General features: G+C 74.5%; 49 protein-coding genes and 1 pseudogene (2 of these 50 only partly in view). 29 read left to right on the top strand and 21 right to left on the bottom strand.

The window, feature by feature from the left end:
* The 3 genes from tatC to AC5L34_RS19910 all read left to right on the top strand — a co-directional run.
* Positions 1-836, top strand: partial view of a twin-arginine translocase subunit TatC gene (gene tatC, locus AC5L34_RS19920; RefSeq protein WP_494826356.1) — the 3' portion only. 115 nt of this gene lie to the left of the window's left edge; the window shows 836 of its 951 coding nt (coding positions 116-951); its start codon lies off the left edge, out of view; it ends in the stop codon at positions 834-836.
* Between the two features lie 626 nt (positions 837-1,462).
* Positions 1,463-2,068 (top strand): response regulator transcription factor, encoded by a 606-nt coding sequence (locus AC5L34_RS19915; RefSeq protein ID WP_494826354.1) that lies wholly within the window; start codon positions 1,463-1,465, stop codon positions 2,066-2,068.
* A gap of 141 nt (positions 2,069-2,209) precedes the next feature.
* Positions 2,210-2,791, top strand: coding sequence for a response regulator transcription factor (locus tag AC5L34_RS19910; RefSeq protein ID WP_441177660.1), 582 nt, complete (start codon positions 2,210-2,212; stop codon positions 2,789-2,791).
* Positions 2,792-2,854: 63 nt separating this feature from the next.
* Here AC5L34_RS19910 and AC5L34_RS19905 read toward each other — a convergent pair whose 3' ends face one another.
* From AC5L34_RS19905 to lanKC, 5 genes are all read right to left on the bottom strand, one after another.
* Complete coding sequence (locus tag AC5L34_RS19905; protein ID WP_494826352.1) at positions 2,855-4,702, bottom strand: ATP-binding cassette domain-containing protein; 1,848 nt, start codon at positions 4,700-4,702, stop codon at positions 2,855-2,857.
* Positions 4,699-6,429 (bottom strand): ATP-binding cassette domain-containing protein, encoded by a 1,731-nt coding sequence (locus AC5L34_RS19900; RefSeq protein WP_494826350.1) that lies wholly within the window; start codon positions 6,427-6,429, stop codon positions 4,699-4,701. The genes AC5L34_RS19905 and AC5L34_RS19900 overlap by 4 nt, the downstream gene beginning before the upstream one ends.
* Positions 6,430-6,502: 73 nt before the next feature.
* The gene (locus AC5L34_RS19895) at positions 6,503-6,622 is read right to left on the bottom strand and encodes a SapB/AmfS family lanthipeptide (RefSeq protein ID WP_089003486.1); all 120 of its coding nucleotides are present in this window, start codon (positions 6,620-6,622) and stop codon (positions 6,503-6,505) included.
* A gap of 71 nt (positions 6,623-6,693) precedes the next feature.
* The gene (locus AC5L34_RS19890; protein ID WP_013734295.1) at positions 6,694-6,813 is read right to left on the bottom strand and encodes a SapB/AmfS family lanthipeptide; all 120 of its coding nucleotides are present in this window, start codon (positions 6,811-6,813) and stop codon (positions 6,694-6,696) included.
* A gap of 6 nt (positions 6,814-6,819) precedes the next feature.
* Positions 6,820-9,420 carry a class III lanthionine synthetase LanKC gene (gene lanKC / locus AC5L34_RS19885; protein WP_494826346.1) on the bottom strand — a complete coding sequence of 867 codons (2,601 nt, stop codon included), beginning with the start codon at positions 9,418-9,420 and terminating at the stop codon, positions 6,820-6,822.
* Between the two features lie 244 nt (positions 9,421-9,664).
* On the opposite strand from lanKC, the gene AC5L34_RS19880 reads away from it, so the two are divergent.
* The gene (locus AC5L34_RS19880) at positions 9,665-10,600 is read left to right on the top strand and encodes a diacylglycerol kinase (protein WP_494826401.1); all 936 of its coding nucleotides are present in this window, start codon (positions 9,665-9,667) and stop codon (positions 10,598-10,600) included.
* 119 nt (positions 10,601-10,719) lie between these two features.
* Here AC5L34_RS19880 and AC5L34_RS19875 read toward each other — a convergent pair whose 3' ends face one another.
* Positions 10,720-11,430: a TetR/AcrR family transcriptional regulator gene (locus tag AC5L34_RS19875; RefSeq protein WP_494826345.1), complete on the bottom strand. Its 711-nt coding sequence runs from the start codon at positions 11,428-11,430 to the stop codon at positions 10,720-10,722.
* Between the two features lie 60 nt (positions 11,431-11,490).
* Positions 11,491-12,264: an HAD family hydrolase gene (locus AC5L34_RS19870; protein WP_441177665.1), complete on the bottom strand. Its 774-nt coding sequence runs from the start codon at positions 12,262-12,264 to the stop codon at positions 11,491-11,493.
* Between the two features lie 86 nt (positions 12,265-12,350).
* On the opposite strand from AC5L34_RS19870, the gene AC5L34_RS19865 reads away from it, so the two are divergent.
* Both AC5L34_RS19865 and AC5L34_RS19860 read left to right on the top strand, forming a co-directional pair.
* A complete protein-coding gene (locus AC5L34_RS19865; protein ID WP_441177666.1) occupies positions 12,351-15,164 on the top strand; it encodes a DEAD/DEAH box helicase in 2,814 nt (937 codons plus the stop codon).
* Between the two features lie 155 nt (positions 15,165-15,319).
* The gene (locus AC5L34_RS19860; protein ID WP_494826342.1) at positions 15,320-16,204 is read left to right on the top strand and encodes an MHYT domain-containing protein; all 885 of its coding nucleotides are present in this window, start codon (positions 15,320-15,322) and stop codon (positions 16,202-16,204) included.
* Positions 16,205-16,244: 40 nt separating this feature from the next.
* Here AC5L34_RS19860 and AC5L34_RS19855 read toward each other — a convergent pair whose 3' ends face one another.
* Entirely contained in the window at positions 16,245-17,165 is a 921-nt protein-coding gene (locus AC5L34_RS19855; RefSeq protein ID WP_363899728.1) for a 5'-3' exonuclease, read from the bottom strand.
* A gap of 52 nt (positions 17,166-17,217) precedes the next feature.
* Positions 17,218-17,445, bottom strand: coding sequence for a DUF3040 domain-containing protein (locus AC5L34_RS19850; protein WP_494826340.1), 228 nt, complete (start codon positions 17,443-17,445; stop codon positions 17,218-17,220).
* A gap of 114 nt (positions 17,446-17,559) precedes the next feature.
* Between AC5L34_RS19850 and AC5L34_RS19845 the strand changes: the two genes are divergently transcribed.
* Positions 17,560-18,648: a DUF4037 domain-containing protein gene (locus tag AC5L34_RS19845; protein WP_494826338.1), complete on the top strand. Its 1,089-nt coding sequence runs from the start codon at positions 17,560-17,562 to the stop codon at positions 18,646-18,648.
* Between the two features lie 88 nt (positions 18,649-18,736).
* Here AC5L34_RS19845 and AC5L34_RS19840 read toward each other — a convergent pair whose 3' ends face one another.
* Positions 18,737-20,116, bottom strand: coding sequence for a glycosyl hydrolase family 18 protein (locus AC5L34_RS19840; RefSeq protein ID WP_494826337.1), 1,380 nt, complete (start codon positions 20,114-20,116; stop codon positions 18,737-18,739).
* Between the two features lie 221 nt (positions 20,117-20,337).
* Here AC5L34_RS19840 and AC5L34_RS19835 point away from each other — a divergent pair, with 221 nt between their 5' ends.
* The 3 genes from AC5L34_RS19835 (at position 20,338) to AC5L34_RS19825 (ending at position 23,191) form a co-directional block, all read left to right on the top strand.
* Positions 20,338-21,453: a M24 family metallopeptidase gene (locus tag AC5L34_RS19835; protein WP_441177671.1), complete on the top strand. Its 1,116-nt coding sequence runs from the start codon at positions 20,338-20,340 to the stop codon at positions 21,451-21,453.
* Positions 21,450-22,592, top strand: coding sequence for an acyl-CoA dehydrogenase family protein (locus AC5L34_RS19830; RefSeq protein ID WP_441177672.1), 1,143 nt, complete (start codon positions 21,450-21,452; stop codon positions 22,590-22,592). The genes AC5L34_RS19835 and AC5L34_RS19830 overlap by 4 nt, the downstream gene beginning before the upstream one ends.
* A 92-nt stretch (positions 22,593-22,684) precedes the next feature.
* Positions 22,685-23,191: an Lrp/AsnC family transcriptional regulator gene (locus AC5L34_RS19825; protein ID WP_363899745.1), complete on the top strand. Its 507-nt coding sequence runs from the start codon at positions 22,685-22,687 to the stop codon at positions 23,189-23,191.
* On the opposite strand, the gene AC5L34_RS19820 is transcribed toward AC5L34_RS19825, so the two are convergent.
* Positions 23,121-23,732 carry a histidine phosphatase family protein gene (locus AC5L34_RS19820; protein ID WP_357976524.1) on the bottom strand — a complete coding sequence of 204 codons (612 nt, stop codon included), beginning with the start codon at positions 23,730-23,732 and terminating at the stop codon, positions 23,121-23,123. The genes AC5L34_RS19825 and AC5L34_RS19820 overlap by 71 nt on opposite strands.
* A gap of 289 nt (positions 23,733-24,021) precedes the next feature.
* Positions 24,022-25,428, bottom strand: a complete 1,407-nt coding sequence (locus AC5L34_RS19815) for a KamA family radical SAM protein (protein WP_363899749.1) — start codon at positions 25,426-25,428, stop codon at positions 24,022-24,024.
* A 144-nt stretch (positions 25,429-25,572) separates the two neighbouring features.
* Here AC5L34_RS19815 and kdd point away from each other — a divergent pair, with 144 nt between their 5' ends.
* The 9 genes and pseudogenes from kdd to AC5L34_RS19770 all read left to right on the top strand — a co-directional run bounded on the left by kdd (position 25,573) and on the right by AC5L34_RS19770 (position 35,843).
* Positions 25,573-26,634 (top strand): L-erythro-3,5-diaminohexanoate dehydrogenase, encoded by a 1,062-nt coding sequence (gene kdd / locus AC5L34_RS19810; protein WP_494826333.1) that lies wholly within the window; start codon positions 25,573-25,575, stop codon positions 26,632-26,634.
* A 5-nt stretch (positions 26,635-26,639) separates the two neighbouring features.
* Positions 26,640-28,208 carry an amidohydrolase gene (locus AC5L34_RS19805; RefSeq protein ID WP_441177673.1) on the top strand — a complete coding sequence of 523 codons (1,569 nt, stop codon included), beginning with the start codon at positions 26,640-26,642 and terminating at the stop codon, positions 28,206-28,208.
* Between the two features lie 58 nt (positions 28,209-28,266).
* On the top strand, positions 28,267-29,829 hold the full coding sequence (gene kamD, locus AC5L34_RS19800; protein ID WP_441177675.1) for a lysine 5,6-aminomutase subunit alpha: 1,563 nt from the start codon (positions 28,267-28,269) through the stop codon (positions 29,827-29,829).
* A 5-nt stretch (positions 29,830-29,834) separates the two neighbouring features.
* Positions 29,835-30,602 (top strand): lysine 5,6-aminomutase subunit beta, encoded by a 768-nt coding sequence (gene kamE, locus AC5L34_RS19795; RefSeq protein ID WP_393404009.1) that lies wholly within the window; start codon positions 29,835-29,837, stop codon positions 30,600-30,602.
* The gene (kal, locus tag AC5L34_RS19790; RefSeq protein WP_441177676.1) at positions 30,599-30,991 is read left to right on the top strand and encodes a 3-aminobutyryl-CoA ammonia lyase; all 393 of its coding nucleotides are present in this window, start codon (positions 30,599-30,601) and stop codon (positions 30,989-30,991) included. The genes kamE and kal overlap by 4 nt, the downstream gene beginning before the upstream one ends.
* The gene (locus AC5L34_RS19785; RefSeq protein WP_441177677.1) at positions 30,988-32,328 is read left to right on the top strand and encodes a glutamate mutase L; all 1,341 of its coding nucleotides are present in this window, start codon (positions 30,988-30,990) and stop codon (positions 32,326-32,328) included. Before kal ends, AC5L34_RS19785 begins: the two co-directional genes overlap by 4 nt.
* Before the next feature lie 398 nt (positions 32,329-32,726).
* Positions 32,727-34,432: pseudogene (gene lnt / locus AC5L34_RS19780) on the top strand (apolipoprotein N-acyltransferase); the annotation flags it as partial.
* A complete protein-coding gene (locus AC5L34_RS19775; protein WP_441177678.1) occupies positions 34,428-35,234 on the top strand; it encodes a polyprenol monophosphomannose synthase in 807 nt (268 codons plus the stop codon). The pseudogene lnt and the gene AC5L34_RS19775, both read left to right, overlap by 5 nt.
* An 84-nt stretch (positions 35,235-35,318) precedes the next feature.
* Entirely contained in the window at positions 35,319-35,843 is a 525-nt protein-coding gene (locus AC5L34_RS19770) for an FxsA family protein (protein WP_441177679.1), read from the top strand.
* Between the two features lie 61 nt (positions 35,844-35,904).
* Here the strand turns inward: AC5L34_RS19770 and AC5L34_RS19765 are convergent, their stop codons facing one another.
* Positions 35,905-36,246 carry an RNA polymerase-binding protein RbpA gene (locus AC5L34_RS19765; protein ID WP_046564157.1) on the bottom strand — a complete coding sequence of 114 codons (342 nt, stop codon included), beginning with the start codon at positions 36,244-36,246 and terminating at the stop codon, positions 35,905-35,907.
* Between the two features lie 277 nt (positions 36,247-36,523).
* Positions 36,524-37,114 (bottom strand): pyridoxamine 5'-phosphate oxidase family protein, encoded by a 591-nt coding sequence (locus AC5L34_RS19760; protein ID WP_441177680.1) that lies wholly within the window; start codon positions 37,112-37,114, stop codon positions 36,524-36,526.
* A gap of 206 nt (positions 37,115-37,320) precedes the next feature.
* On the opposite strand from AC5L34_RS19760, the gene AC5L34_RS19755 reads away from it, so the two are divergent.
* From AC5L34_RS19755 to AC5L34_RS19745, 3 genes are all read left to right on the top strand, one after another.
* Complete coding sequence (locus tag AC5L34_RS19755; RefSeq protein WP_494826326.1) at positions 37,321-37,698, top strand: DUF2089 domain-containing protein; 378 nt, start codon at positions 37,321-37,323, stop codon at positions 37,696-37,698.
* Positions 37,699-37,781: 83 nt separating this feature from the next.
* Positions 37,782-37,955 carry a hypothetical protein gene (locus AC5L34_RS19750; protein WP_441177682.1) on the top strand — a complete coding sequence of 58 codons (174 nt, stop codon included), beginning with the start codon at positions 37,782-37,784 and terminating at the stop codon, positions 37,953-37,955.
* Between the two features lie 11 nt (positions 37,956-37,966).
* Positions 37,967-38,389 carry an SHOCT-like domain-containing protein gene (locus tag AC5L34_RS19745; protein ID WP_441177683.1) on the top strand — a complete coding sequence of 141 codons (423 nt, stop codon included), beginning with the start codon at positions 37,967-37,969 and terminating at the stop codon, positions 38,387-38,389.
* Positions 38,390-38,563: 174 nt separating this feature from the next.
* Here the strand turns inward: AC5L34_RS19745 and AC5L34_RS19740 are convergent, their stop codons facing one another.
* Together AC5L34_RS19740 and AC5L34_RS19735 are read right to left on the bottom strand one after the other, a co-directional pair.
* Positions 38,564-39,700, bottom strand: coding sequence for a hypothetical protein (locus tag AC5L34_RS19740; RefSeq protein ID WP_494826324.1), 1,137 nt, complete (start codon positions 39,698-39,700; stop codon positions 38,564-38,566).
* A gap of 150 nt (positions 39,701-39,850) precedes the next feature.
* Positions 39,851-41,197, bottom strand: a complete 1,347-nt coding sequence (locus AC5L34_RS19735; RefSeq protein ID WP_494826322.1) for an MFS transporter — start codon at positions 41,195-41,197, stop codon at positions 39,851-39,853.
* Positions 41,198-41,267: 70 nt separating this feature from the next.
* On the opposite strand from AC5L34_RS19735, the gene AC5L34_RS19730 reads away from it, so the two are divergent.
* The 4 genes from AC5L34_RS19730 (at position 41,268) to AC5L34_RS19715 (ending at position 44,646) form a co-directional block, all read left to right on the top strand.
* Entirely contained in the window at positions 41,268-41,918 is a 651-nt protein-coding gene (locus tag AC5L34_RS19730) for a TetR/AcrR family transcriptional regulator (protein WP_441177686.1), read from the top strand.
* A gap of 61 nt (positions 41,919-41,979) precedes the next feature.
* Positions 41,980-43,305 carry a flavin-containing monooxygenase gene (locus AC5L34_RS19725; protein WP_441177687.1) on the top strand — a complete coding sequence of 442 codons (1,326 nt, stop codon included), beginning with the start codon at positions 41,980-41,982 and terminating at the stop codon, positions 43,303-43,305.
* Positions 43,302-44,126 carry an SDR family NAD(P)-dependent oxidoreductase gene (locus AC5L34_RS19720; RefSeq protein ID WP_441177688.1) on the top strand — a complete coding sequence of 275 codons (825 nt, stop codon included), beginning with the start codon at positions 43,302-43,304 and terminating at the stop codon, positions 44,124-44,126. The genes AC5L34_RS19725 and AC5L34_RS19720 overlap by 4 nt, the downstream gene beginning before the upstream one ends.
* 10 nt (positions 44,127-44,136) lie before the next feature.
* Positions 44,137-44,646 carry an NUDIX hydrolase gene (locus tag AC5L34_RS19715; protein WP_441177689.1) on the top strand — a complete coding sequence of 170 codons (510 nt, stop codon included), beginning with the start codon at positions 44,137-44,139 and terminating at the stop codon, positions 44,644-44,646.
* A 35-nt stretch (positions 44,647-44,681) separates the two neighbouring features.
* On the opposite strand, the gene AC5L34_RS19710 is transcribed toward AC5L34_RS19715, so the two are convergent.
* The 4 genes from AC5L34_RS19710 to AC5L34_RS19695 form a co-directional block, all read right to left on the bottom strand.
* Complete coding sequence (locus AC5L34_RS19710) at positions 44,682-46,931, bottom strand: glycosyl hydrolase family 95 catalytic domain-containing protein (protein ID WP_441177690.1); 2,250 nt, start codon at positions 46,929-46,931, stop codon at positions 44,682-44,684.
* Complete coding sequence (locus AC5L34_RS19705) at positions 46,928-47,986, bottom strand: LacI family DNA-binding transcriptional regulator (RefSeq protein WP_441177691.1); 1,059 nt, start codon at positions 47,984-47,986, stop codon at positions 46,928-46,930. Before AC5L34_RS19705 ends, AC5L34_RS19710 begins: the two co-directional genes overlap by 4 nt.
* Positions 47,983-50,436, bottom strand: a complete 2,454-nt coding sequence (locus tag AC5L34_RS19700; RefSeq protein WP_441177692.1) for a glycoside hydrolase family 3 C-terminal domain-containing protein — start codon at positions 50,434-50,436, stop codon at positions 47,983-47,985. Before AC5L34_RS19700 ends, AC5L34_RS19705 begins: the two co-directional genes overlap by 4 nt.
* A 228-nt stretch (positions 50,437-50,664) precedes the next feature.
* Positions 50,665-51,885 (bottom strand): ROK family transcriptional regulator, encoded by a 1,221-nt coding sequence (locus tag AC5L34_RS19695; protein WP_441177693.1) that lies wholly within the window; start codon positions 51,883-51,885, stop codon positions 50,665-50,667.
* Between the two features lie 192 nt (positions 51,886-52,077).
* Between AC5L34_RS19695 and AC5L34_RS19690 the strand changes: the two genes are divergently transcribed.
* From AC5L34_RS19690 to AC5L34_RS19680, 3 genes are read left to right on the top strand one after another with little or no spacing between them, the layout of a single operon-like run.
* Positions 52,078-53,745, top strand: a complete 1,668-nt coding sequence (locus AC5L34_RS19690; protein ID WP_441177694.1) for an extracellular solute-binding protein — start codon at positions 52,078-52,080, stop codon at positions 53,743-53,745.
* A complete protein-coding gene (locus tag AC5L34_RS19685; protein WP_441177695.1) occupies positions 53,742-54,752 on the top strand; it encodes an ABC transporter permease in 1,011 nt (336 codons plus the stop codon). The genes AC5L34_RS19690 and AC5L34_RS19685 overlap by 4 nt, the downstream gene beginning before the upstream one ends.
* Entirely contained in the window at positions 54,749-55,711 is a 963-nt protein-coding gene (locus AC5L34_RS19680) for a carbohydrate ABC transporter permease (protein WP_441177696.1), read from the top strand. The genes AC5L34_RS19685 and AC5L34_RS19680 overlap by 4 nt, the downstream gene beginning before the upstream one ends.
* A 49-nt stretch (positions 55,712-55,760) precedes the next feature.
* Here the strand turns inward: AC5L34_RS19680 and AC5L34_RS19675 are convergent, their stop codons facing one another.
* Positions 55,761-56,717: the final stretch of a TIM-barrel domain-containing protein gene (locus tag AC5L34_RS19675; protein ID WP_441177697.1), read on the bottom strand. It continues 1,383 nt past the right edge of the window; 957 of the gene's 2,340 nt are visible here — the last part of the coding sequence; its start codon lies off the right edge, out of view — the gene reads right to left on this strand; the stop codon is at positions 55,761-55,763.

Raw genomic sequence — 56,717 nt, 5'->3', positions numbered from 1 at the left:
TGGCGATCCTCGTCGGCTTCGGCTTCGGCATCTGGCTCGCCGGGCCGGTGCTGAACGTGCTGAAGCGGCCGTACTGCGATCTGCCGCAGGCGCGGACGACCAACGGTGCCTGCGACTTCGTCCAACTCGGCCCGGCCGACCTATTCCTGCTCAACCTGAAGATCGGGCTCTGGGTCGGGCTGATCATCGCCGCGCCGGTCTGGCTCTACCAGCTCTGGGCGTTCATCGCGCCCGGCCTGCACCGGCACGAGCGGCGCTACGCGTACGTCTTCACCGCGCTGGCGGCGCCGCTGTTCGCCGCCGGCGCGGTGCTGGCGTACTTCGTGACCGCGAAGGGTCTGGAGTTCCTGCTGGACATCTCCGGCAGCGACATCAACACGACCCTGGACATCACCCGTTACGTCTCGTTCGTCACCAACCTGATTCTGCTGTTCGGGGTGGCGTTCGAGTTCCCGCTGCTGGTGTTGATGCTGAACTTCGTCGGCATCGCCAGCGCGAAGCGGCTGCTGAGTTGGTGGCGGATCGCGGTGTTCGTGTTCTTCGCGTTCTCCGCCGTGGTCACGCCGACCCCCGACCCGTTCGGGATGACCGCGCTGGCGCTCTGTCTCTGCGCGCTCTACTTCGCGGCGGTCGGGGTGGCGTTCCTCAACGACAAGCGCAAGGGACGCGGCAAGGAGATCTACGCCGGCATCGACGACGACGAGGTCTCGCCGCTGACGCTCGACCCCGACCCGGTGGAGGCCGGGCAGCGGGTGGACGCCAGCGCGCCGATCGCCGCCCCGGAGCCGGTCGCCGCGCCAGCGCCGATCGAGCGCCGCTACGACGACATGACCTGACCGCCGGTCGTCCTCGTGCCGCACGGAACAAGCCCTCCCTCGCCGGAGGGCTTGTTCCGTTGGCGGCCGGCCGTCGGGCCGCCCCGGTCGACCAGCGGCAGCGAGCGCCCCGGTGTGCCACGGTGGCGCCCCTAACGCATGCCGCGCCAGCCGTCAGCCCGCAGTCGGCAATCCGTCACGAGGCATCCACGAGCTGCAATCGGGTAAGCAGATCTTTACGATGTGTCGACGTGTCCGACGAGGGAGGTCGCTGTCCAGTGCGTCGCCCGACGTTTCGTCGTCCACCCGTGACCGGGGTCGAGACCACCTCCCGGCCGCGGCGGTGCGGCGTGCCCGTCGCCTGGTGCGTCGTGCGCTCGACGAGGACTGACGGCGGACCGCTGCCCGCCCCGGGCGACCGGTTTCCCGGGGTGAGTGCCCGCCCCGGCTGAGTCCCGGCGGGCCCACCCGCGCGGTCGTCCGGCCCCGCTGGCCGCACTCCGGCGCGCCGGGCCGCCCGAACGCCCCTGACCGCCCGATCGCCGTCTGTCGCGCTTCATGATCCAGTCGTTCCCTCCGGCCGGCCTGCCGGGTCCCGTCAACGGGACCGATCGCCGCCCCCGCACCCCCAGATCGGAGCTAACGCGTTGATCCGCGTCGTCGTTGTCGAGGAGATGGGACTGCTGCGCACCGCCCTGTGCGCGGCACTGTCGAGCGAGGAGGACATCGAGGTCGCCGCCGAGGTGACCGGGGTGGAGGACCTGCCCGCCCTGGTGCGCCGGCATCGGCCGGACGTGGTGCTGGTGGACCTGGCGCCGGACGCCCCGCACCCGGTCCAGGTCGTCGCCCACATTACCGAGGCCATGCCCGACTCCGCCGTGCTCGCCATGGGGCGGCGGTGGAGCCAGCAGCTCATCGGGGACCTGCTGGCCGCCGGCGTACGGGGCCTGGTCGGCAAGGACGCCTCGCTGGAGGCGCTGGTCGGCGCCGTACGGGAGCTCGCGGCCGGCGGGAAGGTCATCGACGCGGACGCCGCCGTGACGGCGCTACGGCCCGCGTCGAGCCCGCTGACGCGTCGCGAGGTGGAGGTGCTGCGCGTCGCCGCGGAGGGCCTGCCGCTCAAGGAGATCGCCCGCCGGCTCTACCTGGCGCACGGGACGGTACGCAACCACCTGTCGGCGGTCATGCGCAAGACCGGCGCGCGCAACCGGATGGAGGCGGTGTGGCGCGCCCGACGCGACGGCTGGATGTAGTCGCGTCCACCGTGGGGCGCCGGTTCCGTTCACCTCCTCGTCCAGCCTGGACGGTGGCGGACCGCTCACCGAGCGGAACCGGCCGAAGCGTGTTTAGATTCTGACGGTCCGTGATCTGTCCGACGACGCTCCGGAGGGTCAATGGTGATCCGTACGCTGCTCGCTCTCGACGGTGCCCTGGTCCGTGGCGCCCTGTCGCTCGTCCTCGCCGCCGAGGCGGACATCAGCGTGGTGGCGGAACTGGACCGGGGCGACGCCCTGCCGCCGGCGGTCCGAACGCGGCGTCCCGACGTCGCGGTCGTGGATCTCGACCTCATCGGGGAGACGGGCATGGCGGGGCAGTGCCCGCTGCTGGTGCTCGCCGACCGGCGCCGGGCGCGCAGCCTGCACCGGGTCTTCGTGCCGGGGCGCACCGTCGGGATCCTCGGCAGCGACGTCTCTCCGCACCGGGTGGTGGACGGCATCCGGCGGCTGGCCCGTCGCGAGTCGGTGGTCGACGCCGACCTGGTGATGGCGGCACTGAGCCGCGACAGCCCGCTCACCTCGCGGGAGACCGAGATCCTCGACCTGACCGCGGCCGGGGCGCCGGTCGTGGAGGTCGCCCGGACGCTCGGGCTCGCCCCGGGGACCGTACGCAACCACCTCGGCCGGATAGCCCGCAAGGCGGGCGCGCGCACGAGGGTGGAGGCCGTGCGGGTCGCCCGCGAGGCCGGCTGGATCTGACGACCGCCCGGGCACCCGCGCCTGGACCGACGGCTGGACCGCGACGGTGGCGGCGGCGGGTGCTCAGGCCCGGCCGAGTGGCACGCGGGCCGGCGGTGCCACGTCCTCCCAGTGCCCGACCAGCTCACGGTAGACGGGCGAGCGCACCAGCAGGTCGTCGTGGGTGCCGACGAGGGGGCGGTCGCCGTCAAAGACCACCACCCGGCGGGCGCGGGTCGCTGAGCTGATCCGGTGCGCGATCACCACCAGGGTGCCGCCCCGGCGGGCGAAGGCGTGCTCGACGGTCGCCTCCAGGGTCGGGTCCAGGTGACACGTCGCCTCGTCGAGGATCACCAGCGGCGCGGGGGCCAGGTAGGCCCGGACCGCGGCGACGAGTTGGCGCTCCCCGGCGGAGAGGTCGGCGGGGTCGAGGTCGGCGTCGAGGCCACCGAGGCGGCTCAGCAGGGGACCGGCGCCGAGGGTGCGTACGGCGGCCAGGACCGTCGCGTCGTCCACCCCGGGGTGCAGGTAGCGCAGGTTGTCGCCGAGGGAACCGGTGCGCACGTACGCCTCCTGCGGCAGGAGGACCCGCAGCCGGGCCAGCTCCTGCGGCGCGGTGCCGGCGGTCGGCACGCCGGCCAGGTGGACCGTGCCGGACTCCGGTGGCACGAGCCCGGCGACCAGCGCGGCCAGGGTGGACTTGCCGGCGCCGCTCGGCCCCACCACGGCCACGTGCTCGCCGGCCGCCACGGTCAGGGTGAGGTCGGTCAGGACGGGGCGGGCGTGCGGGCCGTACCGGAAGGTCAGCCCCCGCAGCGCGACCGCCGGCGGCGCGCTGCCGCTGGCGGCTTTCCCGGCCGGGCCGGTGCGGGTCTGCGGGCCGGCGGCGAGGGGAGACGACGCGGCGTCGTCGCGGGTCGCCGGGTCGGCGGCGCCGTCGGTCGCCGGGCCGGCGGACGGCAGGGGAATGGGCCCCGGCGGCGGGCTGGTGCGCAGGATCCGGTCCAGGGTGACGGCGTAGCGCAGACCGCCCCCGCCGACACCCTGCACCACCGCGTGCAGGGCCGGTTGCAGCCCGGTGGTGACGTAGACCAGCGCGCCCAGCACGGCCCCGGCGCTGAGCCCCTGCCGGACCAGCCACGGCGCGGCCAGCACCAGCACCACCACGGGCAGCCAGCCGCCCACCCCGAGGCTGAGGCTGCGCAGCGCCGCCATCCGGGCCAGCGTCCGCTCCGCGTCGGCCTGCGCCCTGACCCGCCGGTCCACGTCGCACACCACGCGCTCCTGCGCGCCGCAGGCCACGACGTCGCGGTGCCCGGCCAACGCCGACGCGGCCGAGCGGCCGAGCCGCTCGCCGGCGCTCACCTGCGCCCGCTGGTGCGCCACCATGGCCGGCAGCGACGCGGCGAACACGGCCAGCCCCACCAGCAGCGGGGCGGCCACCGCGCCCGCCAGCGGTGGGGCCAGGGCGAACAGGCCGAGCAGCGCCGCGCCGGCGGTGAACAGGAACCCGCGGACCACCAGCAGCAGCCCGCCGAAGGTGTCCCGGACCACCTCGACCTGATGGGTCAGCCGGGCCACGGTGGCGCTGTCCGCCCGGCCGCCGGCCCGGGTGGCGTCGCGCAGCGCCCCCCACACCACCCGGGCGGCCAACTCGTCGCGGAACGGCTCGACCACGGCGCCGAGGCTGCGGTACACCCGGCCGCTGGCCGCCGCGCCGACCAGCACCGCCGCGGCGAGCCCGGCCAGCCAGGCCAGCCCGGTGCCGAACTGGCCGGCCAGGAAGCCCCGGTCCACGGCCCGGGCCACGAGCGCGCCGCCGAGCAGCGCCGGCAGGGCCTCGACGGCCGACCAGGCGGCCAGCCGGCCCAGCGCCCGGCGGCGGGCCCGCAGCGCCGCCCAGGTGGTCCGGCGTACGCCGGGGCCGCTCATCGGGCGTCCCCGTTGGGCGCGAAGACCGCCCGGTAGGCCGGGTCGGACCAGAGCCGCCGGTGCGGCGCCACGGCCCGCAGCCGCCCGCCGTCGAGCCACGCCACCAGGTCGGCCGCCGCCGCCGTCGCGGCGCGGTGGGTCACCACGAGTCGGGTACGGCCGCCGGCGCCGGTGGCCACGGCGCGGGCGATGCGGTGTTCGGTGGCGGTGTCGAGGCTGGACGTGGCGTCGTCGAGGATGAGCAGCCGCTCGGCGGGGAACGCGCGGGCCAGCCCGAGGCGCTGCGTCTCGCCGCCGGAGAACGGCGCGTCCGCCAGCCGGGTGCGGAAGCCCTCGGGCAGCCGGGCGACGACGTCGGCGACCTGCGCCGCGCGCGCCGCGGCCAGCACCGCCGGGGTGGCCGGGGCGGCGTCGGCGGGCGGTCGTGCCGCCGTGGCGGGCAGGCCGAGCCCGATCGCGTCGTGCACCGTCTCGCCGACCAGGACGGGCCGGTCGAAGGCGTGGCCGACGGCCCGGCGCAGCGCGGGCGGGGCGAGCCGGCGCAGCGGCGCCCCGTCCAGCAGCACCTCGCCGCTGTCCGGATCGTGCAGCCGGCCGGCCACCGCGGCGAGGGTCGACTTGCCGGCGCCGGAGCGGCCGACGACGGCCAGGGTGGCGCCCGCCGGTACGGTCAGGTCGATCCCGTCGAGGACCGTTCGCCCGTCGTCGGCGCGTACGCCCACCCCGCGCAGCCGCAGTTCCCCCCGCCCGGGCGGCAGGGGCTCGGTGCCGTCGGGGCGTACGGGGTGGGCCAGCGGTTCGGCGATCCGGCTGGCCGCCGCGCGGCTGCGCACCAGCCGGTTCAGGGTGGCCAGCACCGCGCCGAGCCCGGCGCCGAGGGCCGCGTACTGCACGGCGGCGACGAGCTGGCCGGGGGTGAGCCAGCCGACGGTCAGCGCATACCCGCCGACGGCCACGACGGCCACCTGGAGCAGCGGGCCGACGGCGGCGGTGCGGGCGCTCGCCCTGGCCAGCAACCGCCAGCTGAGCAGTCCGTACCCGCGCAGTTCCGGCAGGGCCGCGAGCACCCGGTCGCGTTCCCGGTCGACGGTCGCGGCGGCGGCGATGGTGCGGGCACCGCCGAGAGCCTCCAGCAGCCGGCCGGCGATGTCCCCCAGCACCCGCTGGTAGCCGGCCACGGCGGCGGAGGCGTCCGTGACGAAGGCGCGCATGAGCAGCGTGAGCAGGGCCAGCCCGCCGAGGAGGGTGAGGCCGAGCAGCGGTTCGAGCAGGGTGAGCGCCACGACGCTGCCGACCGGAGGGAGCAGCGCGACGACGCCCAGTACCACGGCGGTGCCCGCCTGCCCGGCGTCGGCGGCCTGCCCGACGAGTCGGCCGACCAGGTCGCCCACCGGATGGCGGCGGACGGTGCGCACGTCGCAGGCGAAGAGGTGACGCAGCAGGCGCCGGCGAAGCCGCGCGGTTGCCCGGGCCGCGCCGTATCCGCTGGCCACGTCGCCGAGGATGTCGGTGAGCATGAGGACGGCGATCAGGCCGCAGGCGGCGGCCGGCCACCAGGCGCCACCGTCGCCGGCGACGGCGGCGTCGACCGCGAGCCCGAGCGCGGCGGGCAGGGCGAGTTCGGCGGCGGCGCCGGTGAGCGCCACCGCGCCGAGCAGGACCGTCCATCCGCCGCCGTCGCGGACCACCCGGCGCAGCAGCCGGTCGGAGCCGGTCGGCGTCCGCATCGGTCCTCCCGCAGAAGACGTGCGGCCCTGGGCGGACACGTCCATCCGCCCAGGGCCTCGCGTGATGACCTGATCAGTTGCAGGTCGTGACGGACAGCGAGCTGTCGCCGCAGAGCAGCAGGCTCGCGCGGCTTCCGCCGCCGGTGCGGTCGGCGGGGGCCATCTCCATGCCCTGAAGGTCGAGAAGCGCCATGTCGATCATCTCCTTGTGTGCTGGTCGGTCGGATGGTCGTGCCCTGCATGTCGCCGGTGAAGGCGTTCGGTTCAGTTGCAGGTCGTGACGGACAGCGAGCTGTCGCCGCAGAGCAGCAGGCTCGCCCGGCTGCCGCCGCCGGTGCGGTCGGCGGGGGCCATCTCGAGGCCCTGGAGGTCCAGAAGCGCCATGTCGTGTCACCTCCTTCCGTGCTGGTCGGTCGGGTCGGTCGCCCTCGCCGAGGCGAGGGAGTCGGGGGCGCCCGCCAGGGGCGCGAGGAACGGCAGGCTCACCGGGTCGTCGGGCCGTGCGGCGGCCAGGGCCAGCAGCACGCCGGCGGTGCCGGTGCCGAGGTCCATGGACAGCCGCAGCAGCTGCTCGCCCGGGAACGCGGTGCCGTCGCCGTAGGGCAGGGCGTGCCAGGCCAGCCGGGCCACCTGGGCGTCGCGTTCGCGGCGGCGCTGCGGATCGTCGGGGTACGCCGCCAGGTAAACCACGATCCCGGCCCGCCCGGCGAAGAGGCCGGACTGCGCGTAGAACGGGGACCGGGCGGCGCGGCGTACGCCGGCGCTGGCCTCGGCGAAACGCTCGTCGGCGCGGTGACGCAGGTACTCGTCGAGCACCAGCCCGATGCCGACGCTGCCCTGCCCGAGGTAGGGCATGGTGCGCCAGCCCTCGTTGACCTCCAGCGCGCCGTCGGGGCGTACCACGCAGCGGCGCAGGTCCTGGCGCAGGGCCGTGGCGGCGTGGTCCAGCAGGGACTGCTCGCCGGTCAGCTCGTGCAGCCGCACCAGCAGCAGCGCCGGCCCGGTCCGGCCGCGCAGCAGCCCGGCGTACGGGTTGCGCCCACCGCTGATGTCCGGCCCCGGGTCGTCGGCGAGCTGGTCGACCACCCGCTCGGCGACCCGCCAGGCCGCGTCGCGCAGTGCCGTCTCGCCGGTGCGCCCGGCCAGCTCCGCCAGGTTGAGCGCGATGCCGGAGAGGCCGCCGGAGAGGCTGTGGTCCAGGCCGTCGAGCGGCTGGCGCAGGCAGATGTCGAGCACGTCGAGGGCGTCCTGCCGGCGGCCGAGCGCCTCCAGTGCGTACGCGACGCCGTGCAGGCCGTCGTAGAAGCCGCACCGGGTGCCCGAGGCGGGCGCGGTGGCGTGGCGGACCAGCCACCGCTCGTGTTCCGGCCATTGCCCGGCGCCGCTGACGTGTAGGGCGTACAGGACGCCGGCCGCGCCGTGGGCGAGGTTGAGCCCGCCGCTGCGGAACTGCTCGATGTCACCGGGGAAGAGCCGGTCGCCCCGCTGGGGTGTCGCGCTGGCGAGGATCGCCCGGGCGAGGCGGTCCCGGTGGGCCGGCCCGACGTCGACCGTCAGGTCGGGCGCCGCTCCGGCGTCCGACGCCTCGGCGCCGGTGATCTCCCGTACGGCGGCGTCGAGGAGGTCCCTCGGCACCGGGAAGTGCGCGGCGATCACGTCGGCGAGGTGCGCGGCCTTGTCCGGCCCGAGCCGGACGAGCTGGGTCAGTGGCAGGAACAGCGCCAGCCGCAGGCAGGCCAGGGCGTACCGGTCGACGGCGGGACCGGTGCGGTCCCGGGGTGCGGCGAAGCCCTGGTTGCGCAGGCCCGGCCGGCGGTGACCGTCGATCGGCGCGGTGACCTCGAAGTCGACCAGCGCGATCCGGTCGTCCGGGCGGACCATGACGTTGAACAGGTGCAGGTCGCCGTAGACCAGGCCGCGGTCGTGGATCGCCGTGACAACCTCCTCGACCTGCCGGTGCACGTCCAGCGCCCACCGGGTGTACTCGGCACGGTCGGCATCCGTGGCGTCGGCGTCGATCAGCGGGTACCGGTCGACCAGCACCTTGTTCAGCGCGCGGCCCTCGATGAACTCCAGCGCGAGGAACCGGTGCTCACCGAGGGTGAACTCGTCGTGCACCCGGGGCACCTGGGGCAGGTCGGCGAGGCGGCGCAGCGCGTCGGCCTCCCGGGCCAGGCGGGCGACGGCGTCGGTGCCGTCGGCGTCGAGGCCGGCGTGCGGCCGGGCCTCCTTCAGCACGACCTGGGTGTCGGTGCGCACGTCCCGCCCGACGTAGAGACCGCCGCCGTTGGAGAAGTGGATGACCTTCTCGATCCGGTACGGCACCTCGTCGGTGCTGGTGGCGTTGCGGGCGGCCAGGTGCGGGGCGAGGAAGTCGGGCAGGGTCACCCAGGACGGCACGTGGAACACGGGGTCGCGGCGGTCGGGCACCAGCGTGCCCGTGTCGTCCTCGATCGCCGGGACCACCTGGCCGTCGGGGGAGTGGCAGTAGCGGGCGGCGAAGCCGCCGTAGCGCACGTGCACCGGGCCGGCGCCGTGGCGCAGGTCGCTGAGGATGTACGGGCCCGGTTCGCCGGCGAGCAGCTCGTCGAGCTCCTTGCACACCAGCTCCAGCTCCGCGTCGTCGCGGGGGTAGACCGTGACGAACTTGCCGCTGGCCGCCCGGGAGGCGTACTTGGAGTTGCGCAGCAGCAGGGTGCGCGGGCCGCGGAGGAACTTGAAGGACAGGCCCCGCGGTACGCAGTAGTCCCAGATGGTGTCGAGCACCCGCTCGGCGTTGCCCAGCGTCGCCGACACGTGGATCTTCCAGCCCTGCTGGGGCAGCGTGCCGCCGTCGGGGGCGTAGATCAGCCAGTCGTCGAGCGGCTCGGAGCGCCAGCCGTCGGGTACGGGTCGCTGCGCCGCTGCGAACGTGGGCTGCTCGACCGCGCTGCCGAGGGAATCGTAGAAGAGCCGGTCGGCGGCGCAGTAGCTGTCGTAACGCTCGTCCACCGTGACGACTCCCTCCGCTGTTCGGTCGATGCCTTTGTCGTTCGGCCGATGTGCTCGGCCTGCCGACGGATATGAGTCTGTCCGTTCGGGCCATGGCGGTTCCAGTGCGTTCAGTCATGACGACGAATGCGTGCCGCACGGTCGGCCATGACAAAAGTCAGTTGCGTCCGGGCGTGAGGTGCCCCGCCGACGGGTGGCCGGGCGCACGGTGGGCGGTGCTCCCACCCCGGCCGGGGGCGGTACGGTGCTCGCCGTGACCGCAGACGATCACCCCTCCGTCGTCGGCGACGGGCCCGTCGCCGTGCTGGCCAACCCGACCGCGGGCCGGGGTCGGTACCGAGGGTTGCTGCCGCAGGTCCTGCACCGGCTCGCGGCCGCCGGCCGGCCCGTACGCCCCTTGCGCGCCGGCACCGCCGACGAGGCCGAGGCGGCCTGCCGCGCGGCCGTGCGCGACGGCGCGTCGGCCCTGGTCGTGGTCGGCGGCGACGGCACCGTGCACCGCGCGGTGCAGGCGGTCGCCGGCACCGCCGTCCCGTTCGGTCCGGTGCCCGCCGGCACCGGCAACGACTTCGCGGCCGACACCGGCTTCCCGGCCGACCCGCTCGCCGCCGTCGACGTCATCGCCGCGGCCCTGCGCGACGGCCGCACCCGCCCCGTGGACCTGGCCCGGATGACGGGGGCCGACGGCACGCAGCGCTGGTACGGGGCGGTGCTCGCCGCCGGCTTCGATGCGATCGTCAACGAGCGCGCCAACCGGATGCGCTGGCCGAGCGGTCCGCGCCGCTACGACCTGGCGATCCTGGTGGAGCTGGCCCGGCTGCGCCCGCGCCGCTACACGCTGCGCCTCGACGGGGTGGCGCACGAGGTGGACGCCGTGCTGGTGGCGGTGGGCAACTGCGCCAGCTACGGCGGCGGCATGCGGATCTGCCCGGACGCGGACCCGACCGACGGCCTGCTCGACGTGGTGGTGGGCGGCCGGTTCGACCGGCGCACCCTGATGCGGGTCAAGCCGCGCATCTACCAGGGCACCCACGTGGCGCACCCGCTGGTGCGCAGCTACCGCGCCCGTACGGTCGAGTTGAGCGCCGAGGGCATCACCACGTACGCCGACGGCGAGCGCGCCCTGCCCCTCCCACTGACCGTCACGGCCACCCCCGCCGCCCTCCACCTCCTCCGCTGACCCCGTCGCCCCTCTCCCGGCGTCGTCCCCGTCCGACGATGTCGATCATGGAGTTGAGGCTCCACGTAAGCCGTCGTGCGGTGCAGACCGGCACCAGAAGTGCGTGATCGACGCGTGGGTCAGGGGGTGGATCTGGTCATGCGGTCCAGCCATTCGGCCAGCAGGGTGCGTTCGGCGGTGGTGAGGTCCGTGGTGAGCGTGTCCAGCGCGGCGCGCAGCGCCACCGCGTGCCGGAGCGGACGGTCCGCCCGGGAGGTCGCCCGGGCGGCGGCGGAGTCGCTGACCAGTGCGCCGAGCATCGCCTCCCGGGTGCGGGTCGACAGGGCCGGGTCGCGCTGCGGGGGCGGGGTCCGGATCAGGGTGAGGGTGGTCCCGCAGGCGGTGGCGTGCAGCATCTCGGTCGCCTCGTCGACGCCCGTGCGCAGCCGGCCCGTCTCGGCCACCCGCTGCACGAGCTGGCGCAGGATGTCGGCGGCGACCCGGGTCGCGGTCGGGGTCTCGCCGGGGCGAGGGTCGGCGTACATGAGGGCGTGGAACGCCGGGTTGGTCACCCCGAAGCCGACGTGCAGGTCCCAGCCCCGGCGCAGGTCGTCGACGGGGTCGCCGGCGAGGTCACCGGCCGCCTGGGCGTGCAGGTACGCGGCGAACCCGTAGCTGGCCGCCGCGTCCAGCAGCCCCCGCATGTCGCCGAACTGGCGGTAGATCGTGGGCGCCTGCACTCCCGCCGCCCGGCCGACCGCCCGGGTGGAGACCGCCTCGCGGCCTCCCTCGGCGAGCAGCGCTGCGGCGGCCCGGACGATCCGGTCCCGGGGCGACGTCTCGGTGATCATGACAGCGACGATAACGTCTTCGCGTTAGCGCCGTGTGTTAACGGTGCTGTCGACGTTTTGTTAGCTCTGCTCGCCGACCCCGGCCAGGTCCAGCACGGCACCCAGGCCGTTGGCCCGGCCCGCCTCGGCGGCCGGCAGCACCAGCGCCGCGCACCCGGCCGCCACGGCGCCCGCGTCGGCCGGGGTGTCGCCCACCATCAGCGTCCGCTCCGGGTCGACGCCGAGCATCCCGCAGGCGCGCAGGAAGATGCCCGGGTCCGGCTTGCAGCGCCCCACCTCGTACGACAGCACGAACGCGTCGACCAGCCCGGCCAGCCCCCACGCCTCGAAGTGCGGCCGGATGTCGAAGCCGATGTTGCTGACCACCGCGACCCGTACGCCCCCGGCGCGCAGCGCGGCCAGGGTCGGGGCGGTGTCCGGGTAGGGCACCCAGCCCTCGGGCACCAGCACCCGCTCGTAGAGCGCCTCGGCGAAGCCCTCGATGCCCGCGTCCACGGTCTCGGCGAGCCCCGTGTAGGCGCCCCGGTGGGCGTGCGGGTAGAGGTCCCGGTCGGCCCAGAGCTCCGTCAGCCGGGGCGGCACCCGGGTCGGCAGCGGCCCGCCCGCCCGGCCGGCGGTCAGCAACCGGTCGGCCAGCGCGGTGGCCCGCATCCGCTCCAGCGTCACCCCGCAGGCGGCCGCGGCGGCGAGGACCCACTCCCGGGGCTCCTCCACCTGGGCCAGGGTGCCGTGGAAGTCGAGCAGGACCGCCTCCACCGGCCGGCGGGACGGATCCGGACGGGCGGCGTCGTCGGCGCCGCGCGGGGCGTGGGGCGGTTCGGCATGATCCGGCACGTCGTGCACCCTACCGACCGCCCCCGACCCGGCTGCCGGTTGGCCTTGTCCGGTGACTGTCGGCGGCACGCATTAATCTTGGAGACATGTCGAGCCCCGCCGAGCGGTACGCCGCGGCGCGCCGCCGGGCCGCGCAGGCCTCACAGTTCCCGGCACTCAACGAGTTCGCCCTCGACCTGGGGTTCGATCTCGACGACTTCCAGCGGGAGGCCTGCCAGGCGCTGGAGCGGGGCAGCGGCGTGCTGGTGTGCGCCCCGACCGGTGCCGGCAAGACCGTGGTCGGCGAGTTCGCCGTACACCTGGCGCTGCGCGGCACCCCGGCGCCCGCCGACGGCGACGCGACGGCGACCGGCGCCGAGGCGTCCCCGCCCCGCCGGCGCAAGTGCTTCTACACCACCCCGATCAAGGCCCTGTCGAACCAGAAGTACCACGACCTGGTCGACCGCTACGGCGCCGCGCAGGTCGGGCTGCTCACGGGCGACAACGCCATCAACGGCGACGCCCCGGTGGTGGTGATGACCACCGAGGTGCTGCGCAACATGCTCTACGCCGGCTCGGCCACCCTCGACGGCCTGGCGTACGTGGTGATGGACGAGGTGCACTACCTCGCCGACCGCTTCCGCGGCGGGGTGTGGGAAGAGGTGATCATCCACCTGCCCGCCTCGGTCACGCTGGTCTCCCTGTCGGCCACCGTGTCCAACGCCGAGGAGTTCGCCGACTGGCTGGTCACCGTGCGCGGCGAGACGGCCGTGGTGGTCAGCGAGCACCGCCCGGTGCCGCTGTGGCAGCACATGCTGGTCGGCAAGCGGATGTTCGACCTGTTCCACGACGCCGACGCCGCCCGCAAGCACGACGTGCACCCCGAGCTGCTGCGATACACCCGCGACACCATGCGCCGACTGGAGCTCGGCGAGGGCCGCAGCGCCGGCCCCGGCGCCGGGCGGCGCGGGCCCCGCTGGCGCGGCCCCATGCGCCCCGACATCGTCGACCGGCTCGACCGCGAGGGGCTGCTGCCGGCCATCCTGTTCATCTTCAGCCGCGCCGGCTGCGCCGCCGCCGTGCAGCAGTGCCTCGCCGCCGGCCTGCGGCTGACCTCTCCCGACGAGCGGGCGGAGATCCGCCGCGTCGTCGAGTCGCGGGTCACCGCCATTCCCGGCGAGGACCTGACCGTCCTCGGCTACTGGGAGTGGCTCGACGGGCTGGAGCGCGGGCTGGCCGCCCACCACGCCGGCATGCTGCCGGTGTTCAAGGAGGTCGTGGAGGAGCTCTTCGTCCGGGGCCTGGTCAAGGCGGTCTTCGCCACCGAGACGCTCGCCCTCGGCATCAACATGCCGGCCCGCTGCGTCGTGCTGGAGCGCCTGGTGAAGTACAACGGCGAGGCGCACGTCGACCTGACGCCGGGGGAATACACGCAGCTCACCGGCCGTGCCGGCCGGCGGGGCATCGACGTCGAGGGGCACGCCGTCGTCGTCTGGTCCCCAGAGACCGACCCTCGGCACGTGGCCGGGCTCGCCTCCACCCGCACGTACCCGCTGCGGTCCAGCTTCCGGCCGTCGTACAACATGGCGGTCAACCTGGTCGGCACCGTCGGCGCCGAGCCGGCCCGCGCGCTGCTGGAGTCCTCGTTCGCCCAGTTCCAGGCGGACCGCTCCGTGGTCGGCCTGGCCCGCCAGGTGCAGCGCAACACCGAGACCATCGAGGCGTACGGCGCGGAGGCGGCCTGCCACCACGGCGACTTCGACGAGTACTTCGCGTTGCGGGTGGCGATCGGCGACCGGGAGCGGGCCATCGCCCGGCAGGGGCAGAGCCAGCGCAAGGCCGCCGCGGTGGCCTCGCTGGAGCGGCTGCGGGTCGGCGACGTGATCCGCGTGCCGTCGGGTCGGCGGGCCGGCCTGGCCGTCGTGCTCGACCCGGCGACCGGCGGCTTCGGTGAGCCCCGGCCACTGGTGCTCACCCAGGACCGTTGGGCGGGCCGGGTCAGCCCCGGCGACTTCACGACCCCCGCCGAGGTGCTGGCGCGCATCCGGGTGCCGAAGCACTTCAACCACCGGTCCCCGGCGGCCCGGCGGGACCTGGCCGCCGAGGTCAGCGGCACGGGTCTGGACCGCCACGGCGGCCGGCGGGGTGGCCGTTCCCGGCAGGCGGTCGGCGAGGACCACCGGCTCAGCCAGCTGCGCACCGAGCTGCGCCGGCACCCCTGCCACGCCTGCCCCGACCGCGAGGAGCACGCCCGCTGGGCGGAGCGGCGCCGCCGCCTGGAGAAGGACACCGAGGAGCTGCGGCAGCGGGTGGCCGGTCGGACGGGGTCGCTGGCCCGCACGTTCGACCGGATCGTGGCCCTGCTCACCGCCCGGGGCTACCTGACTCCCGACGGGACGGTGACCGACGCCGGCCGGATGCTCGGCCGGATCTGGACCGAGGCCGACCTGCTGGTCGCCGAGTGCCTGCGACGCGGGGTGTGGGACGGGCTCTCCCCGGCCGAACTGGCGGCGGCGGTCTCGGTGGTGGTCTTCGAGGCCCGCCGCGACGTCGACGAGCGGGCGTCGCTGCCGCGCGGCCCGGTGGCCGAAGCGGTCGACGAGACGCTCAAGCTGTGGAGCGAGATCGAGGCCGACGAGGCGGCCCGCGGCCTCACCGGCACCCGGGAGCCCGACCTCGGCTTCGCCTGGCCGGTCTACCGCTGGGCCCGCGGCGAGGCGCTCGCGAAGGTCCTCGGCAGCGGCCACGAGATCGACGGTGAGATGCCGGCCGGCGACTTCGTCCGGTGGGCGCGGCAGGTGGTCGACCTGCTCGGCCAGCTCGCCGACTCGGGCGGCGCCTCGACGGAACTCAGGTCGACCGCCCGGCAGGCGATCGGCGCCGTGAACCGGGGCGTGCTGGCCTACCACGCCACCGCCTGATCGTCACCGTCGGTAACCGGCGACCGAAATCGACGCATCGCACAGTCATCGCGACGGCACCCCCCGAGTTGTGCGGGGGGTGCCGTATTGCCTGGTGGGAGCATCCTCGATCATTGCTGCGGCACGCGCCGGTAATCGATCCGAGGAAGGCCGCGATGGCGGAGATAAATCACTTTGAGTACGGGTGGATCACCCCCGCTCTCAGCTACGCGCTCTCGGTGCTGGGCTCGGCCCTGGGGCTGATCTGCGCGAGCCGGATCCGCACCGCGGGCAGCGCCGGCCAACGCGCCTGGTGGGGCACCCTGGCGGCCTGGGCCATCGGCGGTACGGCCATCTGGACCATGCACTTCATGGCGATGCTCGGCTTCGCCGTGGAAGGCACCCGGATCCGGTACGACGTGCCGATCACCGTGGCCAGCGCCCTGATCGCGGTGGTCGCGGTCGGCATCGGTCTGGCCATCGTCGGCACCGGGCGGTTCTCCGCCGTACGGCTGCTGGCCGGGGGTCTGTTCACCGGCGCGGGGGTGGCCGCGATGCACTACACCGGCATGGCCGCCATGCGGCTCAACGGCCGGATCGACTACGACACGACGCGCGTCGTGCTCTCCGTCGTGATCGCGGTGGTCGCGGCCACCGTGGCGCTCTGGCTGGCGATGACCGTCCGGCGGGGGCTGGCGATCGTCGGCTCGGCGCTGCTGATGGGCGTCGCGGTCAACGGCATGCACTTCACCGGGATGAGCGCCATGTCGGTGCACCCGCACACCCGGCAGGGCGAGGTGACCGGCGCCGGCGTCAGCACCCTGCTCGTGCCGATCGTCCTCGCGGTGGTGTTCGGCGTGGTGGGGCTGGTCTACGCGTTGCTGGCCGCCCCCACCGCCGAGGACCGGGCCGCCGCCGCGTACGTCGGCAGCCTGCGGGAGAGGGAGCCGGCCGAGGCCACGGCGGTGGCGGCACCGGACCCGGTGGGGCTGCGGGCCCGCTCCACGCTCGGTAGCCCCGGCACCCCGTTCCCGGCGCGCCGGAACGACCCGCCGCGCTGAGCGCCGGCCGTCGACCGGGCTCGCGCTGCGTCGGGGCGGGCTAGGCCCGCTGCGCGAGGGCGTCGACGAGGCGGCGCGCCGAGCCGGCCAGGTTCCACTCGCCCGCCAGCTCCAGCAGCCGGTCGGGGTCGGCCGGGGCGGTCGGCAGCGCGGTGGGCAGTTCGGGCAGCGGCACGTCGAGGGCGACCCGGACCACCTTCGGCGCGACGGCCAGGTAGTCCCGCGCGGCGGCGAGCTTGGTGCGCAGCCCGGGGGCGAAGCCGGAGCCCGGGTCGTCCAGGGCGGCCAGGATGCCCGCCACGTCGCCGTAGCGCTCGACCAGCCGGGCGGCCGTCTTCTCGCCCACGCCCGCCACCCCGGGCAGCCCGTCGCTGGGGTCGCCCCGCAGGGCGGCGAAGTCGGCGTACCGGTTCGCCGGCACCCCGTAGCGGGCGCGCACCGCGGCGTCGTCGCAGTCGTCCAGCTTGGCCACGCCCCGCCCGACGTAGAGCAACCGCACGGGGCGGGCGTCGTCGACGAGCTGGAACAGGTCCCGGTCCCCGGAGACCACCTCGACCGGCGCCGGCTGCGTCACCGACAGGGTGCCGAGCACGTCGTCGGCCTCGTAGCCGGCCGCGCCGACGTGGGTGATCCCGACGGCGTCGAGCACCTCCAGGATCAGCGGGACCTGCGGGCTGAGCGTGTCGGGCACCACCTCGCCGCCCTCGGGGGCCACCCGGTGCGCCTTGTAGGACGGCAGCAGCGCCACCCGCCAGTCGGGCCGCCAGTCGTGGTCCATCGCGCAGACCATCCGGTCGGGTCGGCGGGTGCGGATCAGGCTCGCCAGCATGTCGAGGAAGCCGCGCACTGCGTTGACGGGGCTGCCGTCGGCGGCGCGGGCCGCCGACTCGGGGATGCCGAAGTAGGCCCGGAAGTAGAGACTGGGCGCGTCGATGAGCAGGATCGGGGGTCGGTGTGCCACGCCCGACAGCCTGGCACACCCCACCGACGATCAGGGGGCACGGCGCGGCGGATCAGGGACGGTCGTCGTCGCGGTACAGCGTCTCGCGGCGGGCCACGTACTGAAGCCCGTAGCTGACCAGCAGCAGCACGATCGCGGCCGCCACCTCGAGCCAGGCCGCCGTGCCGTCGGCGACGGTCAGGCCGACGACCAGCAGCACCAGGCCCGCCACCGCGAGGACGCCCGCCCAGAGCAGCCGACGGCGTCGGGTCGCGGCGCGCTCGCGTTCCGTCGCTGCCACGGCGGTCGCTCCTTCCCGTCGGCGACCCGTCCGCGCCCAGCCTATCGGCGGGTACGGCCGGCGGCGGCGGAACCGGGCTGCGGGAGCGCCGCCCCCGGGCGCAGACTTGCCGGTGTGACGTTCGTTGCCGGCCTGACGCTGGGCCGCCGGTTCCACGACGAGGTGCTGGCGCCGATCCTGCGTCGCCGCCTTCCCGACCTGCCGTACGCGGCCGGTCTGCTCGACGGCGGCTCGGAACTGCTCGGCCTGGACACCCCGCGCTCCACCGACCACGACTGGGGCCCGCGGGGGCAGCTCTTCGTCGCCGCGCCGGACGCGGGGCGCATCCCGGCCCTGCGCGCGGCGCTGGACGCGGACCTGCCGGCGGAGTTCCTCGGCTGGCCGACCCGGTTCACCGGGCACGGCAGGCTGGGGGTGGCCGACCGGGCGGGCAGCCGCCACGGCGTCACGGTGCACGAGCTGGGCGGTTGGTGGCACGACCGGCTGGGCTTCGACCCGGCCGGCGGCGTCGGCACGGCCGACTGGCTGGCCACCCCGACGCAGCGGCTGGCCGAGGTGACCGGCGGCGCGATCTTCCACGACGGCCTCGACGGCGCGCTGACCGCAGCCCGGGCGGCGCTGGCGTGGTATCCGGACGACGTGTGGCGGTACGTGCTCGCCGCCGCGTGGACCCGCGTCGCGCAGGCCGAGCACCTGCCCGGCCGCTGCGCGGAGAGCGGCGACGAGTTGGGCAGCCGGGTGGTCGCCGCCGGGCTGGCCCGGGACCTGATGCGGCTCGGCCTGCTGCTGCACCGCCGCTGGCCCCCGTACGACAAGTGGCTCGGCACGGTGTTCGCCCGGCTGCCGGACGCGGCGCCCGTCGTCGCGGCCCTGGCCGACGCGCTCGGCCAGGCCGACTGGCGGGGGCGGGAGGACGGGCTGGTCCGGGCGCTGGCGGCGGTCGCCGCCTGGACCGACGGCACCGGCCTGGCGGCGCCGGTGCGTGCCCGGCCCCAGCCGTTTCACGCCCGGCCGTTCCTGGTCCTGGACGCGGGTCGCCTCGCCGCCGCGCTGCGCGCCGCCATCACCGACCCGGCCCTGCGCGCGTGTGCCCCGCTCGGCGCGGTCGACCAGTACGTCGACAGCGTGGACGTGCTGACCCACGCGCACCGGGTCCGCCGGCTCGCCGCCGCGCTGCCGCCGGTGCTGGACGGCGCCGACTGACGCGGGCCGGCCGACGGCGGCGGGACCGCACCGTCGACGGGCGGCGGGCCCCGTCCCGCCGGGGCGGCGACGGGGCCGCGTGCGCCGCTCAGGCGGGCAGCCGCCAGACCTGGTTGGCGCCGCCGAAGCAGTCCCAGATCTGCAACCGGGTGCCGTCGGCGGAGCTGTTGCCGGTGGCGTCGAGGCACTTGCCGGCCTGCGGGTTGCGTAGGGTGCCGTTGGACTGGGCCTGCCAGACCTGGGCGCCGGTGCCGTTGCATTCCCACAGCTGCACCTTGGCGCCGTTGGCGGTGGAGCCGCTGGCCACGTCGGCGCACTTGCCGAGGGCGCGCAGCGTGCCGTCGGTGCCCACCGTCCAGCTCTGGGCGTTCGTGCCGTTGCAGGCGTAGAGCTGCACGGCGGTGCCGTTGGCGGTGTTCGCGGCGGCCACGTCGACGCACTTGCCGCCGATCCCGGTGATCGGGCCGGTCCGCCCGACGGGCGGCGGGGTCGTGCCCCCGGTGGCCGTGTCGTAGATGGCGCTGACCAGGGAGGTCGCCCCGGTGGTGTCCTGGCTGAGTTCCCAGTTCATCATGCCGCCGGCGTTGGCCATGGCCCACTGGGTCTTGCGCTTGACGGTGGGGACGCCGTTGTAGCACTGCTGGGTCCCGCCGACCGTGGTGCAGTCGCGGTTGGCGTTGGCCGGGTCCATGGCGACCAGCGACGCGTAGGTGTGGTAGCCGGGTCGGCTGTAGAACGGCACGCCGAGCACCGCCTTGCGGGCGGGCAGGCCCCGGGACTTCCAGTAGTTGACGGCGTTGATCGACCAGTCGTAGTTGGCGTGTGGGCTGCCGCCGTCGTACGCCATGATGTTGAGCCAGTCCACGTGGCCGAACACGGCGGGCTGCACGCCCTCGGCGTACCAGCCCTCGGAGACGACGGCGGCGGTGAGCAGCTTGCCCCGGCTGTGCAGGGCGCCGGCCAGCTGCTGCATCAGCGCCGTGTAGTTGGTGGCCGAGGCGCCCGGGTCCGGGTACTCCCAGTCCATGTCGACGCCGTCGAGGCCGTACTGGTTGACGAAGGCGACCACGTTGTTGACGAACGTCGTGCGGCTGCCGGCGTTCGCGGCGAGCGCCTCGAAGGCGGAGTCGTCGCCGTTGTTCCAGCCGCCGATCGCGATCGACACCTTGACGTTGCTGGCGTGGCCGCGGGAGACCAGCTGGGAGAGCTTGGCGGGGTTCTCCACCGGGCGCAGCGTGCCGTCGCCGTTGGGCAGCACGAACGCGTAGTTGACGTGGCTGAGCTTGCCGTACTGCACGGCGTTGACGTCGCCGGTCCAGGACGGCAGGTAGCCCACGCTGCGGAAGCCGTCGGGCACCGCGGCGGCCTGCGCGGGGGCGGGGTTCAGGGTGAGGGTGGCGGCGGCGGTGGCCAGGGTGAGCAGGCCGGCGGCGAGGGCCGACCTGAGGCGGGGCAGCGATGAGGGCATCGGGGGCCTTCCCGTGGGCGGGTTGCGGCGGCCGTGCCGCCCGCGTCGGCGACCGGCGCCGGGAAGCGGGGGTACGGGTGGGACGGGCGGACATCCTCGAGGCAGCCAAATCCTAAGGAGTGTTAACTGTGGCGTCAACGACGACGCTCGATGGATCGGAGAGCGCTCCCCTGGAGCCGGGCGGGCTGGGGCGGCGCCCGAACGACCGTTAAGCTGACCGGGTGGCATCCGACGAGTTGTATCCGCCCCGACGGCTGGCCGACGCCCAGCGCGCCACCGCCGCCGCCGGCCTGGACGCGCTGCTGCTCACCCCCGGCTCCGACCTGCGCTACCTGACCGGCTACGACGCCCACGAGGGGGAGCGGCTCACCTGCCTGGTGCTGCCCGCGCAGGGGGAGCCGACCCTGATCGTGCCCACCCTGGAGCGGCCGGCCGCCGAGGCGTCCCCGGCGCCGGCCACCGGCGTACGCATCGTCGACCACGCCGACGGCAGCGACCCGTACCCGCTGCTCGTCGCCGCCCTCGGCGGACCGGTGGCGGCGGTCGGGCTGGCCGACCGGATGTGGGCCGAGCAGGTCCTGGCCCTGCGCGCGGCGCTGCCCGGCGCCGTCCAACGACTGGCCTCCGAGGTGCTGCGCGAGATGCGCGTGCGCAAGTCCCCGGCCGAGGTCGCGGCGCTGGCCGAGGCGGGCGCGGCGATCGACGCCGTGCACCGGCGGATGGGGGAGTGGCTGCGGCCGGGACGCACCGAGGCGGAGGTGGGCGCCGACATCGCCGCGGCGATCCGGGCCGCCGGCCACGTGAGCGTGGACTTCGTGATCGTCGCCGCCGGCCCGAACGGCGCCAGCCCGCACCACGGCACCTCCGAGCGCCCGATCGGCGCTGGCGAACCTGTCGTCGTGGACATCGGCGGGACGATGCCCTCGGGCTACCGCTCCGACTGCACCCGCACCTACGTCGCGGGCGCCCCTGCGCCGGCCGAGTTCGTCGACTACTACGCGGTGCTGCACGCCGCCCAGCGCGCCGCGGTGGCCGCGGTGCGCCCCGGGGTGACCGCCGAGGACGTCGACGCGGCGGCCCGCGAGCCGATCGCCGCCGCGGGGTTCGGCGCGGCCTTCCTGCACCGGACCGGCCACGGCATCGGCCTGGACGGCCACGAGGAGCCCTACGTGGTGGCCGGCAACGCCCGCCCGCTGGAGGCGGGGATGGCGTTCTCCGTCGAACCGGGCATCTACCTGGCGGGCCGCCACGGCGCCCGTATCGAGGACATCGTCGTCTGCGCCCCGGACGGCGTGCAACGGCTCAACACCACCCCCACGGAGCTCATCGCGCTATGACTGTCGACCGGATCCTCCCCACCGACGAGGCCCACGACCTGCTCGACCTCGCCACCGAACTCGCCGACCGGGAGCTGGCGCCACGGGCCGCCGGGTTCGAGGAGCGCGCCGAGTTCCCCCGCGAGGTGCTGCGTACCCTCGGGCGGGCCGGCCTGCTCGGCCTGCCGTACGCCGAGGAGCACGGCGGCGCCGCCCAGCCCTACGAGGTCTATCTCCAGGTGCTGGAGATCCTGGCCAGCCGCTGGCTCGCGGTCGCCGAGGCGGTCAGCGTGCACACGCTGTCCTGCTACCCCCTGGCGCAGTTCGGCACCGACGCGCAGCGCAAGCTGCTGCCCGACATGATCGGCGGGGAGTTGCTCGGGGCGTACTGCCTGTCCGAGCCGCAGGGCGGCTCGGACGCCGCCGCGCTGACCACGAGGGCGGTACGCGACGGCGACGCCTACCTGGTCGACGGCACCAAGGCGTGGATCACCCACGCCCAGGTGGCGGACTTCTACAACATCTTCTGCCGCACCGGCGGGCCCGGTCCAAAGGGCATCTCCTGCCTGCTGGCCGACCGCGACACGCCGGGCATCGCGCCGCAGGCGGCCGAGCGCACGATGGGGCTGCGCGCCTCCCCGGTGGCGCAGATCGCCTTCGACTCGGCCCGGGTGCCGGCCGAGCGGCTGATCGGCGGGGAGGGGGCGGGCTTCACCATCGCGATGTCCGCGCTCGACTCGGGGCGCCTCGGCATCGCCGCCTGCGCGGTGGGGCTGGCCCAGGCGGCGCTGGACTACGCGGTCGGCTATGCCCGGGAGCGCCAGCAGTTCGGCAAGGCGATCATCGACTTCCAGGGGCTGGGGTTCACCCTCGCCGACCTGGCGACCCAGATCTCCGCGGCCCGGGCGTTGACGCTGGCGGCGGCCCGGCTGCGTGACGCCGGGCGGCCGTACTCGATCGAGGCGGCGAAGGCGAAGCTCTTCGCCACCGACGTGGCGATGCGGGTGACCACGGACGCGGTGCAGGTGCTGGGCGGGGCCGGCTACGTGGCCGACCACCCGGTGGAGCGCTACATGCGTGAGGCGAAGGTGCTCCAGATCGTGGAGGGCACCAACCAGATCCAGCGGCTGGTCATCTCCCGGGCGCTGGCGAAGGGCTGACGGGCGTCGTCCCGCCGGCCGGCGCGTGTGCCGCGTCGCGCCGGCGGGCCGCGTCGTCGCCGTGGCGCGGTTTTCCCGGTAGGTTGCACGCCGTGGAGGAGATCGACCGCGCCATCATCGCCGCGCTGACCGCTGACGGTCGGCTGTCGTACACCGATCTGGCGGAGCGGGTGGGCCTGTCGGTCTCCGCCGTGCACCAGCGGGTGCGCCGCCTGGAGCAGCGCGGCGTCATCAAGGGGTACGCCGCCCGGGTCTCCTTCGAGGCCCTCGACCTGCCGCTGACCGCGTTCGTGGCGATCCGGCCGTTCGACCCGTCGCAGCCCGACGACGCGCCGGAGCGGCTGGCCCACCTGCCCGAGATCGACTCGTGCTACTCGGTGGCGGGGGAGGACTTCTACCTCCTGCTGGTGCGGGTGGCCAGCCCGGCGGACCTGGAGCGGCTGCTCCAGGAGATCCGGACGGCGGCGAACGTCACCACCCGTACGACGGTGGTGCTGTCGACGCCGTACGAGAACCGGCCGCCGAAGATCAGTGCCGAGCCCCACGTTCGGGTGCGTTCCCGGGCGTCGGGGGAACCGGCTGGTTCCACCGCAGGATGACCCGTCGGCCGTGCTCGTGGCCGAGCACGCTGACGGTGGCGGTGTCCAGCCGCAGCAGCCCGCCGGCTGAGGGCGGCAGGCCGACCCAGCGGGCGCCGAGCACGCGCAGGCTGTGGGCGTGCCCGACGAGGGCGACGGTGCCCCGGTCGAGCAGCGGGTGGACCCGGGCGAGCACCCGGTCGAGGCGTTCGCCGACCTGGTTGGGGGACTCCCCGCCGGGGCAGCCGTCGGTCCAGATGGACCAGTTCGGGTGGTCGTCGCTGATGTCGGCGGTGGTGCGCCCCTCGTACTCGCCGTAGTTCCATTCGGCGAGGTCGTCGAGGGTGCCGGTGACGGTGAGGCCGGCCAGCCGCGCCGTGTGCAGCGCCCGGGCGCGGGGACTGGTGAGGACCGCGGCGAAGCGCCGGCCGGCGAGGAACCGGCCGAGGGTGCGGGCCTGCCGCTCGCCGTCGGGGGTGAGCGGGAGGTCGGTGTACGAGGTGTGCCGGCGGCTGGCGCTCCAGGTGGTCTCGCCGTGCCGGATCAGCAGAAGCTCTCCCATCTCCCCAGTCAACCAGACGACGCGCTCCACCCCTCCACCTAGTGTCCTAGGATGCGCTAGCGGGTGTGCGGGCCGTCGCACAAGCCGCAGGCGACGACCTGAGAGGGCGGTGCCTCAGCCGGGACCGGTGAAAGCAACCTGGAGCGGCCAGAGGGCCGAACGCGGAGTGCCTGCGGTCCGCACCTCGCCGGGGGAGTGGTGGAGGCCGCGACGCGGCCTGTCGGGGCCGGAAACGCGTCACCCCCGGGGCCGGTGGTCGGCTCCGGGGGTGACGGTGTCGCGGGCGGGGTCAGTCGTTGCGGTGCTCGGCCCACCACTGCTGCCCGGTCTCGGGCAGGGTGTCGATCGGGTCGTAGTAGGCGTGGCGCTTGTTGAGCGCCTCGGCGTCGGCGGACTCGATGGAGGTGCGGTAGTTCTTCGTCCAGTACGAGATGCCGCGGTCGCGGTCGTACTCGGTGAGCATGTGCACCCAGCGCTTGCCGACGAAGGGGACGTCGCAGACGATGCGCGGGGTGGCGTAGCCGGGCAGGTAGCCCATGATGTCGTGCTGGAGCTGCTGGGCGTGCCAGACCGGCACCCGCCAGTGCTCGGCGTTGGGGATCATGTCGCACATGTAGAAGTAGTACGGCAGGATTCCCGCCTCGCCCTGGAGGGCGAAGCAGAGGTCGAGCAGGTCGGGGGCGGTGGCGTTGACGCCGCGCATGAGCACGCCCTGGTTGCGTACGTCGCGTACGCCCACGTCGAGGGCGGTCTGGGCGGCCCTGGCGACCAGCGGGGTGAGCGACTGGGCGTGGTTGACGTGGGTGTGGATGGCGAGGTTGACGCCGCGGCGGGCGGCGGTGCGGGCGACGCGTTCGAGGCCCTCGACGACGTCGGGCTGGAGCCAGTGCTGGGGCAGGCCCATGAGGGCCTTGGTGGCGAGGCGGATGTCGCGGATGGTCTCGATCTCGAGCAGCCGCATCAGGTAGGACTCGAGGTTCTTCCACGGCACGTTGGCGACGTCGCCGCCGGAGACGACGACGTCACGGACGCCGGGGTGGGCCTTGAGGTAGCCGATGTGGGCGTCGTAGCGGTCGACGGGCTTGAGGGTGAGCTTGAGCTTGTCGACGGCGGGGGTGGAGTTGCCCACGAGGTCCATGCGGGTGCAGTGCCCGCAGTACTGGGGGCAGGTGGAGAGCAGTTCGGCGAGGACCTTGGTGGGGTAGCGGTGGGTGAGGCCCTCGGCGACCCACATGTCGTGTTCGTGCAGGGAGTCGCGGCTGGCGTACGGGTGGGAGGGCCAGTCGGTGCGCCGGTCGGAGGCGACGGGGATCATGTAGCGCCGGATGGGGTCGGCGAGGAACGCCTCCGTGGTCATCGGCGCGAACGGCACCATCGTGTTGATCATCTGTGGCGGCACCAGCATGGACATGGTGGCCAGGGCCTTCTGGTCGGCCTCGAGGTCGGCGTAGAAGGACTCGTCGACCGCGTCGCCGAGGACGGTGCGCAGCTGCTTGATGTTCTTGACGCAGTTGACGCGCTGCCACTGTGCGTTCTCCCACTGCTCGCGGGTGATGTGGCGCCAGCCGGGGAAGCGGGTCCAGTCGGGCTCGACGAGGGGCGCACGACGGTATTCGTAGGGCTGTCCGGCGGTGGGTACCGCGACCGGCGCGGGGTGGGGCGGGGGCAGGGTCTCCACCGGTTGGGTCTGGGTCACGGCCCCTCCTCGATGTGGTGCGGGTTGATCAGCGATCCCGAAGGCTACTGGAAAATATTCGGTGAAGAAATTAGTCTGCCGTAAGTTTTCCCGCTACGCGAGCCCTGGCCGGGGCTTCGAGCGGCGTGACAGGGGGAGGTCGGCGTGACGTCACCGGTGGGTCTGCACCGCGTTGTCGAACCGGCGGGGGTGCTGCCGCAGGCCGCGTGGCGGCTGGACGCGAGTCCGGAGATCGCGCCGAACGAGGTGCGTATCCGGGTGGAGCGGTTGAACCTGGACGCTGCGAGCTTCCGGCAGTTGTGGGAGAAGCACGGCGGGGACGGCGACGCGGTGCGCGCCGAGGTGCTCCAGATCGTGTCCGCGCGGGGCAAGATGCAGAACCCGGTGACGGGGTCGGGCGGGATGCTGATCGGCACGGTGGAGGAGGCGGGGCGGCGCTCCCCGCTGGGGCTGCGGGCGGGGCAGCGGGTGGCGACCCTGGTGTCGCTGACGTTGACGCCGCTGACGATCCTCGACGGGTTGGCCCGTTGGGACGGGCGCAGCGAGCAGGTGCCGTGCGACGGGTACGCGATCCTGTTCGCCCGGTCGATCGCGGCGGTGCTGCCGGCGGATCTCGATGCGCAGCTGTCCCTCGCGGTGCTGGACGTGTGTGGGGCGCCGGCGCTGACGGCGCGGGTGGTGTCGCGGTACGTGGCGGAGCGGGAGCGGGCGGGGGACGCGGCGCCGGTGCGGGTGGCGGTGATCGGTGGCGCGGGCAAGAGCGGGTCGCTGTCGCTGGCGGCGGCGCGGCGGGCGGGTGCCGCCCGTACGGTCGGGGTGGTGCCGGTGGTGGCGGAGCGGGACGCGCTGGCGGCGGTGGGGTTGGCGGACGCGGTGGCGTTGGCCGACGCCCGGGATCCGGTGGCGTTGTCGACGGCGGTGACGACGGCGTTGGGGGCGCCGGCGGACGTGACGGTGGTGTGCGTGGACGTGCCGGGCTGTGAGCACGGTGCGGTGCTGGCGACGGCGGACGGCGGCACGGTGGTGTTCTTCTCGATGGCGACGAGTTTCGCGGCGGCGGCGTTGGGGGCGGAGGGCCTGGCGGCGGACGTGACGATGCTGGTCGGCAACGGTTACGTGCCGGGGCACGCGGAGTTCGCGCTCGGTCTGCTGCGGTCGGAGTCGGGGGTGCGGGCGTTGTTCGAGGCGCGACTCGCGGCAGACTGATGGTCATGACGAACCCCTCGACTCTGTACCGCGGCGGGACGCTGCACTGCCCGGCCGATCCGAGCGCGACGGCTCTGCTGGTGTCCGACGGCAGGATCTCCTGGCTGGGGGTGGACGCGGACGCGCCGTCCGCCGATCGGGTGGTGGATCTGGACGGGGCGTTGGTGACGCCGGCGTTCGTGGACGCGCACGTGCATGCCACGGACACGGGGTTGGCGTTGTCGGGGCTGGACCTGTCGGGGGTGCGTTCGGCGGCGGAGTTGTTGGACGCGGTGGCGGGGTTCGCGGCGGGGTTGCCGTCGGACGCGGTGGTGCTGGGGCACGGCTGGGACGAGTCGAGTTGGCCGGTGCCGCGGTTGCCGGACGCGGCGATGGTGGATCGGGCGGCCGGGGGGCGGCGGGTCTATCTGTCGCAGGCGTCGATCCATTCGGCGTTGGTGTCGGCGGCGTTGCTGGCGGCGTGTCCGCAGGTGGTGTCGGCGGTGGGGTACGACGCGTCGGGGTGGTTGCGGCGCGACGCGCACCACGTGGTGCGGGCGGCGGCGTTCGCGTCGGTGACGCGGGAGCAGCGGGTGGCGGCGCAGCGGGCGGCGTTGGGGCACGCGGCGTCGTTGGGTATCGCGGCGGTGCACGAGTGTGGTGGTCCGGAGATCTCCGACGAGGAGGACTTCACGGGTCTGTTGGCGTTGTCGGGTGACGGCGTGGCGGAGGTGTACGGGTACTGGGGTGAGCTGGGTGGTGCGGCGCGGGCCCGGGAGTTGGGTGCGGTGGGGGCGGGTGGTGATCTGTTCGCCGATGGGGCGTTGGGGTCGCGTACGGCGCACGTGTCGCGGGACTACCTGGACGGTGACGGTGGGTGTGGTCACGGTTATCTGAGTGCGGAGCAGGTGCGGGAGCATCTGTTGGACTGTGCGGCGCACGGTGTGCAGGGTGGTTTCCACGCGATCGGTGACGCGGCGATCGCGACGGTGTTGGAGGGTTTCGCGGGGGCGGCGCAGCGGCTGGGCACTGATCGGGTGCGGGCGGCGCGGCACCGCATCGAGCACGCGGAGATCATGAACAAGCGGTTGATCGCGGGGTTCGTGGAGTACGGGATCGTGGCGAGCATGCAGCCGGCGTTCGACCGGTTGTGGGGTGGTGCGGGTCGGATGTACGAGTCGCGGTTGGGCTTGGCGCGGTCGTTGGAGTCGAATCCGATGGGTGCGATGCACGCGGTGGGGGTGGCGTTGGCGTTCGGGTCGGATTCGCCGGTGACGCCGTTGGATCCGTGGGGTTCGGTGCGGGCGGCGGTGTGGCATCACAGTCCGGCGCAGCGGATGAGTGTGCGGGCGGCGTTCGCGGCGCACACCCGTGGTGGGTGGCGGGCGGTGCGGCTGGACAACGAGGGTGTGTTGGCGTTGGGGGCGCCGGCGACGTTCGCGGTGTGGTCGACGCCGGCGGGGGTGGAGCGGGGTTTGCCGGTGTTGTTGGCGGCGGATCCGGAGGCGCGGGGTCCGCAGGATCCGACGCCGCTGCCGGTGTGTCGGCGCACGGTGTTGCGTGGTGACGTGATCTTCGAGGAAGGGTCTTCGTGAGCGAGCGATCCATCGGTACGGCGTGTGGCGCCGTCGCGGCGCAGGGTGGGGTGACGGTGTGACGGGCAAGCTTGATCTGGATCCGCGGTTGGTGGCGCGGGCGCGGGAGTTGGCGCGCCGTGCGGGTCAGCCGGTGGTGGATCTGGCGCGTAGCCACACGACGGTGTCGGTGGAGCGGGCGGTGTTGCGGCTGGCCGGTGTTTCCGGTGCCGATCCGGACGGGATTCCGTGGGTGAACCGGCTCGTGGACGCGGTGGTCGCGGACGTGGGGTTGGGGCACGGGGTGGCGTTGCCGGTGTTCGACGCGTTGGCCCGGGAGCAGATCGGCGACGTGACGTTGCTGGCGCAGAAGGCGGCGGCGGGGTCGGTGCGGTTCGAGGTGCCGACGGGGAAGGCGGCCACGGCGGCGCGGAGGGCGGCGCGGCGGGCGGTCGGTGCGGGGGTGCGGGCGATCGACCGGCGGCGGGCGGAGCGGGACCGGCTGGTGAAGCGGTTCGGGGATCCGAAGCAGCGGCCGTGGATCTATCTGATCGTGGCGACGGGGGACATCTACGAGGACATTCCGCAGGCGCAGGCGGCGGCGCGGGCGGGTGCGGACGTCATCGCGGTGATCCGGTCGACGGGGCAGTCGTTGTTGGACTACGTGCCGGAGGGTGCGACGCGGGAGGGGTTCGCGGGCACGTACGCGACGCAGGAGAACTTCCGGTTGATGCGGGCGGCGTTGGACTCCTCGTCGCGGGAGTTGGGTCGCTACGTGCGGTTGACGAACTACGCGTCGGGTCTGTGCATGCCGGAGATGGCGACGTTGGCGGGCCTGGAGCGGCTCGACATGATGTTGAACGATTCGATGTACGGGATTCTGTTCCGGGACATCAATCCGATTCGTACGTTCGTGGACCAGCGGTTCTCGCGGCAGGTGCACGCGCGGGCGGGGATCGTCATCAACACCGGTGAGGACAACTACCTGACCACGGCGGACGCGGTGGACGAGGCGCACACGGTGACGGTGTCGCAGTTGCTCAACGAGTTCTTCGCGCACGAGGCGGGGTTGGCGGACTGGCAGTTGGGTCTGGGGCACGCGTTCGAGATCAATCCGGATGTGCCGGAGTCGTTGCGGTTGGAGTTGGCGCACGCGTTGTTGGCGCGGGAGTTGTTCCCGGACGCGCCGTTGAAGTGGATGCCGCCGACGAAGCACATGACGGGTGACGTGTTCCGGGGCAATCTGCTGGACGGGTTCTTCAACCTGGTGGGCACGATGACCGGGCAGGGGATTCTGCTGGTGGGGATGATGACCGAGGCGGTGGTGACGCCGTGGTTGTCGGATCGGGACATCGCGTTGCAGAACGTGCGGTACGTGCTGGGTGCGGCGGGTGGGTTGCATGAGGATTTCGTGCCGGCGCCGGGTGGGTTCATCCAGCAGCGGGCCAACCGGGTGCTCTCGGAGGCGGTCGAGCTGTTGGAGCGTATCGGTGAGCAGTCGTTGTTGACGGCGATCGCCGAGGGCACGTTCGGGATCATGAAGCGGCCGGCGGACCGGGGCAAGGGGTTGGCGGGGGTGGCCGCGCACGAGGCCGGCTACTTCAATCCGGCCACCGAGATCCTGGAAGGGGCGGCCGCGTGAGCGCTGTGGAGGCCGGCGGCGGGGCTGCCGGGAAGAAGATCGTGCGGCCGTACGGGGACACCACGGGCGACGGCATGGTGCAGGTGTCGTTCACGTTGCCGGTGCCGCACGACAAGCGGGCCGAGGGCGCGGCGGTGCAGTTGGCGAACAAGATGGGCATCGACCCGGCGATGCTGGTGCACGCCAAGCCGATGAGTGAGGGCTTCACGTTCTTCGTGGTGTACGGGCGGGTGAACCATCTGGTGGACCTGTCGGCGGTGCAGGTGGTGGAGCGGGACTTTCCGCTGCTGAGCGCCAAGGAGGTCAACGCGGTGGTGAAGCGGCGGTTGCGGCGCAAGTTGTCGGTGGTGGGGGCGTGCATCGGTACGGACGCGCACACGGTCGGCATCGACGCGATCCTCAACGTCAAGGGCATCGCCGGTGAGAAGGGGCTGGAGTACTACCGGGAGTTGAAGGTCACCAACCTGGGGGCGCAGGTGAGTGTGCCGGAGTTGGTGGAGGCGGCCCGGGTGGAGCGGGCGGATGCGGTGCTGGTGTCGCAGGTGGTGACGCAGCGGGATGCGCATCTGCACAACACGCGGGAGATGTCGGCGGCGTTCCGGGAGGCGATGCCGGCGGGGCGTCGGCCGCTGCTGATCGTGGGTGGGCCGCGTTTCGACGAGACGATGGCCGGTGAGTTGGGCGTGGATCGGATCTTCGGCCGGGGCACGACCCCGGGTGAGGTGGCGAGTTTCCTGGTGCACGCGTTGATCGAGAAGAAGGCGAAGGCATGAGTGATTCCCGGGTGGGTCTGACGGTCGTGCACCGGCGGTACGTGCCGTATTCGCATGCCCACTACGCGGGCAACCTGGTCGACGGGGCGTACGCGTTGGGGTTGTTCGGGGACGTGGCCACGGAGGTGTGTATCCGCACCGATGGTGACGAGGGGTTGTTCGCGTCGTACTCGGATGTGCAGTTCCGGGCGCCGATGAAGGCGGGGGACGTGTTGGAGGTGACGGCGACGGTGACCCGGGTGGGTACGCGGAGCCGCACGATCGACTTCGTCGCGGCGGTGGTGTGTCGGGGGCGTCCGGACCGGGGTGAGTCGGCGGCGGAGGTGCTCGACGAGCCAATCGTGGCGGTCACGGCGACCGGCACGGTGGTCGTTCCGCCTGCGGCGTGAGGTACGCGGTCTGCGCCGACGTCGGGTCCACGTACACGAAGGTGGCGGTGGTGGACCTCGACGTCGGCGCGTTGGTGGGTGCGTCGTCGGCGCCGACGACGGTGGGTACGGACGTGCTGCACGGCCTGGACGCGGCGGTCGGGGCGGCGACCGCCGGGTTGGCTGGTGTGCGCGACGCGCCGTGGTACGTGTGTTCGTCGGCCGGTGGTGGGCTGCGGTTGGCGGTCATCGGCTACGAGCGGCTGGTGACGGCGCAGGCGGGGCGGCGGGTGGGCCTGTCTGCGGGTGCGAACGTGGTGCACGTGGCGGCGGGTCGGCTCGGCGCGGCGGACCTGGCCGGGTTGCGGGCGGCCCGCCCGGATGTGGTGCTGCTGGTGGGTGGCACCGACGGTGGGGACGCCGAGACGTTGACGCACAACGCGACGCGGCTGGCGCGGGCCCGTTGGCGGGTGCCGGTGGTGTTGGCGGGCAACGTCGAGGTCCGCGAGGAGCTGCATACGGTGCTGGCGGCGGCGGGGGTGCCGGTGACGGTGGCCGACAACGTGTTGCCGCGCATCGGGGTGTTGGCGCCGGCGGGGGCGCGGGCGGCGATCCGGGAGGTTTTCCTGCGGCATGTGATCGGCGGCAAGCGGTTGTCGCGGGGGTCGCGGTTCGCGCGGCTGGTGCGCGCGGCCACTCCCGACGCGGTGTTGACCGGGGTGGAGGTGCTGGCCGACGCGTTGGGTGGTGATCTGGTGGTGGTGGACGTGGGGGGCGCCACCACGGACGTGTACTCGGTGTTGACGCCGGACGAGCGGGCGACGGGGCCGGGGCGGGAGGTGGCGGGGTCGCTGTGGCGGGCCCGTACGGTCGAGGGCGATCTGGGTATGCGGTGGAGCGCGCCGGGGGTGGTGCGGGCGGCGGCGGAGGAGCGGCTGCTCACCGACGCGGAGCGTGACGCGCTGGCGGCGGGGGCGGCGGCGCGGGCCGCCGAGCCGGGTTTCCTGCCCGCAGGGGAGGCGGACCGTGCGGTGGATGCCCGGATCGCGGCGTTGGCGGCGACGGTGGCGTTGCGGCGGCACGCGCGGGGGGCCGCGACGGGTGAGCGGGCCGGCCGGGACCTGCGTGACGTGCGGCTGCTGGTGGGCTCGGGTGGGGTGTTGCGGCATGCCGCGCCGGTGGACGCGGCCGGTGTGCTGGGTGCGGTGCTGACCGATCATGCCGGCGGTTGGCCGTTGCCGCGGGCGGCCCGGCCGGTGGTCGACGTCGACTACGTGCTGGCCGCCGGTGGGCTGCTGGCGGCGGAGCATCCGGTGGCGGCGGTGGCGTTGTTGCGGCGGCACCTGGGCACGGATTGAGACTCGCCGACGCGACACGCCGTGGTACATCACACGACAGGCCCGGGTGGGTTGACAGCGGCGGGGGTGTACGCCGTACCGTCTTTGAGTCCTACTACGGGAAGCGGCTGTTGTTCGCTTCGTCCCTTCGTCCGCTGGCCGAGCGACATGTGAGCAGTGCGTCGCGGCGGCCAGGTCCAGCGGGCGGGGGTCGGCGGGGCGGCGCGAACCGGCCGCGGTTACCGGTGTACGGGCAGGGTGAGGTGCACGGCCAGTAGACAACGGCCAGGCGGGGGCAGCCAGTCCGCGTCGGGTCGGTCCGAAGGTCGGCGCAGCTCATTCTCGCCCCACCGGCCGGGAAGGGCCTGGGAGCATCGGGGCGCGGCGCGAGCCGCGCCCCGATTTGTGTCCGGTGTCCGTTGGCGGCGGGGCAGAGCGGCCGGGTGGGCCGTGGCGGGGCGGCGGCGGTACGGGCGGGTAGCCTTCGGCCCGTGATCGTGGGGAATCGACCGGCGGCGACCGGGGACGACGACCGGCCTGCCGGGCGGGCGGGGGCGCTGCCGTTGCGGGTGGCCGCGCCGATGGCGGTGGCGGCGGGTCTGGCGTTGCTGGCGGCGTTTCCGCCGTACGGGCTGTGGCCGCTGGCGCCGCTGGGTGTGGCGTTGCTGGCGGCGGCGACGCACCGCCGTCGGCTGCGTGCCGGGGCGGGGCTGGGTTTCCTGACCGGGGTGGCGTTGTTCGCGCCGCTGTTGAGCTGGACGAACCTGCACACCGGCTACCTGCCGTGGGTGCTGCTGTCGCTGTTGCAGGCCGGCTATTTGGCGTTGCTGGGCGCGGCGGGCGCGTACGTGTCGCCGCTGGTGGACCGGGTGCGTTGGAGCTGGCCGGCGGTGACCGGGGTGTTGTGGGTGGGGCAGGAGGCGCTGCGCGACCGTACGCCGTTCGGCGGGTTCCCGTGGGGGCGCCTGGCGTTCAGTCAGGGCGACTCGCCGCTGCTGCGGCTGGCGGCGTGGGGTGGGGCACCGTTGGTGACGTTCGCGGTGGCGTTGACCGGTGGGCTGCTGGTGGCGGCGCTGTGGCGGCCGTGGGGCGGGCGGCGGCGCTGGTGGGTGCCGGTGGCTGCGCTGAGCGCGGGGGCGGTCGCGGTGCCCGTGGTGGGGTTGCTGGTGCCGGTGGCCGCCGTGGGGGGCGGCGACGCGGTGACGGTGGCGATCGTGCAGGGCAACGTGCCGCGTCTCGGCCTGGACTTCAACGCGCAGCGGCAGGCGGTGCTGAACAACCACGTCGACGCCACGATCGAGCTGGCCGGGCAGGTGGCCGCCGGCGTGCGGCCCCGCCCCGACCTGGTGGTGTGGCCGGAGAACTCCAGCGACATCGACCCGCTGCGCGACACCGACGCGGGGGCGCGCATCTCGCAGGCCGCCGACGCGGTCGGTGCCCCGATCCTGGTGGGTGCGGTGCTGCGTGGCCCGGGCGACGGTCAGGTCCGCAACGCGGGCATCCTGTGGCGGCCCGGCAGTGGCCCGGATCTGGCGCAGCTGTACACCAAGCGGCATCCGGTGCCGTTCGCCGAGTACGTGCCGATGCGTGAGCTGGCCCGGATGGTCAGCAAGCAGGTCGACCGGGTGCGCGCCGATTTCGTGCCGGGCAGCGAGCCGGGGGTGCTGGACGGCGGGGCGGCGGTGCTCGGCGACGTGATCTGCTTCGAGGTCGCCTACGACGAGGTGGTGCGTGACACGGTGACCGGTGGGGCGCAGCTGCTGGTGGTGCAGACCAACAACGCCACGTTCGACGTGGCCGAGGCGCGCCAGCAGTTGGCCATGGTGCGGTTGCGGGCGGTGGAGCACGGCCGGCCGGCGTTGATGGCCTCGACGGTCGGGGTGTCCGGGTTCGTTGCCCCGGACGGGCGGGTAAGCGACGCCACCGGGTTCAACACCCGAGCGGTCGTGGTGCGGCAGCTGCGGCTGGACGACGGGCGCACCCTGGCCACGCGGGTCGGGCTGTGGCCGGAGGTGGCGTTGGCCGCCCTGGCCGTGGCGGCCCTGGCGGGCGCGGTCGTGCTGCGCCGCCGGCACCACGGCGGCTGACACCAGCCGGTACGCCGGCGGAGGGGAAGCACGGTGGGCGAGACGACCGGTACCCGGGCGGACACCGGTCAGCCGGGGGTGGGGCGGGTGCTCGTGGTGATCCCGACCTACAACGAGGCCGACAACGTGGCGCGGATCGTGGCGCGGGTGCGTCGTGCCGCGCCGGCGGTGGAGATCCTGGTCGCCGACGACAACAGCCCGGACGGTACCGGCGCGGTCGCCGACGCCCTGGCGGGCGCTGACGGCCGGGTGCACGTGCTGCACCGCGAGGGCAAGCAGGGACTGGGGGCGGCCTACCTGGCGGGGTTCGCGTGGGCCCGCGAGCGTGGCTTCGACGCGGTGGTGGAGATGGACGCCGACGGCTCGCACGCCCCCGAGGATCTGCCCGCGCTGTTGGCGGCGGCCCGCGACGCCGACGTGGTGATCGGTTCGCGGTGGACCGGGGGAGCGCGGGTGGTGAACTGGCCGCTGCGGCGGCTGCTGTTGTCGCGTTGCGGCAACCTGTACGCGCGGCTGGCGTTGGGTATGCCGTTGTCCGATGCCACGGGCGGCTACCGGGTGTACCGGTTGGCGGCCCTGGATGCCATCGACCTGGAGTCGGTCTGTTCGCAGGGCTACTCGTTCCAGGTGGAGCTGTCGCGGTTGGCGCACCGTTCGGGGGCGCGCATCGTGGAGGTGCCGATCACGTTCGCGGAGCGGGAGCGCGGCAGCAGCAAGATGAGTCCGTTGATCGTGGCGGAGGCGCTGTGGCGGATCACGACGTGGGCGGTGCAGGACCGGCGGGTGGCGTTGCGGCGGGGCCTGCACGGCACCCCCACCGGTCAGGTCCGGTGGCCCTGAGCGGCGGCGTGTCATGCTGGACGGGGCGCCGGTGCCCGCGCGGGTGGCCCGCGTCGGGGCGCCGCGGATGGTGAGTGGGGTGAGATGCGCCGAGGACTGAGGTTTGTGCCGCTGGCCCTGTTGGCGGCGGTGCTGCTGGAGCTGGTGGTGTTCGTCGTGGTGGGGCGGGCGATCGGGTTCGGTTCGGCGCTGCTGGCGGTGTTCGCGGCGTCGCTGCTCGGGCTGGTGCTGCTGCGGCGCGAGGGGATGCGCGCCTGGCGGGGCTTCAAGGCGTCCGCGCAGGCCGGGCAGCCGCCGGGCCGGCAGGTCACCGACGGTCTCGTCGGGTTGCTCGGTGCGCTGCTGCTGGCGTTGCCGGGCCTGATCAGCGGCCTGGTGGGAATGTTGTTGCTGGTGCCGCCGGTGCGCCGGTTGGCGCGCGGCGGGGTGCAGCGGGCGGCGGAGCGGCGGGTGTCGTCGATGGTGGCCGGTGACCTGTTCGGGCCGCGGCGGGTGCGGGTGCGTCGGGGCGCGGCCGCGCCGGCGGAGCCGCCGGCGGCGGAGCCGACCGTCGTCGTCGACGGGGGTCGGGCCATCGAGGGTGAGATCGTGGAGCCCGGCCGTAACTGAGTCGCACACGACGGCGCCCCGGGAGCATCGCTCCCGGGGCGCCGTCGTGTGCGGGTGTGGCTCAGGCGCGGCCGCGGCGGGTGCGGACCTCCTGCAGCCGCTCGGCGAGGATGTCCTCCAGTTCGGCGATGGAGCGCCGCTCCAGCAGCATGTCCCAGTGGGTGCGCGGCGGCTTGGCCTTCTTCTGCTCCGGCTCGCTGCCGTCGACCAGCCGGGCCACGCTGCCGTCGAACTTGCATTCCCAGGTCGTGGGGACCTCGGCGTCGACGGCGAACGGGACCTCGAACTGGTGGCCCTTGGCGCAGAGGTACTCGCGGGTCTGACGCGGCGCGAGCTCCGTGTTGCGGTCGGATTCGTAGCTGACCGCGCCCAGACGGCTGCCACGCAGCATACGCTCGCCCATGATCGACTTCCCCTCGTTCGTGGTGCTGGTCTACTCGGTGTAACGGTCCGTTCCCGCCGGGCCATTCCCGCCCGGATGCCCGGGCGGGCCTGCACAAGGGTAGCGGGCCATGCCAGCTGCCCGGCGGGATCGTCCCGCGCCGGGTCGGGTCCTGCGGTGTCTCCGCGGTGCCAACGGCGATGGTAGCCGCCCCGCGTCGGCGCAGCTCGCGCTGGCCGGTGACGCGCCGGCGCGTGCTTGCTCGTGCCGACGGTGGCACCAGATGTGCGGCGGCGGTTCAGCTCGCCGGGGTCGGTGGCAGCGGCAGTGGCAGGCCCGGCAGGCCGTCGATGCTGTGCGCCACGTGGTCCTTGCCGGCGAAGTAGTCGCTCAGCGACGCGTCGTCCTCCCGGGCGAAGCGCTGGCCGTGCAGGTCGCGGTCGGCGTCGTAGGACATGAACGGCACCGCGTAGCCGCAGGTGTCGCGGATCAGTTCGGCGCGTACGACGATGATCGCCCGCAGGCCGTGCACGGTGGGGTCGATGTCGGGGAAGTGGCCCATCAGCTCCCGCCAGCGGGCGTCGTCGCGGAACACGGGCTCGCCGCGCCCGTGCACCCGCACGATGTTCGGCGGTCCCTCGAAGGCGCACCACATGAGGGTGATCCGGCCGTTCTCCCGCAGGTGGGCGATCGTCTCGGCGTTGCTGCCCGCGAAGTCCAGGTAGGCCACCGTGTGCGCGTCGAGCACCGCCCACGAGCCGCGCAGCCCCTTCGGGGACAGGTTGATGGTGCCGTCGGCCGACAGCGGGGCCGTGGCGGTGAAGAACAGCGGCTGCTGCTCGATGAAGGCGCGCAGGCGGCCCTCGATGCGCTCATGTGTCTTTCCCACCCCGGCATCATGACCCGCCGACGTCCCGTCCGGCTGCCCCGGGCGGCGCGGTGCTCAACGCGTGGACGCGGCGGCACGTACGCGCTCGCTGTCGCCGTCGGAGAGCAACGACGACAGCGAGCGGCCCGGGAGAGGCGGCAACCCGAATCAAGAAAATCAAGGTCGACATCTTCAAAGTTAAGGTCTTGGCGGGTATAACTTTAGACATGACAGAGCAGGCGATGGACTGGCAGGAACTGACGAACCTGACCCGGGGCCAGCCGTTCGTCGTCGAGCGGGTGCGCCTGACAGGCAACGGCGTCGCGATCGAGGGCGAGTTCGAGCTCCCGCAGCTGGCTCAGCTCAACGTCGAGGACCAGGTCTTCGTCACGGCGTTCGTGCGGTGCCACGGGTCCATCAAGGAGATGGAACGGATCTTCGGGGTGAGCTACCCGACGGTCAAGTCACGACTCAACCGGATCACGCAGATGCTCGACTTCGTCGAGACCGATCCGGCGCCGTCGCGGGCCGACGTCATCGACCGGCTGCGTCGCGGCGAGATCACCGCGCAGCAGGCGGTCGCCGAACTGGAGGGCCGCGCGTGATGCCGCGGTCGGTGACCGTACGGGTGCGACGCCCCGCCGGCCGTCCCGTGCGGATCCGCGTCCCGGTGCTTCCCGTCGTGCTCGTGTGCGCACCGCTCGTGGCCCTGGTCGTGCTGGTGGCGGCCGTGGCCTGTCTCGCGTACCGCGTCAGCGTCACGCGCGCGCTCGGCACCGCCTGGCGCGTCGTGTGCGCACTGCCCGGCACCCGGGTCGACATCGAGCAGGGCCGCACGGCCGTGCTCGTCGCCATCCGATAGGAGAGGAACCGATGACCGAACAACGCAAGGACATCCTCGACATGCTGGCCGAGGGCCGGATCACCGCGGCGGAGGCCGAGCAGCTGCTCGCCGCGCTCGAACGCGACCAGCCGCCGGCGGCCTCGAGTGTCGACGCCCGGCCCAGGAACAGGGCGAAGTACCTGCGGGTGGTGGTGGACACCGTCGACGACGGCGAGCCGGGCCGGGTCAACGTACGGGTGCCACTGCAACTGCTGCGGGCCGGCGTGCGGCTGGCGGCCCTGATCCCGCCGCAGGCGCTGGGTCAGGCCAACGCCGAGCTGCACAGGTCGGGTGTGCCGTTGGATCTGACGCAGCTCAAGCCGGAACAGCTCGAGACGCTCGTGGAGCACCTCGACGAGATGACCGTGGAGGTCGACCAGCCCGATGCCAAGGTGCGGGTCTTCTGCGAGTAGCCGCCGTCGCAGTGCGACGGACCCTCGGGAAGGGTGCGGGAACACCCTCCCGAGGCCGCGTCCGCCAGGGCAGAGCACGGTTGAACTGCGAATCTGAATTCTAGCCGCGCAGCCGGCCGGGTCGACGTCGACACCGGGCAGACCCGTGCCGGTGCTGGGCGGCGTGCGCCTCGCTCACGGCGCCTGCCGGGCGGGGCCGGGGGCGCCGAGGTTGGCCAGGGCGGCGGCGAGGTGGCTGACCTGGTCGGCGAGCTGGGCGGCGCGCCGCTGCGCCTCGTCGCGGTCGGTCTCGGCGGCGCGCAGCCGTACGGCCAGGTCGGCGGCGCGGCCCTCGGCGGCGCTGGCGGTCTCGCGCGCGGCGGCCAGCTCGGCGCGCAGCGTGTCGCGGTGCCCGGCGAGGTCGGCCACCTCCGCGCGGGCCTGCCCGGCGGTCGCCTCGGCGCGCTGCCGGGCGGCCTCCGCGTCGCGGCTGGTCGCTTCGGCGCGCTGCCGGGCGGTGTCGGCCTCGGCGGCGGCCGTGCGGGCGACGTCAGCCTCGGCGCGGGACTGCTCGGCGCGTTCGCGGGCCTGTTCGGCTTCGGCGTGCAGGCGCTGCGCGCGGTCGAGGGCCTCCGTGGCGGCGCGGGTCGCCCGGTCGGCGTCGGCGCGGGCGGCGTCGCGCTCGCCGGTCAGATCGGTGGCGCGGCGGTGCTCGGCGTCGACGTCGACGCGCAGCGCACGCAGCTCGTGACGGGCCTGGTCGCGGTCGCGTTCGGCCTGGGTTCGCAGGGCCTCCGCGGCGCTGGCCTGCCGGCGGGCCTCGTCGCGGGCGGCCTCCGCCCGGTCGGCGCGGGCGATCGCCGCCGTGGCCCGCTCGGCGGCGGAGTGGGCCTCGGTGTGGGCGGCGTCGCGTTCGGCGGCGGCGGAGCGGGCCTGCTCGCGGGCCAGGACGGCGGCCGCGGCGGCGTCCTCGGCGTCGCGGCGGGCCTCGTCGCGCTCGGTTTGTGCCGCCGCGACCTGCGTGGCCGCGTCGGCGCGGGCCTGGGCGAGCTGGCGTTCCACCCCGACCGGGGACAGCTCGGCGTGCAGGGCGTCGACGAGGGTCTCCGCGACCTGCTCCAGCCGGTCCACGGCCTCCCAGGTGCGGGCCACCTGACCGGGCAGGCCGGGGGCGTTGCGGTGCCGCATCCGGCTGTTGCGGGAGGCCCGCTGGCAGGCGCCGTCGTTGTCGCGGCAGTAGCGGAACGGCCGGCCGGCGCCGACACGCTGCGGCACCTGGCGTCCGCAGTGGGCGCAGGGGCGGGTCTCTACGGAGGTGGGCTCGGCGTCCATCGAGGGCGCAGTCTACTGCCGGGGCCCCGCCGGCCCCCGCCGCAGCGCCCGACCGGTCCGCCCTCGCACGTGGCCGACGCACGGGGACGGTGGTTGACGCACGGAACGGTGGCCGCCGCGTGCGGCGCGGACGCCCGGTGGCCCGGCTGCTCAGTCGGCCGTGCGGGCCGTACGGTCCAGGGTGTAGCGGCGTTGCAGCAGCAGCGCGACGAGCATCGCTGCCGCGGGCAGCAGCCCGAAGCCCCAGCGGATCGCGTCCAGCGCGCCGTCGGGCTGGGTGACGCCGGCCCCGGCGGTGGAGGCGACGAACCCGCCCGCTGCCAGGCACAGCGAGTACGCCCACGGGCCCAGCGCCGCGCCGGTGGCCTCGGTGGCCGTCCAGACCCCGGTGTAGGTGCCGGCGGCGCCGCCGCTGGCACGGATGACGTCGGGCACCATCGAGAACGGCAGCAGCTGCATGCCGGCGAAGGCGACGCCGAGCACCGCCACGGCCGCCACCAGCAATGGCAGCCCCGCCGGACGGCCGACGGCGAGCACCAGCGAGCCGGCCGCGAAGGCGCCCTGGGCGCCCAGCAGCGCCCGTTGTTTGCCGACCCGGCGGGCTGCCACCAGCCAGGCGGGGGTGACCAGCAGGGCCGGGGCGACGAAGGCGGCCACCAGCACGGTGGTCAGCCCGGGGCGACCCAGCTCGTACTCGGCGTAGTAGGGCACGCCGGCCAGGACCAGGTGGGTGGTGCTCGACATGGCCAGGTACGCGGCGACCAGCCACCGGAACTGCCGGTCGCGCAGCGCCACGGCGAGGCCCCGCCAGCCGCCGCCGTGCGGTGCGGGCGTCGCGGCGGCGGCCCGGCGCAGCCGACCGATGCCGGCGACCCCGACCAGCATGGTGGCCAGCATGCCGACGGCCAGCAGCACGCCCATCCGCTGGTAGCCGCCCCGGGTGGCGTCCTGCCCGCCGGCGAGCAGCGGCGCCAGCAGCCCGGAGGCGAGGATGCCCAGGGTCAGCACCACCATCCGGAAGGCCATCAGCCGGGTGCGTTCGTGGTAGCCGATGCGCAGGTCGGCGGGGGTGGCCAGGTAGGGGACCTGGTAGGCGGCGAAGAGCAGGTTGCCGGCGACGAAGGCGAGCGCCACCCAGGCGGCGGCCGGCGCGCCGGTGAGCGCGCCGGGCACGGCGAACAGGGCGGCGAAGGCCAGCGGCAGGGCGCAGCCGAGCAGCAGCAGCCGCCGTCGGTCGCCCCGGCGGGTCTGCTCGACGTCGCAGCGGTGCCCGATCCAGGGGTGCAGCAGGACGTCGGCGACCTTCGGCAGCAGCAGCGCCAGGCCGGCGAGCCAGGGGGCGACGGCCAGCACGTCGGTGAGGAAGTAGAGCAGCAGCAGACCGGGGACCGTCACCCAGACGCCCATGCCGAGGGAACCGGCGGCGAAGCCGAGCAACGGCCCGCGGGGCAGGGTGGCGCTGCGCGTGCCGGCCGGCTGCTGGTCGAGCCCGGTCATGACGGCCTCCTCTGCGGGCACGCCGCCCGCAATCCAACGGATGCTGGATTGTAGGGGCAGAATGGCGGCCATGACCATGCCCCGCCGCCGACCCGGGCGGCCCCGCCGCGAGGAGACCCGACCCACCCGGGAGGTGGTGCTCGCCGCCGCGACCGCGCTGTTCGCCCGGCGGGGCTTCGACGCCGTCGGGCTGCGGGAGGTCGCGGCGGCGGCCGGCGTCGACGTGGCCACGGTCTCGCACCACACGGGTACGAAGGCGCAGCTCTACGACGCCTGCTTCGCGCGGGTCTTCGACGCCGAGCGCGACGTGCTCGAGGCGGCGGCGGTGCGCGCCCGGCAGGCGCTCGACAGCGGGCCGACCGAGGTCCGGCGGGCGCTGCACGACCTGGTGGACGTGTTCGTGGACTTCCTGGAGGACCGGCCGGAGACCACCGCGTTGTGGCTGCGCCGCTGGCTGGAGCCGCAGCGGCACGCCGAACTCGACGAGCGCTACGCCGCGCCGCTGTACCGGCTCGTCGCGGACCTGCTCACCGCCGCCGCGGGGGCCGGCGCGCTGGTCGAGCCGGCGCCGCACGTGACGGTGCGCAGCCTGGTGTGGGCGGTGCACGGGCACGTGGTGGCCCTGGCCGCGGGCGGGGGTTCGCAGGCGCGCCAGCGGCGGGAGTTCCGCGCCTTCGTGCACCGCTTCCTCGACGGGCTGTACGGGCCGGCGACGCCTTGACGTGCCGAGGCGTACCGGGCCATTATCCAACGCACGTTGGATTAACGGGAAGGAGCCGGCGATGGGTGCGCAGCCGTCCGTGGCGGTCATCGGCGCGGGTGCGGCCGGACTGGCCACCCTCAAGGCCCTCGCCGACGCCGGCGTGCCCGCCGTCGGCTTCGAGGCGGCCGGGCGGGTCGGCGGCCTCTGGGTGTACGGGGCCCCCGGCTCGCCGGCGTACCGGACCCTGCACCTGAACACCAGCAAGGCGCGCACCGAGTTCGCCGACCACCCGATGCCGGCGCACTGGCCGGACTACCCCGACCACGCCCGCGTCGCCGGCTGGCTCACCGACTACGCCGACCGCTTCGCCCTGCACGACGCGGTACGGCTGCGGCACACCGTCGAGCGGGTCGAACGCGGCGGCGACGGCCGCTGGAGCGTGCACGCCGCCGGACCCGACGGCCCCGTCGACGTCAGCGTCGACGCCGTCGTCGTCGCCAACGGCCACAACCGGGTGCCGAAACCGCCCACCCCCACGCCGCCGGGCGCCTGCACCGCCGAGCAGCTGCACAGCCACGCCTACCGGGGGCCCGAGCAGCTCGCCGGCCGGCGGGTCCTGGTCGTCGGCGGCGGCAACTCCGCGATGGACATCGCCGTGGACGCCTCCTACGCGGCCCGGCGCACCCTGCTGTCACTGCGTCGGGGCGTCTGGGTGGTGCCGAAACACCTGCTGGGGCGCCCGTCGGACACCCTCAACGGCGCCCTGGCCCGGCGGCTGCCGTGGCGGCTGCGCCAGCGCATCACCCAGCGGCTGCTCACCGCGACCGTCGGCCCACCCACCCGCTACGGCCTGCCCGCCCCCACCCACGGCTTCCTCCAGGACCACCCGACGCTGTCCGACGGGCTGCTGTCGCGGCTGACCCACGGCGAGATCGAGCCCCGCCCCGGCATCGCCGGCTTCGACGGCGAGCGGGTCACCTTCACCGACGGCCGCGTCGACGAGGTCGACCTGGTGATCTGGTGCACCGGCTACCGGGTGCAGGTCCCCTTCCTCGACCCCGCGCTGCTCGGCGACGGCGCGGACACCCTGCCGCTGTACCGGCACGTGTTCCACCTCGACGCGCCCGGCCTGGCGTTCGTGGGGCTGATGCAGTCCACCGGCGCCGCGTTCCCACTGGTCGAGGCGCAGGCCAAACTGGTCGCCGCGCAGCTGTCCGGCCGCTACGCGCTGCCCGAGCCGCACGCGCAGCGCGCCGCCTGCCGGGCCGAGCTGCGCGCCGCCACCGCCCGCTGGGGGCAGCGCCGACCCGCCATGCGGGTGGACTTCGACGCGTACCTGGCAGAACTGAGACGGGAACTGGTCGCCGGCGCCCGCCGCGCCCGCGCCACCGGAGCCGCGACATGAGCGCCCTGCCGGGCCGCCGGGTGCTGGTGACCGGGGCCAGCGGCACCTTCGGCCGGCACCTGTGCGCCGCGCTCACCGCCGCCGGGGCACGGGTCGTCGGCGTCGACCGCCAGGCCGGCACCGTCGACGGCGTACCGGTGCTCGGCTGCGACCTGACCGACCCCGCCGCCGTGACACCGACCGTCGCCGCCGCCGTGGAGCGCCTCGGCGGGCTGGACCTGCTGGTCAACAACGCCGGCGTGGGCGGGCCCGCCCCGGCGGAACTGCCGCCGGACGAGGTGGTGCGCCAGCAGTTGGAGGTGAACCTGCTCGCCGCCTGGCGGACCACCGCCGCCGCGCTGCCCGCCCTGGAGGCCGCCCGCGGCCGGGTGGTCTTCGTCGCCAGCCGGATGGCCCTGCTGCCGCTGCCCCTGGCCGCCGCGTACGGGGTCAGCAAGCGGGCCCTGGTCGCCTACGCCGACGCGCTGCGCCACGAGGTGGGCACCCACGTCGGGGTGAGCGTCGTCTACCCGAGCATGGTCGCCTCACCGATCCACGACAGCACCGCCGACGCCGGCCTGTCCCTGCGGGCAGTGTCCCGTCCGGAACCGGTGCAGGGGGTCGTCGCGGCGATCCTGCGCGCCGCCACCGCCCGGCGGGTACCCCGGGACGTGGCCACCACCCGGCGGGGGCGCCTCGAACTGGCCCTCGCCCGGCACGCCCCGGCGCTGGCCGACCGGCTCGTGCGCCGTACCGTCGCCGCCCGGATCGCCGCCGGTGACCTGGACGCCGCGCCGCTGGCCGCCGGGATGCTGCGCCGGCACCGCGCCGGCACCGGCTAGGGTGGCCGACGTGCCCATCCCCCCGTACGTCGCCCGGATGCGCGCCCAGATCGGGCACGACCTGCTCCTGCTGCCCGGCGTCAGCGCGGTCGTGCGCGACGACGCCGGGCGGGTGTTGCTGGCCCGGCGCGCCGACAACGGGCACTGGTCGGTACCGGCCGGCATCATCGACCCCGGCGAGCAACCCGCCGACGCCGTCGTGCGGGAGGTGTACGAGGAGACCGGCGTGCACGTGCGCATCGAGCGTCTCGCCGGCCTCGCCACCCATCCCGTGGTCTACCCCAACGGCGACGTCTGCGAGTACCTGCAAGTGTGGTTCCGGTGCCGGGTGGTCGGCGGCGAGCCGCGCGTCAACGACGACGAGTCCATCGAGGTGGCCTGGTTCGACCCGGCCGACCTGCCCGAGGTCAACGACTGGGTGCGACTGCGCGTCGACACCGCGCTGCGCGAGGACGCCCCCGTCTGGCATGCCGCGCCCGGCGAACGGCATCCGGCGCTCGGCCGGCCCGACGCGCTCTGAGCGTGGCCCGCCCGTAGGTGGCCGGGCGCACGAGATCACCGCTGCCCGGCCACCGCCCGTTGCTCCGGCGCGCCGAAGGCCACCTCGACCGGCGTCGCCGCCACCAGGTCCACGTCGCGCCCGCCGTACGGGCTGCGCACCCGCAGCCGCTGCGCGACAGGGGAGAGCAGGCGGACCCGCACCCGCCCCGGCGACCAGGACAGCTCCTCGACGCCGACGCGTCCCCGGCAGGCCACGCCGCGCAGCACCCCGGCGTCCAGGCCCGGCAGCGGGGCCGGCAGCAGCCGCAGCAGCCCCGGACGCGACTGCACCAGCGCCTCGATCAGCACCGCTGGCAGGGTGTGCGCGGCGTCGGCGTTGTAGGTCACCAGACCCGGGTTGTGCGCGCTCATCAGGGACCGGAAGAACATGTCGTTGCCGAGGATCTTCCGCAGGTTCGCGGCGGTCAGGGCGCCGTCGCGCAGGCGGGCGGCGGCCAGCGCCCGGTGCAGGCTGCCGTGCGCCGACAGGTTCTCGTCGCCGCGCAGCGTCAGCGCCCGGTGCGCGGCCCGCGCCAGCTCGGGGGTGTCGTCCGGGTCGATCTCGTCCAGCGGCCACACCGGGTAGAGGTGGCTGACGTGCCGATGATCGTCGTCGCCGTGGTAGCCGGGCCAGGCCCACTCGGCCAGCGCGCCGCGCCCGTCCACCCGGTACGCGGGCAGCCGCCGCCGCAGCCCCGCCCACCGGTCGACGCCGCTCACCTCGGCGGCGGTGCGCAGGGCGTGCCGGGCGGCGGCGATGTCCATCGTGGCGTTCACGGCCACGTGCACCGCCCGCCCCCGTTCGTCGTACGGGCCGGTCTCCGCCGAGTACGACGGCACGAGCACCACCGTGCCCGCCTCGTCGGTGACGGTGAGGACGTCGGAGAAGAAGTCCGCCACCTCCACCAGCCAGCCGGCGACCTCCCCGAGGGGCGCGCCGGTGACCAGATGGTGCTCGTACAGCGGGTGCAGCAGCCAGTGCGCGCCGGGCAGCCACGCCGCGAACGGCCAGTCCTCGTGCAGGTGGAACAGGTGCCCGTGCTCGCCGTCGGTACGGCTCGGCGCCAGCAGGCCCCGGGCGCCGTAGATCGCCCGCGCGTTGCGCCGCCAGTCGTCGACCTGCCCGCGCACCAGGTTCGCGTGCGCGGCGGTCACCTCCGGCAGGGCGCCCACGTTCGCGCCGGCCAGTTGCAGGTTCAGGTTGGCGTCGGTGGTGAAGTCGCCGGCCCAGGCGGCGTCCCACGAGCCGAGCCACAACCCGGTCAGCCGGGGCGGCAGCACCCCGCTGGAGCTGAGCAGCAGGTACCGCCCGGCGTGGAACACCCGCTCCAGCAGCGCCGGGCACAGCGTGCCCGGGTCGGCGTTCTGCGCCGCGATCAGCTCACCCACGGGCAGGTCCCGCTGCGCGGCCGGCACCGCCAGGTCCAGGCTCACCCGCCGGTAGGCACGTCCGTGCAGCGCCACGTGCCGGCCCAGCAGCCTGTCGTAGTCGGCGTCGGCGTGGGCGGCCAGCAGCTCCTCCAGGTCGCCGGTGCGCCACGGCGGTGTGTCGGGCCGGTCGAGCGCCGTCATCAGCAGCGCCGGGCCGCGCACCACTACCCGGTCGCCGCCGACGACCGCCACGTCGCCGCGCAGCAGGGTGAGCCCCTCGAAGCCGTACGCGCCGCCCGCGTCGGGGTAGCGGCCCCGTACCCGCAGGAACACCAGACCGCCCCGGCGGTACGCGGCGACGGTGTAGCGCACCGACTCCGGCCGGCCGGGCAGCTCGCCGGTGACGCCCACCTCGCAGGCGCCCGCGTTGACGTGGGTGACCACCAGCGCGTCGGCCCGCGAGACGAACGAGCGCCGCCGCCCGCCCGCCCACTCGACGACGACCTCCCCGGTGCCGAACTCGGTGCGCCGCCGGTAGTCGTCGACCGGACCGGGCGCCACGGCGTCGATGGTGAGGGCGAAGCCGGGATGGAACGACTGTGTCCAGCGCAGCACCCCGTCGCCGGCGAGCAGCCGACTGGCCTCGGCGCGCCGGCCGGCGAGGATCAGCTCGCGCACGCGCGGCAGCAGGGCGGCCAGCTCGGGCGGCCGGGCGTCGCGGGTGCCGTTGGGCAGGACGAAACGGTGGTGGTTGACGACGATGCGCTCGGCGTGCGGCCGGCCGTACACCATGATGCCGGCCTCGCCGTTGCCGGAGAGGAAGGCGTCCTCCCAGCGGGTGGCGGGGGCGGTGTCGACGATGCGGTGCACGGCGGGCGGTGGCCCGCCCGTCACCGGCCGGTCCTCGCCGTCGGGGCGGGAGCGGCGGTGCTGTCGCGTACGGTCAGCCGGGGCGGCAGCAGGGTGACCTCCGGCACGGCCTCGCCGTCGAGCTTGCCCATCAGCAGCGCCACGGCCCGCGTGCCGATCTCCTCGGCGGGCACCGGCACGGCGGTGAGCATCGGGCTGGCCTGCTCGGCGAAGCGGTCCGGGCAGACGGCCACCACCGACACGTCGCGCGGCACCCGCCGGCCCAGGGCGGGCAGCGTGGCCAGCACCGGATCCACGGCGGCCTCGTTCTGCACGATCAGACCCGACACGTCGGGGTGGCGTTCCAGCAGGTCGGTGAGGCTGCGGCGGACGGCGACCGCGCCCTCCTCGCAGGGCAGCGTCACCGCGTCGACGCCGTGCCCGGCGGCGGCCTCGACCACGCCGGCGCGGGTGCGGTGCGCGAAGCCCGTACCCCGGTCGTAGACGGCGGCGGGCGCGCCGAGCAGCGCCACGCGCCGGTGCCCCAGCCCCGCCAGGTGCGCCACGCACGCCCATCCGGCCCGGTGGAAGTCCAGGTCCACACAGGTCAGGCCGCTGGCGTCGGCGGGCAGACCGATCAGGACGCTGGGCCGGGCCAGCTCCCGCAGCAGCGGCACCCGGGGGTCGTCCAGCTCCACGTCCATGACCAGGACGCCGTCGACCAGGGCGGTGGCGGCGACGCGCCGCAGGCCGGCGGGGCCCTCGTCGGAGGTGACCAGCAGCACGTCGTGGTCGAAGCGGCGGGCGGTGGTGACCACGGCCATGGCGAACTGCATCACCACGGGCACCTGCATCCCGGCGCGCAGCGGCAGGACCAGCGCGATCACGTTGGCGCGGCGGCTGGCCAGGGCTCGCGCCCCGGCGTGCGGGTGGTAGCCGAGCAGCCGGATGCTGGCCAGCACCCGGTTGCGGGTGACCTCGGAGATGGCGCGCTTGCCGCTGAGCACGTACGACACGGTGCTCACCGCGACCCCGGCGTGCCGGGCGACGTCGGCGATGGTCGGCTGCTCCGGCGACGGGCGCCCGCGCGAGCCGCTCACCGCGCCCGCCCCGACGCCGGCACCGCCGCCCGGCCACCGGCCGTCTCGTCGCCGCGTACGGCGAGGGCGCCGACCAGCCGCACGTCGCGCGCGGAGCGTCCGACGAGGACGGTGTGGGTGGCGTCCTCCACCACCCGGCGGCCCCGCGTCTCGTCCCACCAGCTCAGCTCGGCGGTACGCAGCCGCAGCCGGACCACCTGCCGCTGCCCGGGCGCGAGGCTGACCCGGGCGAAGTCCCGCAGCTGGCGCAGCGGCTGCTTGACGCGGGAGCGGCGCTGGCGCGTGTAGAGCTGCACGATCTCCTCGCCGGGACGGTCGCCGGCATTGGTGACCTCGACGCTCACCTCGACCTCCTCGCCTGCGGTGGCCTCGGCGGCGCTCAACCGGAGGCCAGCGTAGTCGAAGCGGGTGTAGCTGAGCCCGTGGCCGAACGGGTACAGCGGGTCGCCCCGGTGGTACAGGTAGGTGGCGTCGGAGCCGATCACGTCGTAGTCGAGCAGGTCGGGCAGCTCGGCGGCGTCGGCGTACCAGGTCTGGGTGAGCCGGCCGCCGGGCTCGGCGTCGCCCACCAGCACGTCGCCCAGCGCGGTGCCGTGTTCCTGGCCGCCGTGCGACGACCACAGCACCGCCGGCAGGTGCGCCTCGGCCCAGCCGACCGCGTACGGGTAGCTGCTGGTGAGCACCAGCACGGTGCGCGGGTTGGCGGCGTGCACGGCCCGCAGCAGGGCCTCCTGCCCGGCGGGCAGGGCCAGGTCGACGCGGTCCTCGGTCTCGCGGCCGTTGACCATCGGGTGGTTGCCCAGCGCCACCACGGCCACGTCGGCGTCGGCGGCCAGGGCGGCGGCCTCGGCGGCCCCGTCGACCAGCAGGTCCATCGTGAACCGGGTCGCGTCGTCCGGCGTCGGGGCGTCGGCGCGCAGCCGTCCGTGCGCGTCGGCGGTGACGTACCGGCCGGAGGCGAGGTGGTGCAGCAGCACGGTGCCGCCGGGGCCCTCCTGGAGGCGGAAGGTCTCCCGGACCACCCAGCCGCCCGGCCCCGGCCGGTCGTTGGCGAGCAGACCGGCCTCGTCGGCCCCGACGTGGCGGCCGTTGCCCACGGCGCGCAGCGCCACCACGTCGCGTCCCCAGTCGAAGACGTCGAACGCGGCGGCGTCGGCGCCGAGGCTCAGCGGGCCGCCGTCGGGGCTGTCCGGGCAGCCGACGTACCGCCCGCCGACGCGCAACGCGATGCGGTCGGCGCCGGGGTGGGTGGTGACGGCGGCCAGCCGCCCGACGAGCCCCTGGTACGCGGTGACCGCGTACGGCGGGGTGCCGCTGTACCAGTCGGTGTGCACGGCGTCGGCCAGCGGGCCGAGCACGGCCACCCGCAGCGTCGGGTCGGTGAGCGGGAGCAGCCCGTCGTTGCGCAGCAGCACGATCGACTGACGGGCCGCCTCCCGGGCCAGGTCGCGGTGCGCGGGGCGGCCGACGGCGTCCGGCGCGACGCCCGCGAAGGGGTCGTCACCCGGCGGGTCCAGGTCGCCGAGGCGGACCCGGACGGTGAGGATCCGCCGCACGGCGCGGTCCACGTCGGCGGCGGTGATCAGCCCCCGCTCGATCGCCTCGGTGAGCCGCGCAACGGTGGGGGCGCTGTCGGCGTCGTCCTCGGTGAAGCTGTCGATGCCGGCGCGCAGGGCGGCGGCGTAGCCGTCGACGTGGTCGGGCAGGTGGCCCTGCACCCCGGCGATGTTGCTCACCGCGCCGGCGTCGCCGACCACCATCAGCTCTTCGGGCGCGAAGCGGCGCAGCTCGTCGGCGATGAGCGGGCTCAGGTGGGCCGGCACCCCGTTGACCAGGTTGTAGGAGGCCATCACGGCGACGGCCGCGCCGGCGGCCAGCGGGGCGCGGAAGGCGGGCAGCTCGTACTCGTGCAGCACCCGGGGGGACAGGTCGCTGGAGGTGGTGGCCCGGTCGGTCTCGTTGTTGTAGCCGAGGAAGTGCTTGATCGTCGGCGCCGTACGCAGCCGATCAGGGTGCCCGCCGCGCAGCCCTTCGGCGTACGCGGTGGCGAGCCGGCCGGTCAGCCACGGATCCTCGGACCAGCCCTCCTCGTTGCGTCCCCAGCGGGGGTCGCGCAGCGGGTTGACCACCGGCGCCCAGACGTTGAGGCCGACCCGCCCGGGGTCGGCGTGGTGCTTGGCGCGCACCTCGTCGCCGACGGCGGCGCCGACGGCCCGGACCAGCTCGGGGTTCCAGCTGCTGGCGAGGCCGAGCGCCTGCGGGAAGACGGTGGCCTCGCCGAGCCACGCCACCCCGTGCAGCGCCTCGGTGCCGGTGCGGAACGGGGGCAGGCCCAGCCGGGGCACGGCCGCCTGCCACTGGTGCAGCAGGCCGAGCTTCTCCGGCAGGGTGAGCCGGCCCAGCAGGTCGTCGACGAGGGCTTCCGGGGCGGGGGCGTGGTGGTGGGTCATGGGTCGGGTCGCCTTCCGTGGGTCCGCCCGACGCCTGTGTCGAAGCGCTTCGACGAACGGTGGCGCGAGCGGCATCGCCGTGTGAGGGGGTGGCGGTCGCCGGCCCGGAAGCGGTGAAGCGCTTCGACGACTGCCCGAGACATGCCGCCCGGGTGCCCGAACCACGAGGCGGCGGTTCGAGGTTGGCACCCGGGGCCGGTGGCGGTCAAGGCCCGGCGGGTCCCGGGATCACGCCGCGGGCAGCCGCCCCGACTCGACGGCGGCGAGGGCGGCGGTGGCGCCGCCGAGCGCGGTGGCGGACGAGTCCAGGGTGGAGGCGTCGAGCAGGCAGCCGCCGGCGGCCGGGGCGTGGGTGCGCGCGGCGAACTCCGTCCGGGCCGCCGGCAGCAGCCAGGGGGCCAGGGCCGCGAAGTGCCCGCCGACCACGACGGCCTGCGGGTTGAGCAGGTTGGCCAGCACGGACGCGGCGTGCCCGAGGTGGCAGCCCACGTCGGCCAGCCCGGCCAGGACGGTGGGGTCGTCCTGGCGGGCCAGCGCCTGGATCCGCTGGATCTCGGGCAGGAAGTCGGTGACCGGCCCGTCCTGCCGGGTGTCGGGCAGCAGGCGGCCGACCACCGCCGGCAGCCCGGCGTACGCGACCAGGCAGCCGCGCCGACCGCAGGCGCAGCCGGGGCCGGCCGGGTCGAGCGTGAGATGCCCGACCTCGCCGGCGAACCCCCGTGCGCCGCGCAGCAGCCGGCCGTCGGCGACGATCCCGGCGCCGACCGAGGCGCCGCCGGTGAGATGCACGAGGTGGGCAGCTCCGGCGTACGCGCCGTGGCGGTGCTCGGCCAGGGCGGCGAGGTTGGCGTCGGTGTCGACGTCGACGGCGAGGTCGGGCTCGCGCAGCGCGGCGCGCAGGTCGGCGGCGAGGGCCACGTCCCGCCAGTTGAGCGCGGTGGCCCGGGGCACGGCGCCGTCGGCGTTGACGAGGCCGGGCACGCCCACACTCAGGCCGAGGACGCGGCGGCCCTGCCCGGTCAGCCGGGTGATCGCCCGTCGGGCCAGGGCCGCCAGCGCGCGTACGGTCTCGGCGGGGGAGGACGACGGCGCGGCGAAGGCCCGCCGCCAGGTGAGCAGCCGGGTGCCGGCCAGGTCGGTGGCGAGCACCACCAGCTCGTCGGCGCCGATCTGCATGCCCAGCGCCGCGTACGGGGCGCCGTCGAGGACGAGCATCGTCGCGGGGCGGCCGACCCGGTTCTCGGTCAGCCCGGTCTCGCGCAGCAGTCGCCGCTCGACCAGCTCACCGACCAGGCTGGACACGGTGGCCTTGTTCAGCCCGGTGTGCGCCGCGATGTCGGCGCGGGAGCAGGGCGCGTGCCGGCGGACGTGGCGCAGCACCACGGCACGGTTGGCCGTCCGGACGTCGCCGAGGTCGCTCGGCCGCGGTTCGTTGTGGCTGCTGATCACGATCTGTCCGCTCCCTGGACGACGGTGCGAGATCCCGGTGGTGCCGCGCGCCCCATCATCGCGTACGTCGCGGGGGCCGCTGTCTTGTGGGACGGATCACCGTCGATTAGTTTGTTCGGCTAGAACACCAACTAATTCTAGCCGCACCCGCGCGGTCCGCGATACCGCCACCGAAGATGAAGGGAGTGCGCCGTGAAGCCGTCCCCGCCGGGCGCATCCACCGACCGCCGGTCCCTGCTGCGCCTGCTCGGCCTCGGCGCCGCCGCGACGATGGGCGGCGCCACCCTGGCCGGTTGCAGCAAGGAGGCCGGCAGCAGGGGCAGCGCCACGAAGGCCGACGCCATCCGCTCGGTGCTGCCCAGCCACAAGCCGGCCCAACTGCTGCCGCCCGACATCCCCGGGCAGGGGCCGATCCCCGACGGCTACCTCAGCTACCCCCGCACCCTCGTCGACGCCGTCACCGAGCAGCCCGGCCGGGGTGGCCCACCGATCCGCACGATGAGTCCGTGGTGGGGGCCCGCCCCGCCCACCGTGGGCCGCAACTCCTACCTCGCGGCCGTCAACGCCAGGCTGGGCGTCGAGGTGCACCCGAGCCTTCAGGACGGCAGCACGTACGCCGACAAGCTGAACGCGATGCTCGGCGCCCGCGACGTGCCGGACCTGCTCAGCGCCCCCAACTGGGAGGTCGACAAGGTCGCCCGGTTCTCCGACGCGGTCAAGGCGCTGTTCGAGGACCTCACCGACCACCTCAAGGGCGACGCCGGCGCGAAGTACCCCTACCTGGCCGCCCTGCCCACCGGCGCCTGGGAGTACTCGGTGTGGGGCGGGCGGCTGTACGCGGTGCCGTTCCCGACCGACGGGCCGTTCGCGTACGCCCTGTTCCACCGCGCCGACCTGCTCGCCCCGGCCGGCCTGGCGGCGCCGACGTCCCCCGAGGAACTGCACGAGTTCGGCCGCAAGGCCACCGATCCCGCCAAGGGGGTGTGGGCCTTCGGCAGCGTCTTCGAGATGGTGCAGCAGTTCTTCGGCTGCCAGCAGATCTGGCGCAAGAAGCCCGACGGCGGCCTGGAGCACAAGTTCGAGAACCCGGCCTTCGCGGCCGCCCTGGAGTTCACCGCCAAGCTGTTCGCCGACGGGCTCGTGCACCCCGACACCGTGGCCAGCAAGGGCGCCGACGAGAAGCAACTGTTCAAGGCCGGCAAGATCCTCATGTACCAGGACGGCCTCGGCGCCTGGCAGGGCATGCAGGGCGAGCGGGTCAAGGAGCTGCCGAGCTTCGACATGCAGCCGCTGCCGGTCTTCGGCGCCGCCGGGGCGCAGCCGGTCGTCTGGGGCAGCGAGAAGCCGGTCTTCTACACCTTCGTCAGGAAGGGCCTGGGCGCCGAGCGCGTCGACGAGATGCTGCGGGTGCTCAACTGGTGCGCCGCGCCCTTCGGCAGCCGCGAGTTCGAGCTGCGCGAGTACGGGGTGGAGGGCAAGCACTTCACCCGCGCGGCCGACGGCAGCCCGATTCCCACCGAGCTGGGCCGCAAGGAACTGGGCGCGCAGTACACCCACATCGGCGGCCGGGTCCCGGTCAAGGTGCGCAGCGGCGACACCCCCGACTACGTACGCGACTACCTGGGCTACTACCAGAAGAACATCGCCCTCATGGAGAAGGACCTGTTCGCCGGCATCAAGCTGGAACTGCCCGCCAACTGGTCGAAGATCATCCAGCCGACCGACGACAAGATCCGTGACATCCTGCGGGGCCGCCGCCCCGTCGGCGACCTGGCGCAGGTCCGCAAGGAGTTCCTCGCCGCCGGAGGCGAGGAAGGGCGCGCGTTCCACGAGAAGGCGCTCGCCGACAACGGCCGATGAGCGCCCCGGTCACCACCGACGCGCCGGCGGCCGGCGGCCAGGCCCCGCCCGCCGGCCGTACGCCCCCGGTGCGGGCCCGGCGCGGCCTGCGCGACCGGCTGCGCCGGGACTGGCCGCTGCTGGCGATGACGGCGCCGGCGGCGGCGCTGCTGCTGGTCTTCCACTACCTGCCGACGCTGGGCAACGTCATCGCCTTCCAGGACTACAACCCGTTCGTCGGCGACGACCCCGTCGAGGCGTTCTGGCACAGCGAGTGGATCGGCTTCGGCAACTTCGAGGCGCTCTTCGGCGACCCGCTGTTCTGGGACGCCGTGCGCAACACCCTGACCATCACCGCGTTCCAGCTCGTCTTCTTCTTCCCGCTGCCGATCCTGCTGGCCATCCTGCTCAACAGCCTGGTCTCCGCGCGGCTGCGCGGCTTCGTGCAGAGCGTGGTCTACCTGCCGCACTTCTTCAGCTGGGTGCTCGTGGTCACGTTCTTCGTGCAGATGCTCGGCGGGGCCGGGCTGCTGGCCCAGGAGATGCGCGAGGCCGGCATGCAGCCGTTCGACGTCATGACCAACCCGGACACCTTCATCGTGCTGGTCACCGCCGAGGCGGTGTGGAAGGACATCGGCTGGGGCGCCATCGTCTTCCTGGCCGCGCTCGCCGCGATCGACCCCAACCTCTACGAGGCGGCGGCGGCCGACGGCGCGGGCCGGTGGCGGCGGCTGTGGCACATCACCCTGCCGGGCCTGCGCCCGGTGATCGTGCTGCTGCTCATCATGCGCCTGGGTGACGCGCTGTCGGTCGGCTTCGAGCAGTTCATCCTGCAACGCGAGGCGGTCGGCCGGGAGGCCGCGGAGGTGCTGGACACGTTCGTCTACTACCAGGCGATCAGCACCCAGCAGTGGGGGCTCGGCGCCGCCGCCGGGCTGTTCAAGGCCGTCATCGGGCTGGTGCTCATCCTCACCGCCAACAAGGTGGCGCACCGGCTCGGCGAGCAGGGGGTGTACGCCAAGTCATGACCGCGCAACTCGGTGGCGCCGCGGTGGCGCCGACCCGCCCGGATCCGCACCCGCGACGACGGTCGCGGCGCCCCGCCTGGCAGGAGCCGCCCACGGTGCCGGGCACCGTGGCCAAGGCGGTGGTGCTCACGCTGCTCGTCGCGGCCGTGCTCGTGCCACTGTGGGCGGTGCTGGTGACCAGCCTCGCCTCGCGGGACACGATCGACGCCGCGGGCGGGATGGTGATGGTGCCCCGCGAGATCGACCCGTCGGCGTACGTGACCATCTTCAGCGGCGGCCAGATCAGCCGGGCGGTGTGGATCAGCACCCTCGTCACGGTGCTCGGCACCACGGTGAGCCTGGTACTCACCGTGCTGGCCGCGTACGGACTGTCGCGACCCGGGTCCGTGGGGCACCGGGGGCTGCTCTTCTTCTTCCTGCTGACCTTCCTGATCTTCCCCGGTCTGGTGCCCAGCTACCTCGTGGTCACCGGCCTCGGGCTCAAGGACAGCATCTGGTCGCTGATCCTGCCCAGCGCGATCAGCGTGTTCAACCTGGTGGTGATCCGGGCGTTCTTCATGAACGTGCCCGGCGAACTGCTCGACAGCGCCCGCATCGACGGGGCGGGGGAGTTGCACATCCTGCTGCGCATCGTGCTGCCGCTGTCCAGGGCGGTGATCGCCGTCGTCGGCCTCTTCTACGCGGTCGGCTACTGGAACGCCTACTTCAACGCGGTGCTCTACATCGACGACAACGACAAGTTCCCGATCCAGCGGGTGTTGCAGAGCTACATCCTCGCCGGGCAGTCGCCGAACGTGTCCGGGGCGGCGGTCAGCCTGCCCGGCGTCACCGCGTACCCGCCGACGCTGGCGGTGAAGATGGCGGTGGTGGTGGTGACCGTGATCCCCGCGGTGGTCGTCTACCCGTTCGTGCAGCGGCACTTCACCAAGGGCGTCATCACCGGCGCGGTGAAGGGCTGAGCGGCCCCGTGCGGCGCCCGACCCGTTGCGGGTCGGGCGCCGCCGCGCCTCAGGCCGGATCGGGCAACCAGGCATCGAAGGGCGCCGGGGGCACCGGCTCGCCGTTGAGCAGCAGCCGGGCGGGGGTGGCCGCACCGGCCACGCTGACGCGCGTCACCCGTAGCGGCCCGTCGGTGTCCACCCGCAGGGCGTCGCCGTCGCGTACGGCCGTCACGACCGTGTCGCCGTCGACGTCGTGCAGCACGGCGCGGGCGTCGACGGCGCCCCAGCTCACGATCGTGACGTCGCGGAACGGCCCGTCGCCCACCGTGTCGCCCGCCGCGACCACCGGTACGAGCGCCCCGTGGCGGACGTAGAGCGGCAGCCGGTGCGCCGGCACGTCCACCCGCAGGTGCCGCCCGCCCGGGTGCCGTTCGCCGGTGGCCGCGTCGATCCAGTCGTCGCCCACCGGCAGGTAGACGTCGCGCCGCCCGGACGGGTCCGTGACGGGCGCGACCAGCAGGTCGGTGCCGAGGCGGTACTGAAGGTCGGTGGTCCAGGCCGTCGGGTCGTCGGGGGTGTCCACCAGCAGCGCGCGCATCATGGGCGCCCCGTCGGCGGCCGCGCGCACCGCCACCGACCACAGGTACGGCATCAGCCGGTAGCGCAGCCGCAGGGCGGCGACCGCGTCGCGTTCGGCCTCGGCGGGGAAGTCCCACGGCAGCCGGCTGGTGGTGCCGTGCAGGCGCACCAGCGGCGACAGCGCGCCGAACTGGGTCCAGCGCACGTAGAGCTGCGGCGTCGGGGTGCCGTGGAAGCCGCCCGTGTCGTGGCTCCAGAACGGCACGCCGGACAGCCCGTGCGACAGCCCGCCGCGCAGCGTGCTGGCCAGCCCCGGCCAGGTGGCGTTGACGTCGCCGCTCCACTGGGCACTGTGCCGCTGCCCACCCAGGTACGACGAGCGGGCCCACACGGTGCGGTGCCCGGTCACCTCCTCGGTCACCCTGGCGACCACGTCGTTGAACAG

Source organism: Micromonospora sp. ZG13 (assembly GCF_059359355.1).
Note: the sequence above shows the minus strand (reverse complement) of the source record. Positions and strands in the feature narration are given on the sequence as shown.

Bases quoted from the DNA above. Each gene is read 5' to 3' on its own strand.
- AC5L34_RS19680 (WP_441177696.1), top strand. From the start codon at position 54,749: ATGACCGCGCAACTCGGTGGCGCCGCGGTGGCGCCGACCCGCCCGGAT.
- AC5L34_RS19910 (WP_441177660.1), top strand. From the start codon at position 2,210: ATGGTGATCCGTACGCTGCTCGCTCTCGACGGTGCCCTGGTCCGTGGC.
- AC5L34_RS19865 (WP_441177666.1), top strand. From the start codon at position 12,351: ATGTCGAGCCCCGCCGAGCGGTACGCCGCGGCGCGCCGCCGGGCCGCG.
- AC5L34_RS19895 (WP_089003486.1), bottom strand. From the start codon at position 6,622: ATGGCGCTTCTCGACCTTCAGGGCATGGAGATGGCCCCCGCCGACCGC.
- AC5L34_RS19805 (WP_441177673.1), top strand. From the start codon at position 26,640: ATGACGAACCCCTCGACTCTGTACCGCGGCGGGACGCTGCACTGCCCG.
- AC5L34_RS19905 (WP_494826352.1), bottom strand. From the start codon at position 4,702: ATGAGCGGCCCCGGCGTACGCCGGACCACCTGGGCGGCGCTGCGGGCC.
- AC5L34_RS19820 (WP_357976524.1), bottom strand. From the start codon at position 23,732: ATGGGAGAGCTTCTGCTGATCCGGCACGGCGAGACCACCTGGAGCGCC.
- AC5L34_RS19765 (WP_046564157.1), bottom strand. From the start codon at position 36,246: ATGGGCGAGCGTATGCTGCGTGGCAGCCGTCTGGGCGCGGTCAGCTAC.
- AC5L34_RS19745 (WP_441177683.1), top strand. From the start codon at position 37,967: ATGACCGAACAACGCAAGGACATCCTCGACATGCTGGCCGAGGGCCGG.
- AC5L34_RS19725 (WP_441177687.1), top strand. From the start codon at position 41,980: ATGGGTGCGCAGCCGTCCGTGGCGGTCATCGGCGCGGGTGCGGCCGGA.
- AC5L34_RS19740 (WP_494826324.1), bottom strand. From the start codon at position 39,700: ATGGACGCCGAGCCCACCTCCGTAGAGACCCGCCCCTGCGCCCACTGC.
- AC5L34_RS19735 (WP_494826322.1), bottom strand. From the start codon at position 41,197: ATGACCGGGCTCGACCAGCAGCCGGCCGGCACGCGCAGCGCCACCCTG.
- AC5L34_RS19900 (WP_494826350.1), bottom strand. From the start codon at position 6,429: ATGCGGACGCCGACCGGCTCCGACCGGCTGCTGCGCCGGGTGGTCCGC.
- AC5L34_RS19875 (WP_494826345.1), bottom strand. From the start codon at position 11,430: ATGATCACCGAGACGTCGCCCCGGGACCGGATCGTCCGGGCCGCCGCA.
- AC5L34_RS19770 (WP_441177679.1), top strand. From the start codon at position 35,319: ATGCGCCGAGGACTGAGGTTTGTGCCGCTGGCCCTGTTGGCGGCGGTG.
- AC5L34_RS19685 (WP_441177695.1), top strand. From the start codon at position 53,742: ATGAGCGCCCCGGTCACCACCGACGCGCCGGCGGCCGGCGGCCAGGCC.
- AC5L34_RS19890 (WP_013734295.1), bottom strand. From the start codon at position 6,813: ATGGCGCTTCTGGACCTCCAGGGCCTCGAGATGGCCCCCGCCGACCGC.
- AC5L34_RS19700 (WP_441177692.1), bottom strand. From the start codon at position 50,436: ATGACCCACCACCACGCCCCCGCCCCGGAAGCCCTCGTCGACGACCTG.
- AC5L34_RS19860 (WP_494826342.1), top strand. From the start codon at position 15,320: ATGGCGGAGATAAATCACTTTGAGTACGGGTGGATCACCCCCGCTCTC.
- AC5L34_RS19730 (WP_441177686.1), top strand. From the start codon at position 41,268: ATGACCATGCCCCGCCGCCGACCCGGGCGGCCCCGCCGCGAGGAGACC.
- AC5L34_RS19830 (WP_441177672.1), top strand. From the start codon at position 21,450: ATGACTGTCGACCGGATCCTCCCCACCGACGAGGCCCACGACCTGCTC.
- kal (WP_441177676.1), top strand. From the start codon at position 30,599: ATGAGTGATTCCCGGGTGGGTCTGACGGTCGTGCACCGGCGGTACGTG.
- AC5L34_RS19840 (WP_494826337.1), bottom strand. From the start codon at position 20,116: ATGCCCTCATCGCTGCCCCGCCTCAGGTCGGCCCTCGCCGCCGGCCTG.
- AC5L34_RS19720 (WP_441177688.1), top strand. From the start codon at position 43,302: ATGAGCGCCCTGCCGGGCCGCCGGGTGCTGGTGACCGGGGCCAGCGGC.
- AC5L34_RS19755 (WP_494826326.1), top strand. From the start codon at position 37,321: ATGACAGAGCAGGCGATGGACTGGCAGGAACTGACGAACCTGACCCGG.